Genomic DNA, 57,671 nt, shown 5'->3' on the forward strand with positions numbered 1-57,671 from the left:
CCGAAGCCGGGGCGCGGGTCGCCATCGTGAACGCGGAACCGACGCCGTACGACGCCATCGCCGACGAGGTCGTCCGCGAGCCCATCGGCACGGCCCTGCCCGCACTCCTGCGCAAGCTGACCTGACGTCGAAGGGCGCTGCCGCGGCGGTTCGTCAGGCGGTGGGGAGCGCGGCCGGGGACGGCGCCCGCGTCGGCTTGGGGTAGGCGACGGCGCCCACCGGGACGCGCTCGTCCACGGCCGCGATCACCGCGGCCACGTCCCGCGCCCCCCACTCGCCGTACAGCTCGATGAGCTGGACGCCGTCGGCGAACTCGGCGGCGACGGCCGCCCCCGCGGCCGGCTCCGGCACCGCCACGAACTGCGACGTCGAGGCGCCTTCGGAGCGGACGAACCGGTCCACGGCCGGGTCGGCGCCGGGCTCGACGTACAGGAACAGCTCCCGCAGCGCCTCGCCCGCCGACGCCCGCCGCTTGTACTCCGCGACGTCGAGCAGCGACTCGAAGCCGAAGACCACCGTGCCCACCCGGGCCCGGCCGCCCACCGCGGCCTCCACCGCCGCGGCCCACGGATAGCCCGTCGCGCCGCACAACTCGACCGTGTCGACGCCCCGTTCGACGAACTCGACCGCGAGCGCCGCGGCGGCGGCGGGCGTGGGCGCGGTCAGCACGTGCGTGCCGGCGCCCTCCGGGCCGGTCCGCAGCGGCTCCGAAGGCTCGGACCGGAAGATGATCGCCTTCTCGCCGGGCATGGTGTCCTCCATGATCAAGTGGGGCGACGCGGTGACGTAGTGGCGTCAACGCGAAGAGGGGCCCGGCTGTTCCCGGCGCGCACCGGACCCCGTACCGCACCTGCTTGACGGTGCGTCACCCGTTGGGCAGGCCGTCCACCAGGTCCGCCGGCCCGGTGCCCGAGTCGAGCGCCTCCAGCGCCGCCGTGATCCGGTGCCCCAGCGACTTCAGCAAGTAGTCACCCAGCTCAACCCGCTCGACCAGCCGCCAGGACAGCAACTCGTCCTCCTGGAGCCGGATCGCCGCAAGCTGATCCGACGTCAACACCCCGCCGTCGTAAACGAAGGCGACGACCGGTGGTCGCAGCGGCCCGCGCACCCAGTCGACCACCAGCAGTCTGCCCGGCTCCACGTCCAGCCCGATCTCCTCCAACGTCTCCCGCCGCGCCGCCTCCCGCGGCGTCTCGCCGCCGTCCGACTCGACCGTGCCGCCGGGCAGCGCCCAGCCCTCGCGGTAGTTGGGCTCGACGACGAGCACCTTCCCCTCGACGTCCCGGAGCAGGGTCGCCGCTCCGGAGAGCACGCGGGGCAGGGAAGCGATGTAGGCGCCGTACGCGTTGTCGTTGTCGTTGTCCTTGGTCACGAACGGCAGCGTAGGGCCTGATCTACGTGACACGCCCCTGGGCGGGTCAGTTAGCAACGCGCCTGTGACTGCGGGTGTGCTGGTCTGTGCGGCCCGGTGGTGGCTTTTCGCGCGGTTCCCCGCATCTGGGCAACGCCGTTGCTTTGACGGGCACGTCGGCGCCGCGCCCGCAGCCGAGGGAGGCGCTGCCGGCTACGCGCTGGCCGTGGTCCCCGCGTCCAATGCCAGGCGGACCGTACGGTCCGCCAGGTCGGTGATGCGGGCGCCGTCGAAGCCGAACACCGCGCTGCGCAGGCGGTCCTCCAAGGGCTCCGTCCACTGCGCGGGCAGCGCCGCGGCCCCGCACAGCACGCCCGCCACCGACCCCGCCGTGGCCCCGTTGGAGTCCGTGTCCAGGCCGCCGCGGACGGTGAGCGCGATGGTGCGGCTGAAGTCCCCCTCGCCGTACAGCAGTCCGGCGGTCAGCACCGCGACGTTCGGCACCGTGTGGATCCAGCCGAGCCCGCTGGTGCGCTCCTCCGACTCCGCGAGCGCCTCCTCCCACCCGGTGCCCGCCTCGTGCAGGGCGATCACGTGCCGCACTGTTCTGGCGAACCTGCTGTGGCCCGGGACCTGCCGCAGGCCCGCCTCCACGGCGGCGCGCGGACCCTGCGCGGTGAAGGCCGCGGCGATCGTCGCCGCCGCCCACACCGCGCCGTGCACCCCGTCGCCCCGGTGGGACAGCAGCGCGTCCCGGCGCGCCAGCCCGGCGGCGCGGACCGGGTCGCCGGGGCTCGTCCAGCCGAAGACGTCCGCCCGGATCAGGGCGCCGATCCACTCCTGGTACGGATTGTCATGAGTGGCCGTCAGCGGCGGTGTCACGCCGTCGACCAGGTTCCGGTACGCCACCCGCTCCGCGGTGAACGTCTGCAAGTACGGCAACCGCTGCAACCACACCTCGCCGACCTGCTCCGTGGTGAACCCGAAGCCGTGGGTCTCCAACAGGTGCAGCCCGAGCACCGCGTAGTCCACGTCGTCGTCCCGGCAGCTCCCGCGCACCCGCCCGCGCACGCAGTCGGGCCACTCGCGGCGCAGCTCGAACTCGCCCGGCGCGGCGTCGGGCGGCGGCGGAGGCAGGTAGTCGGTGAGCGGGAGCGCGTCCGTACGGCGCAGATAGGCGTCGATGCGCGCCCGCGTCCAGTAGTCGCCCCGCTCGACCGGTTTGCCGAGCATGTTGCCCGCGACCCGGCCGAGCCAGCCGCCCAGCACCCGATCCGCCAGCCCGCCCGGCTCCGACGCACGCGTTCCGAAGTCTCCCGTCATGCCCGGTGTCCTACCCCGCGCGCGCCGGACCGTCCCAAGGCCGTGCCGCTACGCTCACGCGCGTGTGGATACGCGAGGCCCAGCCGACCGAAGCCGAAGCGCGCGCCGTCACCGACCTGGTCCTGCGGTCCAAGGCGCACTGGGGGTACGACGCGGCGTTCCTCGCCCGGTGCCGGCAGGAGCTGACCGTCACCGCTGCGGACGTCCGACCGCGCCGGATCGTCGTCGCGGAGGACGACGGCGGCGGGCTCCTCGCCGTCGCATCGCTGGAGGGCGAGCCGCCGCACGGCGCGCTCGGACTGCTCTTCGTGGCGCCCGAGGAGATCGGGCGCGGGCTGGGCAGGACGCTGTACGCACACGTCCTGGAGGACGCCCGGGCCCTCGGCTTCACCGCGCTCACCATCGACGCGGACCCGCACGCCGTCGGGTTCTACCGGGCGCTCGGCGCCCGCCCCCTGCCGGACGCGGGCGGGGCGCTGCCCCGCCTCGCGGTCGACCTGGCGCCCCGGCCGGCGTGGGCCCGGGCGTGGGCCGACGGGCGGCGCGCGGTCCACCTGGGGAACGTCGCCGAGTTCCAGGCGCAGTTCGCCGGCGCCGACCGGCGCCCGCGGCCGGCCGCTCCCCCCGCCCGCTTCCCGGCAGCGGACCACTACGCCTGCCTCGCAGCCTTCGCCAGCCCGCACCCCGTCGCCCTCGCGCTGCCCGCACGCGTCCCCGCCGGCTGGATCGACCTGGTCGCCCGACAACTGCGTTGGGCCCGGGTGGAGGTGTACGACCGGCTCGACGAGGCCGCGCTCCTCGCCCAGGGGGGCTTCGGGGAGCGCTGGCGCGACCGGCCGTTCGTCGCCTGGGGCCACACGGACGTCGCGGCCCGGCTCGCCGGCCGTCGCCTGCCGGCCGACGCGCTGCGCCACGAGTCCAAGGCGGAGTCCCACGCCCTCTTCCGACGGCTCGCCCCCGACCATCCCGGCATCCGCGTCCCCGACCGCTGGCCCGCCGCCACGCGCCGCGCCGCGGCCCGCCTGATCGCGGCCCGGGCCCGCAGCGGCGCCCGCACGGTCGTCAAGACCGCGCACGGCGCCGGCGGCTCCGGCACCCGCATCGCCACCGGCCGCGTCCGGGCGCTCTCCCTGCCACCCGGCCCCCTCCTCGTCGAGGAGTACGTCACCGGCGACGGCACCCACCCCACGTACGACGGGCTCGTCGACGCCCGGGGCACCGTCCACGACGTGGGCGTGGCGAGCATGGACATGGGCGGCCCCGACGGCACGGCGTACCGCGGCGCGACCGTCGGCCCCGGCGCCGTACCCGACCGCATCGCCCGGCCGGCCCTGCGCTTCGGCCGTGCGGTGGGGCGCGCACTGGCGGCGGACGGCTACCGCGGCTGGTTCGACGTGGACTTCGTCACCGGGGACGACGGCCTGCTCGCCCCGGTCGAGACGAACCTACGGCTGACCGGCCCCTCCGTCGCCTTCATGATCAAGCTCCGGCTGGACGAGACCCGCGGCGGCGACCACCTCGTGCGCTGCGTCGACCGGGTGGACCTCGGCGCACGGCTCCCGGACGGCGAACTGATGGCGTTCCTCACCGGACTGACGGAGCGCTGCGCCGGGGTGGACGCGGTGCTGATCCCGACGATCCCCTCCGCGGCGTACGACCCGGCGCCGTACGTCGGGGTGGCGGTCGCGGCACGGACCCTGCCGCGCCTGGACGCGGCGGCGTCCTTGACGCAGACGTCCTGCGCGGCGCTGTCCGGCGTCTTCACGCGGGCGTGAGCCGCAGTCCCCGACGCGCCCGAGCCCGGGCCGGTGCCTCAGCGGCCCGGCCCGTCGACGCCGTCGCCAGCGGGCTCGGCAGCGTCCTCGCCGCTGGATTCGGCGTCGTTCCCCGAGGCCGCGCCCTCCCAGAAGAGGTCCCGTCGGGCCTTGCCCTCGATCGGCACCTTCGGCACCGAATCGGTGGTCAGCCGACGGGCGTTCGACCGCAGGAACTCGACGACCACCATGGCCTGTTCGCCCAGCTCCCAGCGTTCGAGGAGGCCGCCGTCGATCAGCCGGGACATCAACTCCATGCCGTCCTGGCGCTCCTTGCGGTGCTCCTTGCGGAACAACTGGCGGATCTCCATGACGTCCTTGGGGTTGCGGGCCATCATCTGCGCCATCAGCACGTGGTCGCCGCGCTCGATGGCCGACTGGAAGTCGGTGGCCCAGTCGCGGATCAACGTCCGCTTGTTCTCGTCCCGCAGCAGGCGCAGTTGTTGGTTGAGCCTTTCCAGGTCCGTCTGGTGCCGCACCCGGCCCATGCTCTTGCCGTGGTCCTGGATCAGCTCGTCCGAGGAGATCGTCACGAAGACGTCCAGCTCCAGACCGAAGTCCCGGCCCAACTCCGCCTTCCGGAGCGCCTTGTGCACCTCGTCCCGGACGTTCTCGGCGCTGTCGATGGAGAAGGCGCGGGACACGTTCCGCAACTCCTGCTCCAACTCCGGCACGAGCAGCGCGGCGACATCCGTGACCTGGCTCCTCGCCACCCGGTAAGGATCGCTGACCTGCCAGCGCACCCGTACCTCGGCGGGAAAGCTCCGACCGCTCTCCGCCGCCGGCAGCTCCGCTACGAACGACACCGTGTGCCAGCCCAGTTGCAGTTCAAACGCGGTGTAGGGGCGGCGCAACCAGCGCCACAAGTAGCCCTCCTCGCCCTCGGGCCCCACGGCGAGGGGCCGCCGGTGGCGGTAGTAGAGCACCGCCACCACCTGTGCGCTGCGGTGCCGGTACGGCCACCGCGGCCGGTACTCGCGCAGGAAGGGGCCGGACAACTTCTGCGGCGATGCCGGCTGTTCAGCCGGCACGCGCCGCCGTTGCCCCGGCTCGACGCCCGCCGGGGCGCCCGCGTAGTTCACCGGCCGGCCCGCAGGCGCGGGCCACAACGGCGGCACGGGCGGCGAGACGGCACGGCTCCGCTGGGGGTGGAAGTGCATCGGGTTCTGGGCGTTCATCTCACTCCTCAAGCTCAGCGGGTCGACCGGCCGCGGCGCGGGCGGGCCCCTCCGGTTGCGCGATCACGATCCGTTGCTGCTCCAAGGCCGCGCGCAGCCGTCGAACGGTGGTCGGAGTCAGGGGCTCGTCGGGATCGCGCGCCATCCGGCGCAGGAGGTTCCGCAGCCGCTCGGAGTCCTCGGCACCGCTCACCAGATGAGGCAGGAAGTCGCACAGGGCGTCCAGCAGCGCCGGATCCTTCTCCGCGCGGCGCATCCACTCGCTCAGCCCGTCCTCGATCGGCTCCCGCCACCGGGCGGTGTCCAGACCGCACCACACCAGGTCCGCCAACATCCGGGTGTGCCGCGGCTCCAACCTGAAGAGGGCGGCGACCAGGGGCCAACCGGGGTGCTCCCGCAGGCCCGGCCGGTCGTGGAGACCCCACAGCTCGCGGGGCCGGTTCCACAACAGCCGGTCCACGGTCACCAGCGCGAGGTCCCGGCGGTTTTGCCGACGGTCGCCCAGCCACGCCCCCAACCGCCGGAGCACCACCTCGGGTTCCGTCCCGGCGAGCAGCCGGACGACGCTGAAGGAGACCTCCACCAACAGGTCCACGTCCTCGTGGCCGGCGAGCTGCCCCAACTCGTCGAGGCTCGCGGAGACCGACGGCGCGACCGTCCCGTAGCCGTGTACCAGGGCCGCGGTGCCCCGTCGAGCCCGGTCCTCGCCGCGCGCCCAGGTCCGCACGAGGTTCCGGACGACCGGACGCACGGCATCGCTGAGCGTCGCCGCCTGGGCGAGGACCGTGGCCGCCGCCATGCGCTGCTGGAGGGAGTCGGCCGCCGCCATCGGGTAGACGATCGAGTCCAGCGCGAAGGCGCAGTCCAGCGTGCACATCGCACCGGCCGTGATGGCCGCGGGCACCCACACCATCGGCGCCTCTTCGTCGCACTGCGTCCGCAGCCACTGGCAGAGCGGACCGCGCACGCTCTGGTAGTCGTCCCACACGTGGGACAGCACGGCGCGGGCGAGCGCCCGCCCCTGGAGGCGCACGTTCCGGGTCTTCAGCTTGTCGCCGCCGAACGTGATCTCGCCGTCGAACAGCTCGGCCCGGGTCGCCGCCAGGCGCGCGTCCTGGTGGTCGCTGAACAGCGCCCGCCCCGGCTCCCGGTCGGGGAAGGCGGCCACGGTGAACTCCCACGCCAACCGGTCCGCAGCGGTCGCCGCCACGCTGTAGGGCGAGCCGTTGTAGACGGCGACGGCCGTACGGAACGCCGCCTGCCGCAGCGCGGCCGTCACGGCGGCCTTGTTGCGCGGCGCAGCGCGCGACGTGCTGGCGAACCACGCGCGGGCCTGCCGCGGGGCGAACGTCTTCAACTCGGCCACGAGCTCTTCGGCGGAGGACTCGCCCCTCAAGTGCCCGACGAGCAGCCCGGCCAGCGCCTCCACCTCGTGCGGCCGCAGCCCGTCGAGTCCCAGCGCCTCCACCACGTCCTGGCTCCGGGCGAGCTGCGAGGCCCGTGCGAGACCGTCCTCGTCGGCGTGCCCGAGCAGCGCCACCAGGTGCTTGCGCAACACGCCCTCGGCCGACGCCGCCAAGAAGAGCTGCGCGTACCGGCCGCGCAGCAACTCGTCGGCGAACCCGCCGGAGGCGACCACGAGGATCGCGTACGCCCGGCGCTGGGCGAGGATGGCGCTGAGCCGGTCCAGGTGCAGTTCGGCCGGGCGCTCGGGCCGCCAGCGGCGTTCGCCGTGGCGCTCGCCGTCCCGCTCGTCCTCCGGGCGGTGCCGGTCGTGGGCGAGGGCTTCCTCCCCGCTGATCTCCACCAGGTAGCCGTGTCCCTCCTGGAGGTCCGCCTCGGCGACCGTGTCCAGGTCGGTGCGCGGATCGAGCCGCTCCACCTTGCCCCGCGTCACCGCGTCCAGCAGGGACATGGCCGCGTAGTGCCGCCCGCTGCCCGGGTCGCCGCACAGCGCCACCAGCCGCTGCTGCTTCACCAGGTCGAGGAGGCCCGGATAGCGCGGCGGCTCCTCGAAGACCCGCCGCAGCCGCCGTAACTCGTCGCGGGGGACCGCACCGGAGACCAGGCGCGGCAGTCCGGTGCGGTCCCGGTGGTAGTGGTGGTGGTCGCCGAGGTGCACATCGCCCCGGGTGCCGTCGAGGATCGCGTTGCGCCCGTGCACGTCGACGAAGTTGGCCCGCGCGTGCCGTACGGCGTCCTGCCCCCCGATCCCCGTCTGCTCGCCCAGCGGGCCGCTGCGCACCGCACCGTGACGACGGCCGTCGTCGGACCCGGCCGCGTGGCCGGCGCCACCGCCGCCCGGCTTGTCCCCGCCGCCGCCCTGCGGCTCCTTGCCCCCGGGCTCCTCACTCATCGCAGCCCCTCCCCGCAGGGCCCGTGCCGTGCTCGTCGTCCGCGCCGCGGAAGCCGATGACGTCGCCGTGCACCTCGGCGCCGTCCACGATCTGGTTGTGGCCGTTGACGGTGATGGCGTACTTGGTCGGCCGCGGCGTCCCGGCTTCGGCGTGCGCCCCGGCCGCCGCCCGGGCCCGCGGCGCCGGGCGCGCGCCGGCCGGCCCGCGCTGCACCGGTTCCCCGGCCGGTGCCGGCGGCTGCTCGCGCCCCGGCACGTAGAACCAGGCCAACTCGTCGGTCTCCTTCACCCGCACCGGGTACGGGCGGTAGCGCGCGGGCTCCACGAACCTGCCCTCCTCGACGACCACCGACCGGTACAGGACGTCGGAGGCCACGAAGACCACCTCGACGGTGTCGTCAGCGGCCAGGATCGCCCTGGCGGGGCCGCTGTCGCAGAGCCGGCACGTCAGGTCGACGGCCCGGCCCACCAGGCCCCGGCCGTCGTGGCCGACCGGACCTCCGTGCATGGCGATCCGCAGCCGCAGCGGCTGGTGCAGCCCCGCGTTGTGCTCGCGCACCCCCTGGTACACCTCTTCGAGCCAGAGCCCGACCAGCGCCGACGGCGGCACGTGCGGCGCGAGTGCGGCGAGCACTCCGTCGCCGCGGTCCTCCAGGTGCATCTGCTGCGCCGCCACGCCGACCGCGTCGAAGGCCGACTCGAAGACGTCGTACATGCCCCGCCGCGAACGGAGCTTGGCCCGTTGGCCCAAGCGTCCGGAGCCCATGATGTCCGCGCTCACCACCCATCGGTGAACGGCTTCGAAACTGCTCACTCACACCCCCCTGTACGACCGCTGCGGCCGGACGGACACGTCATCCCTTCGGGCCGGCGACCACCCCAGGATGGCCGCCCGCAGCCCCGGCGTATGTAGCCGTTTACACATCCGGCGGAGCCGTGGTGCCGTTCCCCGCGAGGAGCCGGAGCGGCTCGGTGTCGGTGACGGTCAGCGGCGCCCCCCACGCCCCCGGTCGCAGCGGACGCCTGTTGGCGGTGCGGACGATGCCCTGTTCGCGCAGCAGGCGCAGGGCCTTCGCCACCGCCTCCCGCGTGGAGCCGACCGACGCCGCCAGGTCGTGCTGCGGCAGCGGCAGTTCGATGGTCACGCTGCCGTCGTCGTTGCGCCGCCCCGCCCGGTCCGCCAACTCCGTCAGCCGAGCGGCGAGCCGCTGCAACACGCTCTCCGACGCGAGCGAACGGCGCTCGCCGTCGGAACTGCGCAGCCGGGAGCTGAGCTGCTTGAGCACCAGGGCGCTGGCGGCCGGGCTGCTCGCCAGGAACCCGCGGAAGCGATCGCCCGGGATCACCACGGCGTCCAGCCGGCCGAGCGCCGTCACGGTGGCGCTGCGCGGGCGGCGGTCCACCGCCGCGAGTTCGCCGACCAACTCTCCGGTGCCGCGCAGGGCGAGGATGAGCCGGTGGCCGCGCTCGGTGGCCATGGACACCACTGCCCACCCGCCGAGGATCGCCACCACGTAGGAGGTGGCGGCCCGTTCGGACAGCACCACGTCGCCCGCCCGGTACTCGCGCGGCACCCCCAGGGCCAACAGGGCCGCTCGATCCTGTGCGCGCAACGCGTGGAGCAGGGGCTGTTCCTGTTCGATGAGACTCACGCTGACCGCTCCCGGGACCGACGCCCACGTGGAATGCGACAGCACGTTAGGGAGCGGCCACCGCCGCGTCAATCATCTGCGCACCGGCTTCTCAACTTCTCGCACCGGGCTTCCGCCCCGCGCCGCGTTCCAACACCGCTTGCGACGGCTGTTTGCGCGAGGCCGCGCCCTGCACCGCCGCCCACACCGCCACCACCGCGGCCGCGAGCATCAGCGGCACGTTGAAGGCGTAGACCAGCGCCGCCTGGCGCTCCCAGTCCTGCTTGGCCGCCAGGCGGTAGAAGTTGTCCTGCGGCCACCAGGACGCCAGCAGATAGACGATCGACAGGTGCGCCGCCGCCGTCAGGGCGCGGGGCGCGCCGGTGCGGGGCATCAGGGTGGGGCCGGCGAACAGGAAGCCGACGCCCGCGGCGAAGGCCAGGTGCTCCGCGAAGTACAGGCCGCGGAAGAAGCCCGCCCAGGGGCTGGGCACGATCGTCAGGTCCGTGGAGCCGGGCCAGAAGACGTCCGTGAGGATGAGGGAGCCGAAGAAGGCGACGAAGGCCATCAGGCCCCCGACCGTCCGCAGGACGTCGCTCGCCGTCACCGGTCCGCCCTTGCCGCTGGACCGGGTCGCCCCTGCGGCGTCCGGCGGCGCCGGCAGGACCAGCCCGTCGCGGTCCAGCTTGCCCGCCGCGGTGCGCGGCAGCGCGGTGAGGCCGACGAGGTGGCTGGGCACGTCGGACGCCGGGCCCTTGCCCCGCAGATGGGCCTGGACGGACTCCAGCCGCGGCGCCGGGCGACCCGGCTCGGGGACGACGTACGCGATCAGTTGGCCGAGCTGCGACCGTTCGACCAGCACGTCCCGCACGTCGGGGTGGGTCACCAGCCGCGCCTCGATCTGGTACGGGTTGACCTGGCGGCCGCCGTGCCGGAAGCGGTCGGCCATCTTGCCCAGGTACTCCAGCGGCCCCGTGCCGTGCCGCTGGCCGAGGCCACCGGTGGGCACCGCGTCCCCGCCGTCCGGCGGCGTCAGCCAGATGTGCTTGCCGTGGATCTTCGTGCGGACCCCGGGGAAGGGCTGGCCCAGGAACGCGTGCTGCTCGGGCCGGACCATCGGCCCGGGGAGCTGGTCCGTCTCGAACCACGTTCCGCAGCCGGCGACCTCCGTCGTGCCGTACACGCTGATCAGCCGGGCGCCCGGGGCGAGGCGGCGCGCCAGGCGCAGGTGCTCGTCCAGCCGGAGCCGTTCGCCGCCGACGGCCATCAGCCGCAGACCCTCGACCCGGGGCCCCGCGAGCAGCGCGGCGGCCGTCGTGGGGTCGGTGTCCGCGACGGTGTACGGCACCCTGGTGGTGAGCACCAGCGTCGCCCCGGAGCAGAGCGTGCGCAACCAGCCGACGGCGAACGCGAGGGTGTCGCTGCGGCCGGTGACCAGCACCCGGTCGTCCCGGAGCAGCCCGAAGACCTCCGAGAAGGCTTCGTACGCGGCGGTGAAGCGCGCGTGCTCGATCGCCACCGCCTTGGGCTGCCCTGCGGTGCCGGCGGTGAAGAGCAGGGCCGCCCCCGGTCCTGCGACCGCCTCGACGGGGTCCGCGGGGTGCTCCTCGATCGTCGCCGCATGGCCGTCGAGGAGGATCAGCGGCTTGTCCGGCAGATCCGTGAGCCGGCCCGAGTGGACCCGGTTGCTGATCACGGCGCGGGCCCCGGCGAGGGCCTTCGGCTCGGGGCGGCTGGGCGACGCGATGGCGAAGACGCCCCCGGCCTTGAGCACCCCCAGGGCCGCCACGAGCACGTCGGGCGCGCGCAGCGTACGGATCGCGACCAGGTCCCCCGGTTCCAGGTGCGCGACGTCGAGAAGGTGGTGGGCCAGTCGGTTGGCCCGGGCGTCGAGCTGCCCGTAGGTCAGCTCGTCACGGTCGGTGATCACGGCGGTGCGGTCGTGCCCGTCCCGCACCCGCCCTTCGAAGAGCTGGTGAAGTTTTCCCCCTGACATGACAGCCGATGGTCCCAGAATCCGGCGTGTCTGACGAGGGCCCGTGACGTGGCCCATGACGAGGGCCCGGGTGCTGGTGCACCCGGGCCCTCGCCGTATCGGCTACGAAGGCTTCCGCGCGGCCCGGTGGGGCCGGCGGCAGCGGTGGATCAGGGCAGCTGGGCCGCCCTCGCCTCCCGGCGGTTGTAACGGAAGGTGTTCACCCGGCGCGCGGTGGCGAAGAGCGGGATCACCGCGCCCAGCACCACCTGGAGCGCACAGCCGGTCTGGAGCAGCAGCTGACCGCCGGGGGCGTCGAACGCCCAGGCCGCCAGCAGCCCCATCGCCGAGACGATCCAGCCGAGCATCGCCACCGCGAGGACGCCCCGCGGCTTGGGGTACTCGACCCGGCTCACCATCAGCCAGGCCGTGCCGATGATCGCGAGCAGGGTCGGGATGAACGGCAGCTCCAGCAGCACGATGGAGACCACCGTCAGCGCCCCGAAGGGGCTCGGCATGCCCTGGAACATGCCGTCCTTCAGCGTCACGCAGGAGAATCTGGCGAGCCGCAGCACCACCGCCAGCAGCACCACGATCGCGGCCACCGCCGAGACCTTCTGGTGGGCGTCGTCCGCGACCATCCCGTAGACCAGCACGAAGTACGCCGGCGCGAGGCCGAAGCTGATCAGGTCCGAGAGGTTGTCCAGCTCGGCGCCCATCGGCGAGCTGCGGAGCTTGCGCGCCACCAGTCCGTCGAAGAGGTCGAAGATCGCGGCGAGCAGCATCAGGATCACGGCGGTCGCGGCGCTGTGCCGCGCCATGCCGGACTCCCCGCTGCCCTGGAGGTGCGGGATGAGGATTCCGGTGGTGGTGAAGTACACCGCCATGAATCCGCACGTGGCGTTGCCGAGGGTGAGGGTGTCCGCTATCGACAGCCGCAGCGACAGGGGCATCTCCTCGGTGTCCCCGTCGGCCTCCGCGTCGGCTTCGGTCGCCCAGCCGCTCTTTGTGTCGGGATCAACCACGGTCAAGGCGAGTCACCCCCGCCGTCGTGGTCTGACCGACTTCGACCGCGACCTCGATGCCCTCGGGCAGGTACACGTCGACGCGGGAGCCGAAGCGGATCAGGCCGATCCGCTCGCCCTGCTCGACCTTGGTGCCCTCGGGGACGTACGGCACGATGCGCCGGGCGACGGTGCCGGCGATCTGCACCATCTCGATGTCGCCGAGCTCGGTGTCGAAGTGCCAGACGACGCGCTCGTTGTGCTCGCTCTCCTTGTTGAACGCCGGCACGAAGCCGCCGGGGACGTGCTCCACGGAGGTCACCGTGCCCGCCAGCGGGGCGCGGTTGACGTGGACGTTCAACGGGCTCATGAAGATCGCGACGCGGGTGCGGCCGTCCTTCCACGGCATGATGCTCTGCACCACGCCGTCGGCGGGCGAGATCACACGGCCCTCGGCGATCTCACGCTCGGGGTCGCGGAAGAACCACAGCATGCCCGCCGCCAGCGCGGTGGCGGGCACGGCGACGATCGCGGCGCTCCGGGAGCGCCGCGCACGGGCCAGGCTGAGGGCTGCGGTGGCGACGGTCGGCAGAAGCCACGGCGATGCTCCGCGGGCAACGAGGCGTCCCTTGGGGGAGCCGTCACGGGGTGCAGAGGTTTGGCTGTGGGGCATGGATGACCTTCGTAGCTGATGAATGCCGCGCGGGTAAGGGGGACGGCGGCTTTCCGGCCGATGCTAGCGGTTGCGAGTAGCAACTGGGAAAGCCAGAAGCCCAGTCGGCGGCGGGAAGCTGATGGCGGGATGTGACCTACTTCGCGCCACCGACGGGGGCAAATCCCCTGGAACGCGACATTCACCCCTGGAGTCGGTACTCCTCCAGCAACCGACGACCAATGATCATTTTCTGGATTTCGGCGGTGCCTTCACCGATCAGCAACATGGGTGCCTCTCGGTACAGCCGCTCGATCTCGTACTCCTTGGAGAAGCCGTAACCGCCGTGGATACGGAAAGCGTCCTCGACGACCTCCTTGCAGTACTCCGACGCCAGGTACTTCGCCATCCCTGCCTCCAGGTCGTTTCGCTCCCCGGAGTCCTTTTTGCGTGCAGCGTTCACCATCATCGCATGGGCCGCCTCCACCTTGGTAGCCATCTCGGCCAGCTTGAACTGGATGGCCTGGTGCTCGGCGATCGGTCGGCCGAAGGTGTGCCGCTCCTGCGCGTAGGAGATCCCCAGCTCGAAGGCGCGCCGGGCGACCCCGCAGCCGCGGGCGGCGACGTTCACCCGACCGACCTCGACGCCGTCCATCATCTGGTAGAAACCGCGCCCCGTGGCGCCGCCGAGGACCTGGCCGGCCGGCAGCCGCAGCCCGTCCATGATCATCTCGGTGGTGTCGACGCCCTTGTACCCCATCTTGTCGATCTTCCCCGGGATGGTCAGACCGGGGCGGACCTCGCCGAAGCCGGGCTCCTTCTCGATCAGGAAGGTCGTCATCGACCGGTGCGGCGGGGCGTCCTGCGGCTGCCCCTCGTCGCTCCGCACCAACACCGCCACCAGGGACGACGTGCCCCCGTTGGTGAGCCACATCTTCTGACCGGTCAGCACGTACTCGTCGCCGTCCCGGACCGCCTTGGACGTGATCGCCGACACGTCCGAGCCGAGCGCCGGCTCCGACATGGAGAAGGCGCCGCGCACCTCGCCCAGCGCCATCCTCGGCAGATAGGCGTCCTTCTGTTCCTGCGTGCCGTGCTGCTTGAGCATGTACGCGACGATGAAGTGGGTGTTCACGATGCCGGAGACCGACATCCAGCCCCGGGACAGCTCCTCGACGCACAGGGCGTACGTCAGCAGGGACTCGCCCAGGCCGCCGTACTCCTCCGGGATCATCAGCCCGAAGAGCCCCAGCTCCTTCAGACCCTCCACGATCTGCGTCGGGTACTCGTCGCGGTGCTCCAGTTCGGTCGCGACCGGCAGGATCTCCTTGTCGACGAAGTCACGGACCGTCGACAGGATCTCCTGCTGGACGTCGGTGAGCCCGTGCGTCTGGGCGAGTCGCGTCATCCCTGCTCCCCCTGCTCCTTCACCTCGGGGCGGCCGGCCTGCTCGCCGCCGCGCTCCTTGACGTACGCCTCGGTCGGCACCATCACCTTGCGGCGGAAGACGCAGACGAGGGTGCCGTCCTGCTTGTGGCCGCGGGTCTCCACCTGCACGATCCCGCGGTCCGCCTTCGACTTCGACGGGGTCTTGGCCAGCACCGTGGTCTCGCCGTAGATCGTGTCGCCGTGGAAGGTGGGCGCCACGTGCCTGAGCGACTCGACCTCCAGATTGGCGATGGCCTTCCCCGACACGTCGGGCACCGACATCCCCAGCAGCAGCGAGTACACGTAGTTCCCGACGACGACGTTGCGGCCGAAGTCGGTGGCCTGCTCCGCGTAGTGCGCGTCGAGGTGCAGCGGGTGGTGGTTCATGGTCAGCAGACAGAACAGGTGGTCGTCGTACTCGGTGACCGTCTTGCCGGGCCAGTGCTTGTACACGGCGCCGACCTCGAACTCCTCGAAGGTGCGGCCGAACTGCATGGTGATCACGCCTTAGGGGGTGTGAAGGTGCTGGTACGGGTCATGCCGGCGGCCCGGCCCTTGCCGGAGATCACCAGCGCCATCTTGCGGCTGGCCTCGTCGATCATCTCGTCGCCGAGCATCGCCGAGCCCTTCTTCCCGCCCGCCTCCGAGGTGTAGTGCTCGTAGGCGTCCAGGATCAGCTCGGCGTGGTCGTAGTCCTCCTGCGAGGGCGAGAACACCTCGTTCGCCGCCTCGACCTGGCCGGGGTGCAGCACCCACTTGCCGTCGTAGCCCAGCGCCGCCGCGCGGCCCGCGACCTCGCGGAAGCCGTCCACGTTCCGGATCTGGAGGTAGGGGCCGTCGATGGCCTGGAGGTCGTGCATCCGGGCGGCCATCAGGATCCGCATCAGGATGTAGTGGTAGGCGTCCGCCGGATAGCCGGGCGGCTGCTCGCCCACCACCAGCGACTTCATGTTGATCGACGCCATGAAGTCCGCCGGGCCGAAGACGATCGTCTCCAGCCGGGGCGAGGCGGCGGCGATCGCGTCCACGTTCACCAGCCCGCGGGCGTTCTCGATCTGCGCCTCGATGCCGATCCGGCCGACCTCGAAGCCCATCGTCTTCTCGATCTGGGTCAGCAGCAGGTCCAGGGCGACGACCTGCTGGGCGTCCTGCACCTTGGGCAGCATGATGCAGTCCAGGTTGGGGCCCGCGCCCTCGACGACGGTCACCACGTCGCGATAGGTCCACTCCGTGGTCCAGTCGTTGACGCGCACCACCCGGGTCTTGGTGCCCCACTCGCCCTCGTTCAGGTACTTCACGATCGTGTGCCGCGCCTCGGGCTTGGCGAGCGGCGCGCACGCGTCCTCCAGGTCCAGGAACACCTGGTCGGCGGCGAGGCCCTGGGCCTTCTCCAGGAAGCGCGGGTTCGATCCGGGCACCGCCAGGCAGGAGCGGCGCGGACGCAGCGGACGGTCGTTGGACGGGCGGGTCATGCGGGGACCTCCAGGGGATCGAGCTGGTTCGCGGTGCGGATCTCGTCGACGATACGGCCGATGATCTCGGTGATGCCGAAGTCCTTCGGGGTGAAGACGGCGGCCACCCCGGCCGCCAGCAGATCGGCGGCGTCGGCGCCCGGGATGATCCCGCCGACCACCACCGGCACGTCGCTCGCGCCCGCCGCGCGCAGCCGCGCCAACACGTCGGGCACCAACTCGGCGTGCGAGCCGGAGAGGATGGAGAGCCCGACGCAGTGCACGTCCTCGGCGAGCGCGGCCGCGACGATCTGCTCCGGGGTGAGCCGGATGCCCTGGTACACCACCTCGAACCCGGCGTCCCGGGCGCGTACGGCGATCTGCTCGGCGCCGTTGGAGTGCCCGTCCAGCCCCGGCTTGCCCACCAGCAGCCGCAGCCGGCCCGCGCCCAGCTCCTCGGCGGTGCGCGCCGCCTTGGTGCGCACCAGCGCCAGCGGAGTGCCGGGCGCCGCGGCGACGGCGACCGGTGCGCCGGAGACCCCGGTCGGCGCCCGGAACTCGCCGAAGACGTCGCGCAGTGCCCAGGCCCACTCGCCGGTGGTGACGCCGGCGCGGGCGCACTCCAGCGTCGCGGGCATCACGTTGTCCGTGCCGGCCGCCGCCTTCTTCAGCGCCGCCAGGGCCGCGACGGCCCGCGGCTCGTCGCGGCCCTCGCGCCAGGCGTGCAGCGCCGCGACCACCCGGGCCTCGTTCGCCGGATCCACCGTCATGATCGCGGTGTCCAGGTCGGCGGTGAGCGGATTGTCCTCCGTGGTCTCGAAGACGTTCACCCCGACGATCTTCTCCTCGCCGGCCTCGATCCTGGCCCGCCGCTCCGCGTGCGAGGCCACGAGCTGCGACTTGAGGTAGCCGGACTCGACGGCTGCCATCGCGCCGCCCATCTCCTCGATGCGCCCCATCTCGGCCAGGCACTGCTCGACGAGCGCGTCCACCTTGGCCTCGACGACGTGCGAGCCGGCGAAGATGTCGTCGTACTCCAGCAGGTCGGACTCGTAGGCGAGCACCTGCTGGATGCGCAGCGACCACTGCTGGTCCCAGGGCCGAGGCAGACCCAGCGCCTCGTTCCAGGCCGGGAGCTGCACGGCCCGGGCCCGGGCGTCCTTGGAGAGGGTGACGGCCAGCATCTCCAGCACGATCCGCTGGACGTTGTTCTCCGGCTGGGCCTCGGTCAGCCCGAGGGAGTTGACCTGGACGCCGTAGCGGAAGCGGCGCTGCTTGGGGTCCTGCACGCCGTACCGTTCGCGGGTGATCCGGTCCCAGATCCGTCCGAAGGCGCGCATCTTGCACATCTCCTCGACGAAGCGGACGCCGGCGTTCACGAAGAACGAGATCCGGGCCACCACCTCGCCGCGGCGCTCGGCCGGCACCTGGCCGGAGTCGAAGACCGCGTCCAGTACGGCGACGGCGGTGGCCATCGCGTAGCTGATCTCCTGGACGGGCGTGGCCCCGGCCTCCTGGAGGTGGTAGCTACAGATGTTGATCGGGTTCCACTTGGGGATGTGGTGCACGGTGTACGCGATCATGTCCGTGGTCAGCCGCAGTGAAGGGCCGGGCGGGAAGACGTGCGTCCCGCGCGACAGGTACTCCTTGACGATGTCGTTCTGCGTGGTGCCCTGGAGCGCGGTGACGTCGGTGCCCTGTTCCTCGGCGACGACCTGGTAGAGCGCCAGCAGCCACATCGCGGTGGCGTTGATCGTCATCGAGGTGTTCATCTGCTCCAGCGGGATGTCCGCCAGCAGTCGACGCATGTCGCCGAGGTGGGCGACGGGCACGCCGACCCGGCCGACCTCGCCGCGGGCCAGGACGTGGTCGGGGTCGTACCCGGTCTGGGTCGGCAGGTCGAACGCGACCGACAGGCCCGTCTGGCCCTTGGCGAGGTTGCGCCGGTAGAGCGCGTTGGACGCCTCGGCGGTGGAGTGGCCGGCGTAGGTGCGCATCAGCCACGGCCGGTCCTTGCGGCGTTCGGTCATCGAGGTGTTCCCCAACCCTTTCGTCACGCGGCGCTGTGGTCTGCGGTCGGCGCCACGGGTGCGGTGCGGAACCGGTTGATGGCGTCGAGGTGGCGGGCGCGCAGTTCGGGGTCGCGGACGCCGAGCCCCTCGCGCGGGGCGAGGGCGAGGACGCCGACCTTGCCCTGGTGCAGGTTGCGGTGGACGTCGTACGCCGCCTGGCCGGTCTCCGCCAGCGGGTACACCCGGGACAGGGTGGGGTGGATCTTGCCCTTGGCGATCAGCCGGTTGGCCTCCCACGCCTCCCGGTAGTTGGCGAAGTGGGACCCGATGATCCGCTTCAGCGACATCCACAGGTAGCGGTTGTCGTACTCGTGGGTGTAGCCGGAGGTCGAGGCGCAGGTGACGATGGTGCCGCCCTTGCGGGTGACGTACACGCTGGCGCCGAAGGTCTCCCGGCCCGGGTGCTCGAAGACGATGTCGACGTCCTCGCCGCCGGTGAGTTCGCGGATCTGCTTGCCGAACCGCTTCCACTCGCGCTGGTCCTGCACGCCCTCGTCGGTCCAGAAGCGGTAGCCGTCGGCGTTGCGGTCGATGATCAGCTCCGCGCCCATCGACCGGCAGATCTCCGCCTTCTCCGGGGAGGAGACGACGCAGATCGGGGTGGCGCCGCCGGCCAGGGCGAACTGGGTGGCGTACGAGCCGAGCCCGCCGGAGGCGCCCCAGATCAGCACGTTGTCGCCCTGCTTGAGCTGTGCCCCGTTGCGGGAGACGAGTTGGCGGTACGCGGTGGAGTTCACCAGGCCCGGCGCCGCGGCCTCCTCCCAGCTCAGATGGGCCGGCTTGGGCATCAGTTGGTTCGACTTGACGAGCGCGATCTCGGCGAGCCCGCCGAAGTTGGTCTCGAAGCCCCAGATCCGCTGCTCGGGGTCGAGCATGGTGTCGTTGTGGCCGTCGCTGGACTCCAACTCCACCGACAGGCAGTGCGCCACCACCTCGTCGCCGGGCCGCCAGGAGTTCACCCCGGGACCGCAGCGCAGCACGACGCCCGCGAGGTCGGAGCCGATGACGTGGTACGGCAGGTCGTGGCGCCGGGTGAGCTCGCTCAGGCGGCCGTAGCGCTCCAGGAAGGAGAAGGTGGACAGCGGCTCGAAGATCGAGGTCCACACGGAGTTGTAGTTCACGGAGGAGGCCATCACGGCCACCAGGGCTTCGCCGGGGCCGAGTTCGGGGACGGCGACGTCCTCCACGTGGAGCGACTTGCGCGGGTCCTTCTCCCGGCTCTCAAGTCCGGCGAACATCTCGGCCTCGTCCTTGTGCACGGTGACCGCGCGGTAGGACTCGGGCAGGGGCAGCGCGGCGAAGTCCGCCGTCGTGGCGTCGGCCGACTGGATCGCGTCCAGGATTTCCTTCACGGTGTTGCCTCCGGCGAAGCGCGTCGGGGGATCGGCGGTGGATCCACCCGGAGAGAGAGGGTGAGGGGCGGTGCTGCTGCTGTGGAGGTGCGCCGTCGGTTCGGCGGGCGGTGCGGTTTCGACAGCGCGGGTGGGCGCGGTCGGGCCTGTGACGCAGGCGTCCGGGCGCGTGAACGAGATCGTTCGCGGGGACAGCCGGCGTGCGTGGGGTTCCCGAGCGCCGGCCGCCCGGACGACTTCACCGTATGGCACGCCGTGCCAGTCGACAAGACACTGCGTGCCATGATTTTTGCTCGGTTGTTTGAGGTAGCGACACGGATGAGCGGGCGCGGCGGTCCCTGCGGCGCGGTGGTGGGCTGCTCGTGGCCCCAGCCGCACCTGACACACCCGCCGTTCCCCTGCGGGGGCGTTGGTCCCCGCGGCCTGGGGGTGGGCTTGTCGCGCAGTTCCTCCCCTTGTGCCTGCGGGCACGGGGGCACCCCCACCTCGACCCCAGCGGGCCTGGGGGACCCCAGCGCCCCTGAAACTTACTCGCCGTAGCCCTGCGAGTTGCGTTGACGTCTGCGGGCCGTGGGTGGCTGTTCGCGCAGTTCCCCGCGCCCCTAAAACCCCCTGCCTGGGCCTGCAGACGAAAATGCGGGGGCAGTGGAACAGGGGCGCTGGGGCCCCAGGCCCGCTGGGGCCGAGGGCGGGGGTGCCCCCGTGCCCCGCAGGGCACAGGGGGCGGAACTGCGCGGGCGCCCCGCCACCCGCCCGCAGAGACAGTCGCGTCGATCAACCCCGCCCAAGAGCGGGCGCATTGATCGTCGGGCCGGGTCGGGTCAGGCGTGGTCGGAGCCGGCGGCGCGGGCTGCGCCCCGGCTCTGGAGGGCGCGCTCGATCGTGCGCATCACGTCGTCCAGCGGCGCGTCCGTCCGCGCCACGGCGACCACCACCTCGTGCGCGTCCTTCCCCTTCGCCCCGGCGGGCGCGGCCGCAGTCGCGGTGCTCGGCGTCAGCACGGTCGTCTCGACCTGGGCGCGGCCCGCCGCGATCCCGGAGCCGAAGGTGTCGCGGACGATCGCGAAGGCGTGGTCGAGCTGCGCCTCCACGTCGCCCTTGCCGCCCGCCCGCAGCCAGCGCCGCAGCACGTGGTTGTGCGCGGTGACCACCGCGGACGCGGCGACCTCCGCCAGCAGCGGATCGTCGTTGCCGTCGTGGTGGTCCCGCTCGTCGAAGTGGCCCAGCAGATAGCGGGTGAACAGCCGCTCGTACCGCGCGACCGAGGCGATCTCCCGCTCCCGGAGCGTGGGCACTTCGCGGGTGAGGCGGTAGCGCTCCACGGAGACCGCGGGGGAGGCCGCGTACATCCGCATGACCTCCTTGATGCCCCGGCACACCGTGTCCAACGGGCGCTCGTGCGGCGGCGCCGCGTTCAGCACGGCCTCCGCGCGCACCAAGGTGTCGTCGTGGTCCGGGAAGATCGCCTCTTCCTTGGAGCGGAAGTGCCGGAAGAAGGTCCGCCTGGCCACCCCGGCCGCCGCCGCGATCTCGTCGACGGTCGTCTCCTCGTACCCCTTGGTCGCGAACAGCTCCATCGCCGCCGCCGCGAGCTCGCGGCGCATCTTGAGGCGCTGGGCGGCCGCTCGGGTGCCCGCGGCGCTCTCCGGGGCGTCCGGGGAGGGCTGCGGGCGGGACGGTCGACGACGGGGATCAGCGGGCTGGGCCATGCCCTGAAAGTACTGCATCCGTGCAGGGGAGTGCGCCCGCGGTCAGCGGCTGCGGAGCCCGCGGGCGCCCCTCGCGCCGGCGGTCAGCGGCCGACGTGCTCACGGAATCCGCGCCCCGTCTTGCGGCCCAGGCAGCCGGCGGCGACGAGGTGCTCCAGCAGCGGCGCCGGGGCCAGGCCCGGATCGCGGAACTCCCGGTGCAGCACCTTCTCGATCGCCAGCGACACGTCGAGCCCCACGACGTCCAGCAGCTCGAAGGGCCCCATCGGATAGCCGCCGCCCAGCTTGATCGCCACGTCGATCTCGTCGACGGTCGCGTAGTGCTGCTCCACCATCTTCACCGCGTTGTTCAGGTACGGGAACAACAGCGCGTTCACGATGAAGCCGGCGCGGTCGCCGCAGTCGACCGGGTGCTTCTTGATCGTCGCGGTCACGGCGCGGACCGTCGCATGGGCCTCGTCCGAGGTGAGGACGGTACGCACCAGCTCGACCAGCTTCATCGCCGGCGCCGGGTTGAAGAAGTGCATCCCGATCACGTCCTGCGGGCGGGAGGTCGCCCGGGCGCAGGCCACCACCGGCAGCGACGAGGTGGTGGTGGCCAGCACCGCGCCCGGCTTGCACACCTTGTCGAGCGTGCCGAAGAGCTCCCGCTTGACCTCCAGGTCCTCGGCGACCGCCTCCAGTGCCAGGTCCACGTCGGCGAAGGCGTCGAGGGACCCCGCGGGCACGATCCTGGCCAGCGCCGCGTCCCGGGCCGCGGCGGTGAGCCGGCCCCGGTCGACGGAGCGGGCGAGGGAGGCCGCGATCCGCGCCCCGGCGGCCTCGGCCTTCTCGGGCGACCGCGCCGCGATGACCACCGGGTAGCCGGCCTTCGCGAACACCTCGGCGATGCCGGCGGCCATCGTCCCGGAGCCGGCCACGCCCACCGAGCGGACCTCGCGCGGGGTGCCGGGTCCGGCCCCGGCCGCGACCGGACCCGGGGTGAGCGCGTCCGGCACGGTCTCGGCGCTGCCGGGCGAGGCGTACGCGTAGAAGCCGCGGCCCGCCTTGCGACCGGTCAGCCCGGCGTCGCTGAGCTGGCGCAGGATCGGCGCGGGCGCGTGCAGCCGGTCGTGGGAGTCGGCGTACATGGCGTCCAGGACCGTGCGGGCGGTGTCGACGCCGATCAGGTCAAGCAGCGCCAGCGGGCCCATCGGCAGCCCGCAGCCCAACCTCATGGCGGCGTCGATGTCCTCGCGGGACGCGTACTTGGACTCGTACATCGCCGCCGCCTGGTTGAGGTAGCCGAACAGCAGCCCGTCGGCGACGAAGCCGGGCCGGTCGCCCACCGCCACCGGCTCCTTGCCCAGTGCGCGGGCGAGTTCGGTGACCGCGGTGACGGCCGCGGGCGCGGTGAGGACCGAGGAGACGACCTCGACCAGCTTCATCGCGGGCGCGGGGTTGAAGAAGTGCATCCCGAGCACCCGCTCCGGGTGGCGCGACTCGGCCGCCAGCCGGGTCACCGAGAGCGCGTTCGTTCCGGTGGCCAGGATCGCGGTGGGGCGGACGACGTCGTCCAACTCCGCGAAGACCCGCCGCTTGGTCTCGTACTCCTCGGTGACCACTTCGATCACCAAGTCGGCGCCGGCCGCGGCGCGCAGGTCGACGGAGGTGCGGAAGCGGCCGAGCGCCGCACGGCGCTCGGTCTCGGAGAGGTGCCCGCGCGCCACCGCGCGCGCGGTGGTGGCGGCGAGGGCGGCGACGGCCCGGCGCGCGGCGGGCTCGCTGACGTCGATGCCGACCACCTCGCGGCCGGCCCGCAGCAGCACGTCGGCGATGCCGGTGCCCATGGTGCCGAGGCCGACGACGGCGATGGAGCGAAGAGGGGTGCCCATGGGGAACTCCAGGGTGAGTGACGACGAATGACGACGGGGGCGCGCGTGCACCGGGGCGCGGGCCACGTGGAGGGGCCGCGCACCGGGCGACGGCAGGTGCCCGTCGTGGAGCGGAGCATGGTGCTGGAAAGGGCGGCGGGCGCTGTCCCGAACTCCCGCCGTACATGAACGCGCGGGCAATCCACGCGTCGTTGTGCGCCGAACCGACGGCACGCGCGACGGCTGCGTCACCAGGCCGTCGCGGCTTCGTGCACCCGCACGGAGCGCGGCGCTCACCGTGCATTCCGTACGGGAAGCGGGGGTTGCCCGCTCACCTGAGGTTAACCGGCGGGTAATGAGCGCGCCAGGCCCTCGTCCTGCCCCTTCGGTGTGATCTGGGTCGCGGTACCGCCACGCGGTGTTGCGGGGCGTCGATACGCTGATCGTCATGGACGACGAGTTACGGACGCTGGCCCGACGGCTGCGGGCCGAGTCGGGGGGCTCGACGGAGTACGAGCGGCTGCTCGTGACTCAGGACGGTGAGGAGCTGGCGTACGTCCTCACGGCCCGCCAACGCCCGCTGTGGGCAAGGGAGCTGGCCGCGTTCCGGCTCGGCTGCGCCGGCGACCGCAGGGCCTTCGAGGCGCTGGTGCTGCTGCTCAACCACCGCGACCCCGAGCGCTGCGTGTCCGCTGCGCACGCGCTGTACCGACTGGCCGACCCGCGGACGCCGCGGGCCGCGGCGGCGCTCGCCACGAACGAACTGCGGGTCGCCTACGCGCTGGTGCCGGTCCGGCTGCTGATCCGGCTGCGGGCGCCCGAGTCGGTACCGGCGCTGATCACCGTGCTCGGACGAAGGCTCGGCCCCGGCGATCCGTACTGGCGACTGGCGCTGGCGTGCGTGGAGGGGTTGGGGGCGCTCGGCGACGAGCGGGGCCGCGAGGTGCTGACCGCGGCCCGGGCGCACCCCCGGCTGACCGCGCCGGCGGAAGCGGCGCTGGCTCGACTGGCGCGCTGACTCGCCTCCGCGCTGACGTGCTCGTACGGCCCCTGTTCCGGTCTGGGGCGCAGGGGCCGTACGACGCAATGCGGTACGGCTAGTACAGCTTGGTCACCGAGGTGCGGGCGGTCTGCTGGAAGCCGTTCAGCGCGGCGTCTTCGAGGTCGCCCAACTGGCCCCAGGCCACGACCGTCACGGTCCGTCCGTCCCGCCCGACCGAGTAGAGCGCGACGTCGTTCGAGCCGCCCACCGGGTCGAAGCTGTCGATGCTGTAGACGTGCGCGCCCTCTTCGACGGGCAGCTTGCCGTGGTACAGCGCCTCTCCGTCCACGTTGGGATTCTCCTGCTTCATCCGGTCGAAGCAGCTCTCGACGGCCGCGCGCAGCCGGATCACGAGCACCTTCGCCTTCGCCTCGCTGGCGGCGACGGTGACGGTCTGGCGCGCGTTGGCGTCCAGTTCGGTCGAGTACAGCCGGTGCTTGCTGCTGGCCTGCGGTGCGGTCGTGCCGGTGCAGAAGTCCGCCGGCAGACCCGGCGCCACGGGGCCCGCGGTCCACGGGGTGAGCGCGGGCGGCAGTTCGGCGGCGGCGAGGAACTTCGGCGCGGGCGCTGCGGTGGCCCAGGACAGCGACGTCAGGGTGAGGCCGAGGGCCGCGGTGGTCATGGCGGCGGTGCGGAGCAACTTCATGGTGGTCCCCCGTAGTTCGGTGGTCGGTCGAGGTGGAGCGCTTCCCAGCTTCCGCACGTGCCCGGGCACCGACAAGCGTTCCACCCGGTCCTGGCGTCATGGAACCGTTCCACCCCGTGTGACGTGGGAGGACGTGAGGGGGTGGAACGGCGCCCCGGGGCGTTCGACGGGACGGGACGGGAGCGGGACGTGGGGGCAGCGGGGAAGGCGGGGGCGGAGGGCGCCGAGCGCATGGATCACACGGAGCGATCCGGCCACGCGAGCCACGCCGAGCGCGTCGACCGCACCGAGTGCGCACGCGACTTCGCCCGGCGCCTGCGCGAGCTGCGGGAGGGCTCCGGCCGCAGCTACGGCTCGCTGGCGCGCCGGGTGGGCGTGAGCGCGTCCACCCTCCACCGCTACTGCTCCGGCGCCACCGTCCCGCAGGAGTTCGCCCCGGTCGAACGCCTCGCCCGGCTCTGCGGCTGCTCGGGGGAGGCGCTGGTCGAACTGCACGGCGCGTGGGTACGGGCGGACGCGGAGCGCACGCTCCGGGTTGAGGCGGCAACGACCCGGGCGGGCCGGGAACGGAGACCGGCCCCGCAGAACCCGTCGAGCGCACCGGTTCCGCTGGCCCCGCAGCCGCAGCCGCAGCCGCAGCCGCAGCCGCAACTGTCCGCTGGCACCGCCGCCTTGCTGCCGTCGGACACCGTGGTCCTCGCGGTCGATCCCGCCCGTCGCCCCGCGCGGCGCCGGGTGACCCGGCGCGCGGCCTACGCGGGCGCAGCGGCGACGGTGCTGGCGGTGAGCCTCGCCCTGCTCGCCACGCTCGAACAGCGCACCGCGCCGTCCGCGGACCGCACCCGCAGCGAAGCGGTGGAGCCCGACGGCCGGGTGTTCCCGCCGCCCGGTGGCCCGCGTCCGTCCGCTTCCGCGCTCGCGGGCGCCTCGGCCGCACCGTCCGTGTCCGTCGCGGCCGGCCGCGACGGCGCTGCGCGGACCGACCCCCGGACCGCCCCGCGGACCGGTCCGTCGAAGGCCGGCGGGCCCGCGGCCGGCGCCGGCGGGAGCGGCGGGGGTGCCCGCGGGAACGTCGCCGTCCCGTTCACCGTGCAGGTCAACCAGCACGTGTGGAACGCCGGTTGCGACCACGCGTATCTGATCGACCGGGCGCCGTCGGACGTACCGCCGCCGCCCGCCGAGGAGGGCGCCGCGCAGTGGGCCGGCGCGCTCGACGCGCTGCACGGCGGGCAGACCCTGGCGCGGATCACCGTGCAGGGCAAGAGCGACCAGGCGGTGGTGCTGCACGGGCTGCGGGTGCGCGTCGACGCGCGCCGCACGTCGGTGCCGCGGGGCGAGGTGTACCGGATGGACACGGGGTGCGGGGGTTCGGTGACGCCCCGGAGCTTCGCGGTCGACCTCGACCGCCCGCGGCCGGTGGCCCGCTCCGTGCCCGGCCACGACGGGAACGCCCCCCTGCCGGCCGTCGCGTTCCCCTACGCGGTGTCCCAGGGCGACCCGGAGGTCCTGTTGGTGGACGCCCGGGCCGTGCGGTGCGACTGCACGTGGTACTTGGAGCTTGAGTGGAGCAGCGGCGACCGCTCGGGGACCGCGCGCGTCGACGACCGGGGACGCCCGTTCCGTACGACGGGGGTGCGCGGCGCGCCGGTTCATGCGTACGACCACGGGCAGCGCGGTTGGCTGCGGGTGGACTGAGCGGGACCGTGAGGCTCCCTCGGGCCTTGGACGCATCCGCCGTTGCCCTGCGGGCGCGTTGGTCTCCACCGGCCGGTGGTGGGCTGTTCGCGCCGGTTCGCCCCCTGTGCCCTGCGGGCACGGGCGAACCCCCACTGCCGGACCGCAGCCGCAACGAACACGGCCCGTCGCACGGGCGAATGCGCGGTACCGCCACGGAGGGGACCGCTACGCCGCGAGGTCGCGTGCGTAGCGGACCTCGTGGATCGGGGTGCCCTCGATCGCGAACCGGCCCTCGCCGCCGTCCGGGGCGAAGCCGGCCTTCTCGTAGAAGCGGCGGGCCGGTGCGTTGTCCCGGAGCACCCACAGCCGCATCCGGTCGGCGCCGCCGGCCGTCGCGCGTGCGGTGAGTCGGGTCAGCAGTGCGCGGCCGACGCCCGTCGACAGGTGCTCCGGCAGCACGTAGAGGGTGTACAGCTCGCTCTCGCCCGCCGTGGCGTCGTCGTCCCTTCCGGGGCCGGTGCAGCCCCACCCCACGGCGGTGCCGTTGCGCTCGGCGACGAGGTGGGTCGTGGTGCCCCGGCCGGCGTCGAGACGTTCGCGCAGCCGCGCCGACTCCTCGGGCACGCTCATCGCGTCCAGGTAGGGCTGCGGCACCAGCCCGCGGTAGGCGTGCTGCCAGCTCCGTACCCGCACGAGCGCGACGGCGGTGCAGTCCTCGGCCGTGACTTCCCTGATGTCGATCTCCATCGGCTCATGGTCACCGAACCGCGCCCGAGCGGGCCCGTGATTTTCCGCGGTCGGTCCGCCGGGCCGTGCTCAGAGCAGCGTGAGCTGGGTGGGCTCGCGGTCCGGCCGGCCGTCGGGCAGTGCCGATCCCCGGTCCGTCGGGGGCGCGGGCCGACTGATGCGGCGGGGCGCTCCGCGGTCCGCGGGCCCGATGCCGAACTCCGCCGCCAACTCGTGCACCTGCCGGGTGATCCGGCGCTGGTACCAGGTGGGGGCGTACGCGCCGGCCGCGTACAACCGCTCGTACCGGGGCACGAGTCGCGGGTGGTGTCGGGCCAGCCACGCCGTGAACCACTCGCGAGCGCCGGGGCGCAGATGGAGCACGAGCGGGGTCACTGAGGTCGCACCGGCGTCGGCGATGGCCCGCACGGTCGCCCGCAACTGCTCGGGTTCGTCACCGAGGAAGGGGATCACGGGCGCCATCAGCACGCCGCAGCCGATGCCGTGGTCGGTGAGGGTGCGGACCACGTCGAGGCGGCGCTGCGGCGAGGGGGTGCCCGGTTCGACGGTGCGCCACAGGGCCGTGTCGACGAAGCCCACCGAGACGGAGATGCCGACCTCGGTCACCTCGCCGGCCTGCACCAACAGGTCCAGGTCGCGCAGGATCAGCGTCCCCTTGGTGAGGATCGAGAACGGGTTGGCGCGGTCGCGCAGGGCCGCGATGATCCCCGGCATCAGGCGGTAGCGCCCCTCGGCGCGCTGGTAGCAGTCGACGTTGGTGCCCATGGCGACGTGCGCGCCCTGCCACTGCCGGGAGGCGAGTTGTCGGCGCAGCAGTTCGGGGGCGTTCACCTTGACCACGATCTGGGAGTCGAAGTCGAGGCCGGTGTCGAGGTCCAGGTAGTCGTGGGTCTTGCGGGCGAAGCAGTACACGCAGGCGTGCGTGCACCCGCGGTACGGGTTGACGGTCCACTCGAACGGCATCCGGGACGCCCCCGGCACCCGGTTCAGGATCGAGCGGGCCCGCACCTCGTGGAAGGTGATCCCGCGGAACTCGGGGGTGTCGAAGGTCCTGGTGGTCACGGCGGACGCGGCGAAGAGGGCGGCGCCCCCGGCGGGGCCGGGGCGTTCGGTCAGATGGTCCCAGCGCATGGGTCGCCTCCTCGGTCGTTCCTGGATCGTTCCGTCGAACAGCGTGAACATGAGAATAGAACACATGTTCCCTTGATCGTCGGGGGGCGCCCGCGCGCCGCCCTCCGCCACCCGGCTCGCCGCCCTTGCCGGCCCCGGATTTGGGTCCGCGGGGGCGAGGTGGTTGGCTAGCGGCACCCCTTGAACCACCACACGCTGGAGGAACAGCAATGGCGCAGGTCGAGGCCACGACGGAACGGATCATCGCGGCCAAAGCGGAGACGGTGTTCGACACCCTGGCCGACTACGAGAAAACCCGCGCGAAGCTGCTGACCGAGCACTTCAGCGAGTACGAGGTCCGGGAGGGCGGCGACGGCGAGGGCACCCTCGTCCACTGGCGGCTCCAGGCCACCAGCAAGCGCGTTCGCGACTGTCTGCTGGAGGTCACCGAGCCCACCGACGGTCAGCTCGTCGAGAAGGACCGCAACTCCTCCATGGTCACCACCTGGACCGTCACCCCCGCCGGCGACGGCCGTTCCAAGGCCGTCGTCACCACCGTCTGGAACGGCGCCGGCGGCATCGGCGGCTTCTTCGAGCGGACCTTCGCCCCCAAGGGGCTCGCCCGCATCTACGACGGCGTGCTCGCCAACCTCGCGGCCGAGGTCGAGAAGGGCTGACGCGCACCCCCGCGCACCCCTTCCCCCGCTGCCGGGCGGCCGTCACCCGACCGTTCGGCGAAGGCCGGGACGCTCACCGGTTCGAGTGGTTTTCCCCGCGGTGTCGGGCTGCGCCCCGCGCACCACGGGCCGCGGGAAAACCCCCTGATGAGCGCTTGACAAGCGTCTTCGCAAAGGCAGTTGGGCCGCCGCCCCGCCCCCTTCTCCGGCCGTCAAAGCCGGTTGCTCCTCCTTCACGGTGAATGTGAACAATGACGCCCGCGCAAGGGCCGCGCGGGGGAATTGACGGGGTTGACGAAGGGGAGCCGATACGTGGGCGGCAGCACGCTGGTGAAGGACGAGCAGGCCGCGCCGCCGGACCGCGGCGGGCCCCGCGCGCCCGCGCCCCCGCCGCCGCCCGGGGATCCGCTGAGCCCCCGCCGGGTGCGTCTGGTCTTCTTCGCCCTGATGCTCGCGCTGCTGCTGGCCGCGCTGGAGCAGATGATCGTCGCCACCGCGCTCCCGAAGATCGTCGGCGAACTCCAGGGCCTGGACCGGATGTCCTGGGCCATCACCGCCTACCTGCTCACCTCCACCATCGGCCTGCCGATCTACGGCAAGCTCGGCGACCTCTTCGGGCGCAAGGGCGTCTTCCAGTTCGCGATCGTCGTCTTCGTCATCGGCTCCGCCCTCGCCGGCTGGTCGCGCACCATGGACCAGCTCATCGCCTTCCGCGCCCTCCAGGGCGTGGGCGCCGGCGGCCTGATGATCGGGGTGCAGGCGATCATCGCGGACATCGTCCCCGCCCGGGACCGCGGACGCTTCATGGGGCTCATCGGCGCCGCCTTCGGCCTCGCCTCCGTGGCCGGTCCGCTGCTCGGCGGCTTCTTCACCGACCACGTCTCCTGGCGCTGGTGCTTCTACTTCAACGTGCCGTTCGGCCTGGTCACGCTGGTCGTCGTCAGCCTCGTCCTCAAGCTGCCCAAGCCCACCGCCCGCGCCCGCCTCGACGTCCTCGGCGTGCTGCTGCTCGCGGCCTCCTCCACCTGTCTGGTGCTGCTGACCAGTTGGGGCGGCACCGAGTACGCCTGGGGCTCCGGCACCATCCTGGGGCTCGCCGCCGGCGCCGCCGTCACGGCCCTGCTGTTCCTGGTCGTCGAGGCGTACGCCGCCGAACCCCTCATCCCGCTCCGGCTCTTCCGCGACTCCGTCTTCAACGTCTCCGGACTCATCGGGGCCGTCGTCGGCGTCGCCCTGTTCGGCGCGGCCAGCTATCTGCCCACCTTCCTCCAGATGGTCGACGGCGCCAGCGCCACCGAGTCCGGGCTGCTGATGCTGCCGATGATGGCCGGCGTCGTCATCGCCTCCGTCGTCTCGGGCCAACTCATCAGCCGCACCGGCCGCTACCGGGCCTACCCCATCCTCGGCGGGCTGCTCTCGGCGATCGGCATGTGGCTGCTGTCCCGGCTGGAGACGGACACGTCCCGGCTGGAGTACAGCTGCTGGCAGGCCGTCCTCGGCGTCGGCATCGGCCTGGTGCTGCCGGTGCTGATCCTCGCCGTCCAAAACTCCGTACGCCCCGCCGACCTCGGCACCGCCACCAGCGCCAACAACTACTTCCGGCAGATCGGCGGCAGCGTCGGTGCCGCCGTCTTCGGCACCCTCTTCGCCCAACGGCTCGCCGACGCGCTCGCGGACCGGCTGCCCGATGGTGCCGGGCTCCCCGAGGGACTGGACCCCGAGTCCATCACGCCGCAACTCGTCCACGCACTGCCGCCCGACGTGCGCGACGCCTATGTGCACGCGTACGCCGACGCCATGCCGCGGATCTTCCTCTTCCTCGTGCCCGTGCTGCTGCTCGGCCTCGTCCTCGCCTTCTTCCTCAAGGAGAAACCACTGGTGTCCCAGAACGTCCCGACCGCCGAGAGCTACGACACCTCCGCGCTCGACCCCTCCGCCTACGCCGCAGCCCCGGTCGCCTCCGTGCCGTCGGCCCGCAGCGCGCCCGCGCCCGTCTTCGGCGTCCCGGTCTGCGGCGCGGTGCTGCACCACGACGGCACGACCGTGCCCCGCGCCGCGCTGACCCTCATCGACGTCCGCGGGCAGCAGATCGGCCGCGGCGCCAGCGGCGAGGACGGGCGGTACGCGCTGAGCGTGCCGGGGCCCGGGGCGTACGTGATGATCGCGGCGGCCGGCGGCCACCAACCCCAGGCCGTCGCCGTCACCGTCGGAGAGCGCCCCGTCGACCTCGACGTCGTCCTCGGCGGCGCCGGCCGGCTCGCGGGCGCCGTACTCACCGCCGACGGCCTGCCGGTGCGGGACGCCACCGTCACCCTCACCGACGTCCGCGGCGACGTCGTCGCCACCGCGCGCAGCGGGCGCGAGGGCGGCTACGTGATGACCGAACTCGTCGCGGGCGAGTACACCCTCGCCGCGAGCGCCCCCGCCTTCCGGCCCGCGGCCCTGCCGGTCAGCGTGCAGGCGTCCCGGGAGACCCGGCAGGACATCGAACTCGCCGGCGGCGCGGTGCTGCGCGGCACCGTGCGCGCGGGCGGTGGCCGGCCCGTGGAGGACGCCCGGGTCACCCTGCTGGACGCCGCGGGCAACGTGGTCGACACCCTCACCACCGGGGCCGACGGCACGTTCCGCTTCGTCGACCTGTCGTCGGGCGAGTACACCGTGATCGCGGCCGGCTACCCGCCCGTCGCCACCGTCCTCCAGGTCGCCGGCGGCGGTCGCACCGAGCGCGACCTCCAGTTGGGACACGAGGACTGACCGAGCGGTGCGGGCCCCGTCGGCAGCGACGACGGGGCGCGCACGGCACCGTCGGGGCGGAGGCACCACCCGGTTTGCGCCGGCGCACGACCTATTCGGCTGTTGCGCCACACACCGAGTGCCACGCCCCGTACGGTGGTGACAGCCGCGCAGCCCCGCGGCGGGGAAGGAGCCCTCCACCCATGGACAGTGGCGTTCCGCCGAGAGTGCCGCGGCAGTTCGCCGCGGCCGGCCGGATTCCGCTTGCCGTGATCGTCGTGGACGGCGACGGCCTGGTGTCGCACTGGTCGACCGGCGCGCGGCGGTTGTTCGGCGCCGCCCGGGAAGAGGCGGTGGGGCGGCACGCGACGGAACTGCTCCCGGTCCCGGTCCCGCGCAGCGCCCCCGCGTCCGACGTCGAGTTCGGCACCGCCCCCGCGTCCGACGCCGATTTCGGCGACGCCGACGTACTCGCAGCCGACGAACTCACAGCCGGGGAAGGCGCAGTCCACGAGCGCGAAGGCATCGGACCCGGTCTGGGGCCCGCACTCCGGGGCCGCACCGCGTACCCGACCGCCGGCTGCGCCCGCATCCCCGTCCCCGGCCGGGCCCGGGGACGAGCCGAGGTGCTGTGGTGGGCCTACCCCCTCGTCGGCACCGGCCGCGCCCGGCTGCTCGTCCTCGCCGCCGACGCGGCCCAACTCACCGCCGTCGACGGGCCGGACGCCGACGTCCCCGTCGGCGGCGAACGCGTCACCCCCGCCTTCGGACTCCCCGCCGACTTCCCCGACGTCGAAGAACTCGCCCGCCGCCTCCCCGAGATCCTGCCGAGCACCAGCGTCCAGGAGGCCACCCGGATCGTCGACCAGGTCCTGGAACTCGGCTATCCGGTCCTGGAGTTCAGCCACCGCGAACGCGTGCCCGTCACCGCGGACTGGGGCGTCGCCCGGTACGCGGAGCGCCTCGCCCGCCGCCGCGCCGCCCAGCAAGCCGTGGCCGCCGGCCTCCCCGTCGACCGCGCCGACCGCACCGCCCTCGACGACGACCTCGAATACGCCGCCGTACGCGAACGGCTGGAGTTCCTCAACGAAGTCAGCGGCTGCATCGGCTCCTCCCTGGACCTCGCCCGCACCATCGAGGAGGTTAGCGCGGCCTGTGTGCCGCGCTTCACCGACGTCGCCGGCACCTACCTGCGCGAGCAGGTCATCGCCGGCGAGGGGTTCCCCGACGGCCCGCCCGACGCCACCACCCTGTGGCACCGGGTCGCGGTGGAACACGTCGACGAGCCGGGCCGCTGGGACGACGTGGTGCCGGTGGGCGAGTCGATGCCGTTCCCCGAGCACACCCCCTTCTTCCAGTGCATGACCAGCGGGTCCCCGGTCCTCGTGCCCCGCATCAGCGAGCAGATGGGCACCGCCATCGCCTCGCAGTTCGAGAAGCGCGACATCCGGCCGCTGATCAACGGCCGGTCGATGCTGGTCGTCCCGCTCAAGGCGCGCAACGTGGTGCTCGGCTTCATGATCCTGCTGCGCCACCCCGAGAGACCGGTCTTCAACGACATGGACCGGGTCACCGGCGCCGAACTCGCCGCCCGCGCCGGGCTCGTACTCGACAACGCTCGGATGTACACCTACCAGGAGAACGTCGCCGAGACCCTCCAGGACTCGATGCTGCCGCAGGTCAGGCCGAAGATGGCCGGCTGCGACACCGCCACCCGCTATCTCCCCGGCACCCTCCTCGGCCGGGTCGGCGGCGACTGGTTCGACTCCGTGAAGCTGCCCGGCTCCCGGGTGGCGCTCGTCGTCGGCGACGTGATGGGCCACGGTCTGAATTCGGCCGCGATGATGGGCCAGCTACGCACCGCCGTGCAGACCATGGCCGCGCTCGACCTGCCGCCCGCGCAACTGCTGCGCAACCTCGACGACCTCGCCCAGCGCCTCGGCGAGAAGTACCTCGCGACCTGTCTGTACGCGGTGTACGACCCGATCGGCCACGAACTGGTCATCGCCAACGCCGGCCACGTGCCGCCCGTGCTGGTGCGGGCCGCCGACGGCCGCAGCGAACTGCTCGACCTGCCGACGGGCGCGCCCATCGGCGTCGGCGGGGTGCCCTTCGAGAGCCGACGGGTGCGGGTGGCGCCCGGCGACCGGCTCGTGATGTGCACGGACGGCCTGGTGGAGGTCCGCGGCGAGGACATCGGGGTCGGGCTGGCCGCGCTCTGCGAGTCCGCCGCCCACCCCGCCGCGTCCATGGACGACGCCTGCGACACCATCATCCGCGCCCTGAACACCCGCGGCGGGCGCAAGGACGACGTTGCCCTGCTGATGGCCCGGCTCAACGGCATCCCGGCCGAGTCCGTCGCCACCTGGGAGCTGTCCCTTGAGCCTCGGGAGGCCGCCCGGGCCCGCCGTCTGGTGCGGGGCCAGCTCCGCCACTGGGGGCTGCACTCCGTCACCGACACCGTGGAACAACTCGTCGGCGAGGTCGTCGCCAACGCGGTGCGGCACGCCGCCGGCCGCCGTGCCGAACTCCGCCTGGTGCGTGCCGAAACGTTGCTCTGCGAGGTCTTCGACGACGACCAGACCCTCCCCACCCTGATGGACGCAGGCCCGGGCGACGAAATCGGCCGGGGCCTGCGGGTGGTCAGCTCGCTGGCCCGCGAGTGGGGCACCAGCCGCACCGGCGACGGCAAGACCGTGTGGTTCGAGGTCGGCCTGGAGCCGGGATTGCGTTAGGTCGGATCTGGTGTGTGTCCGGCGAATTCGTACGAAGGTGCCGTCTGTGCACTTGCCGTGACAACCCCAGCGCGATACACCGATCTTGACGTCACGTCTTTGACCTGGGGAGCTGTTCATGAGCGTCACGAGCCGGTACAAGGATGCCTGGGAAGGGTTCTGGAGCGAGGTCACCGGCGACGAGCCGGGCGAGGTCATCTGGGACGCCGATCCGACCCTCACCGCGGGGCTGCACCTGGCGCTGTACGAGCCGCTCGTCGACGCCCCCGGGCTCCCCCTGCTGGACCTGGGCTGCGGCAACGGCACCCAGACGCGCTTCCTCGCCGACCGCTTCCCCCGGGTGCTGGGCCTTGACCTGTCGGCCGCCGCGATCGACCTGGCCAGAGCCGCCGTCGAGGCCGGAGGGGACCGGCCGTCGGGCGAGATATCCTTCCGCCGCATCGACGCCGTGGACAAGGACGCGGTCGCCGAACTCCACGAGGAACTCGGCGACTGCAACGTCTACATGCGGGGCGTCCTCCACCAGGCCGACCCCAAGGACCGCCGCCCCCTCGTCGAAACGCTCGCCCTCCTCGTCGGCGCCCGGGGACGCGCCTTCGTCTTCGAACTCGCCGAGGCCGCCGGCGCCCGCCTCGCCGGCCTGGCCCAGGGGCCGGACGGTCCGCCGCCGAAGCTCCAGCCCGTGTTCCGGCACGGCATCGTGCCGGGCGCGATCGCCGACGCCGACGTCGTCGACCTCTTCGAGGCCGCGGGCCTCACCGTCCTCGCCGGCGGCGACCTGCCCCTGACGACGACCGAGTACGAGCAGGACGGTTCCCGGATCGAACTGCCGTCGAAGTGGCTGGTCGTCGGCCGTACGGGCTGACCGTGCGGGAGCGCGCACCATCCGCCCCCTCGCATTTGGTGGGACAACCCTCTCTCGAAATGACACAGCAACTACGGAGTGATGCAACCAGTTTCCCCAGGCCAGCCAGGCACCAGTCAGTTGTGCTCTTGGATTGTGGAACAAAACTGGCTACGGTGAGCCCTGGGTCGACCGGCCCGGCGAACTCGGGGAGGGGTGGCATTGGGTGCAGAGGCGGCATACCGGGCGAACGGCGGCGCGCTGGCCGTGGACCGGGAGTTCTACCGGAAGGTCGCCGATGGCGACCGGGAACTGGTCGACTCCTTCGAGATCCCGATCCGCTCCGGCCGCGCCTGGAAGGTGCCCGCCGGGCACCTGTGCCGGCTGGTGACGGTGGACGGGCCGCAGGTCGGCGATCTGAACATCTGGAACGCGAACGACCCCCGGGAGCGGATGTGGGCCGCGCGGACCCGGCAGCTCCAGGCGGCGCACGTGACCACCTTCGACCGGCTGTGGTCGAACCTGCCCTTCCTCCGCCCGCTGGCCACCATCACCGACGACACCCTCGCCGACTACGGGCGCGACGGGGACGGCGGCCGGGTGCACGACCTGCTGGGCACCCGGTGCGACCCCTATGTGAACCGCATGCTCAGCGGCGTGGACTTCGACTTCCACTGCCACTCGAACCTGGTGCGGGCGGTGCTGCCGCACGGTCTGACCGAGTTCGACGTGCACGACGTGCTCAACGTCTTCCAGTGCACCGGGCTCAACGAAGAAGACCGCTACTTCATGAACCCGTGCCCCGCACGGCCGGGCGACCACTTCGAGTTCTTCGCCGAGACGGACCTGCTCTGCGCGCTGTCCACCTGCCCCGGCGGCGACCTGTCCGTGCCGCTGTGGGGGCCGGACGCCCGCGATCCGCTGGACACCTGCCACCCGATCGGGGTCGAGGTCCACCGCCCGGCCCCGGCGCTGCTCACCGGCTGGCAACAGCCCCGCCGCGCCGCGTACGGGGGGTTGCACGGGCTGACGCTGCCGCGCTGGCCGCGGGGGTAGTGCGCGTCTGGACGTCTCCGCCGTTCCCCTGCGGGTGCGGCGGTCTCTGCGCCCCGGTGGTGGGTTTCTCGCGCAGTTCCGCCCCCTGTGCCCTGCGGGCGCGGGGGCCCCAGTGCCCCTTGGCGCCCGCTGTCGTCCCGGCAGTCAGTCGGCCGGGCCGCGGGATGCTCGGAGCGCTGCCAGGACCAGGCGTTCCGAGTCGTCGAGGTAGACGGCGAGCAGGCCCTGCGCATGCTCGATCCGGCCGCGCCTGATCAGCTCGTACAGATCGCGGTCCCGCTGGGGCCACGGCCGCTCGAACTCGGCCTCGTCGCCCACCGCCCCCCAGGCCAGCCGCAGCATCGCGCCGAGGCGGCGGAAGAAGTCGTCGCACAGCGGGCTGTCCAGCAGTGAGACGAGCGCCTGGTGGAAGCGGAGGCTCGCGGTGCCCACGTCCCGCCAGCGCTTCTGCGCGGCGGCCAGTTCGACGGCCTCCACGGCGGACTCAAGGGCCTCCAGCCTGGCGTCGTCGCGCAGGGCGCTCGCCGCGAGCGCCTGCGGTTCGATGACCCGGCGGACCCGGTAGATGTCCCGGACCTGCGCGGCGTCGATGGACGCGACGACCGCGCCGCGGTGCAGCTCCTGGTGCACCAGCCCCTCGGTGACCAGGAGGCGCAGCCCTTCGCGCAGCGTGTTGCGGGAGATCGCGAACAGTGCCGCGAGCTGCACCTCGCGCAGCCGGCTGCCCGGCGCCAGCTCCCCTTCCAGGATCAGTTCCCGGATCCTCGCGGCCACCCGGTCGGCGGACGCGATCCCGTCGCCGTCGGGTGCTGCGCCGGGCCTGCTCGTACCGTCTGCCTTGTCCGCCACATGATGGGTCACCGAACCATCGTATGAGTCATGTGATTCAACAATCAAGATGGCTTGACGGCGTTGATATGCAGGCTAAACAGGCGATTTGCCTAGTTCTCCCGTTGGCTTGTCGATTCCATTGACATGGATCGTTGAGCAATCTAGCGTCTGCGCTCATGACTAGCGAGAGAACCGCCGCAAGGCGCGATCGAGCCACGTCGGATCGGGCCTCGTCGGATTCCGTCCCGTCTCGCTGGGCCACCGCGCCCGGGGTCCGAGGCACCCACCAGGGCTTCGTCCGACGTTCCAGCGGGGTGGTGCGGCAGATCTCCGGCACCGACGCCGTCATCGGGAACATCCTGCTCGTCAACTTCGTGGCCGCCGTCGCCACGCTCGTCGTGGTGCCCTTCACCTTCCCCGGCGCCAACCTGCCGCTGGCCGTCGTGCTGGCCATGCTGCCCGCACTGGCGCTGGCCACGGTCTACGTCCTGTTCGCACTCGCGCTGCCGCGCTCCGGCGGCGAGTACCTCTACGTCTCCCGGGTCTTCCACCCGTCGATCGGCTTCGCCGCGAACTTCAGCTTCATCGGGTGGAACATCCTCTTCGGCGGTCTGCTGGTGAACCAGTTCGCCACCGTCTACCTCTCCGGCTTCTTCGCCTCGCTGGGCTGGTCGGCCGGGGTCAGCGCGATGTCGCACAAGGGGGTCGTGCTGCTCGTCGGCATGGCGCTGATCGCCCTCACCACCATCCCGATGATCATCGGCACCCGGTTCGCGATGCGCCTCATGAAGGCCGCGTTCTACACCGGCGCGGTCCTGCTGCTGATCACCCTGGCCGTGCTGGCGTTCGCCGGTCACGACACCTTCGTGGCCTCGGTCGACCGGCAGGCTTCGTACGACGGCATCATCGAATCCGCCCGGCAGGCCGGCTTCCGGTCCCGCCCGGAGGGGTTCGGGCCCACCGTCCAGGCCGTCGCGCTGATCAGCCTGGCCACGATGTTCGTGATGTGCTCCACGTACACCACCGGCGAGGTCCAGAACGTACGGCGGACCGTGCCCAAGGCCATCTACGGCTCGGCGCTCATCGGCGGCGCGGTCATCCTCGTCATGGCGCTCATCGCCACCCGGGTCTGGAGCACCGACTTCCTCGCCGCGGCGAACTACCTCTCCTCGGCGGCGCCGGAGCACTATCCGCTGGAGTCCACCCCCGACTTCTCCTATCTGGCGGTCCTCACCCAACCCGGCTGGTTGTTCTCCACGGTCGTCAACGTCTCCTTCCTCTGTCTGATCATCGGGAACCTGATCTTCTCGACGGCCACCATGAGCCGCTGCTTCTCGGCCTGGTCGTTCGACCGGATCGCGCCGCAGGCACTGGCTTCCCTGCACAGCCGCCGCCGCACCCCGGTCAACGCCCTCGTCGTGTTCGCGCTCTGCTCCGCGCTGGCGCTGGTGTACTACACGTTCGACGGCGACGTGACCTTCCTGGCGGGGGCCACCCTCGGCTTCATCGCGACCTTCCTGACGGTCTCGGTGGCCGCGATCGCCTTCCCCTACCTACGGCCCCGGCTGTTCCGGGGCTCCGCCGCCGACGTCCGGGTGCTCGGCGTCCCGCTCATCGTGATCGCCGGAGCGGCGTCCACGCTGATGCTCGGCGCGATGGTGTACGCGTTCCTCACCAATGACGCCCTCGGCGCCAACGGCACCACCGGCCTGCTGTTCTTCGCCGGGTTCTGGATCGTCGGCCTCGTCGTCTTCGGGGTGGCCCGGCGGCTCCACCTGGCCCGGGGCCTGCCCTTCGACGCCGCGTTCAAGGAGCTGAGCGGAGAATGAAGCCGAACGGCAGGACCGGGACCAGGCTGTACTTCGCGACGGACCTGCGCGCCGCGGACCGCTGCTTCACCAAGTTCCTGAGCGCCGCCTCGACCTACGACGCACAGGTGCTGGTGCTCGGCGGCAACCTCACCGGCACCAAGATGGCGCCGGTCGTACGCCAGCGGGCGGGGGTGTGGCGCGCGGCGCTCGACGGGGTCCCGGTCGAGCTGCGGACCGAGCGCGAGGTCGCCCGGTTCGAGCGGTGGGCGGCGGCCGTCGGCGCGTACGCCTTCCGCACCGACCAGGACGAACTGGCCGCGCTGGACGACGACCCGGCCGCCGTCGACGCGCTGTTCCTCCGGCTCGCCACCGAGCGGCTCGGGCGCTGGCTGGACCTGGCCGCCGACCGGCTGCCGAAGGACCGGGTCCGGCTGCTCGTCTGCGCCGGCAACGACGACCCCACGGTCCTGGACGCGCTCATCGACGACTCCCCGGCGGCCCTGCTCACCGAAGGCCGGGCGGTGGAACTCGACGAACGCCGGGTGCTGGTCGGCGTCGGCTACTCCAACGCGACGCCGTGGCAGTGCGAGCGGGACCTGTCCGAGGAAGAGCTGGCGCAACGGCTGGCCACCGCGCTGGACGGGGTGGACCGCGCCGGCGCCCAACTCGTCCTGCACACCCACTGCCCGCCGTACGACTCCGAACTCGACTCCACGGTGGCCCTGGACGGGGAACTGCGGCCGAGGACGGAAGCCGGCCAGGAGATCGTGGCCCCGTCGGGCAGCACCGCCGTGCGCGAGGCCGTCGAACGGTACGGGCCCGTGCTGTCGCTGCACGGCAGGGCGCTGGACAGCCGGGGGTACGTACGGCTGGGCCGCACCCTGGCGGTCAACCCGGGCAGCGAGTACTCCGACGGCATCCTGCGCGGGGTGCTGGTGGACTTCGACCACGACGGCGTGGCCCACCACCTGCTGACCTCCGGCTGACCCCCCGACCGGGCGCCGCCCCGGCACGCACTTCAAGAGAACCCCGACCAAGAGGTGGAGAGCAGCAAATGAACGAGACCGCACGATCGGTGACGGTTCCGGCACGACAGGGGCGCGCGTTCACCGTCGCCGCGGGCGAACTCGTCACCATCGTCGACGTGGAGGGACACCAGGTCGGCGACCTGTGGGTGATCGACGCCGCGGACCACGGCCGCTGGCTGTCCACCAGCCACACCAGGGACCGACTGGACCGGATGTTCCCCCGGCCCGGCGAGTCGTTCACCGACCAGTTCGGCGCGCCCATCGCCGAGTTCACCGCGGACGACTCGCCCGGCCGGCACGACATGCTCTTCCCGCCCTGCAACCGCTGGCTCTACGAGAGCCACGGGCTCGTCGACCACCCCAACTGCCACGACAACTTCCTCGCGGCGGCGGCCTCGGCCGGAGTCACGCTGCCGGTGGTGCCCGACCCGGTGAACCTCTTCCAGAACTCGGCCCCGGAGCCCGACGGCACCCTGAACGTGCTGCCCGCCGCGTCGGCCGCCGGAGACTCCGTCGCCCTGCGGCTGCTGCGCCCGGCCGTCGTCGTCCTCACCTCCTGTTCCGTGGACAACTGGCCGACGAACAACAAGAACTGCACCCCGCTGCTGGCCCTGATCGGTCCGGCATGAAGGCGGTACGCATCGTCAGCGCCCGCCGCGTCCACACCATGGCCGGCGCCCCGGGCACGGCCGGGACCGACCGGCCCGTCACCGCGCTCGCGGTCCTCGGCGAACAGGTCGTCGCCACCGGGACGACGGCCGCGCTGCGGTCCCGCTTCCCCGGCGCGGAACACTTCGACCACGGCCCCGGGGTGATCGTCCCCGGCTTCAACGACGCCCACCAGCACCTCGGCGACCTCGCCGACGGATCCGACGAGATCGACCTGAGCACGGCGGAGTTCGGGGAGCTCTCGGCGGTACTGGCCGCGCTGGCGGCCCGGATCGGGGCCGCCGCCCCCGGGAAGTGGGTCCGCGCCCACCGCTACGACGAAACCCGCACCGCGCCCCGCGCGCTCACCCGCGGCGACCTGGACTCACTCGGCGACAGCGCACCGGTCCTGGTCACCCACGTCTCCGACCACAGCGCCGTACTGAACACCCGGGCCCTGCACATCGCCGGGCTCGACCCGGAGCGGGTGCCCGACGGCCGGGTGCACGGACCGGAGCTGTTCCGGCTGCTGTGGAGCGACGAGGCGATCGTGGACAAGCCGTCCACGGACGGCTGGATCGCGGGCGTCGAACGCCTCACCGCCCGGTACCACGCCGCGGGCATCACCTCGATCGGCGACGCGCTGGTCTCCCCGGGGCAACTCGGCCGCTACCAGGAGGCCCGCCGCCGGGGCCGGCTGACGGTCCGGGTGAACGCCCTCGTCGACGTCGCCCACGCGGACGCCTACCTATCACTCGGCGTCGGCAGCGGCTTCGGCGACTCCTGGCTGCGCATCGGCGGGTTCAAGGCGTTCGTCGACGGAGCGGTGGCCGGCCGCTCCTGTCTGCTGGAGCAGCCCTTCAGCGACTCCGACCCGCCCGACCACGGCGAGCAGGTGACCCCCACCGCCGAACTGCACGCGCTCTTCGAACGGGTCCACCGCGCCGGCAGCACGATGGCCGTCCACGCCAACGGAGACCGGGCGATCGGCGTGCTCCTCGACGTCGTCGAGCAGGTCCAAGCGGCCCACCCGCGCCCCGGACCCGTGCACCGCATCGAGCACTGCACCGTCCTCGGCCCCGGCCTGGCGGCCCGGATCAAGGCCGCAGGTCTGGCCGCCGTACCCTTCGGCTCGTACCTCACCGCCCACGGCACCAAGCTGCTCCAGTGGTACGGCGCCGAGCGGCTGCACCGGATGTTCCCGCACCGGACCCTGCTGGACCACGCGGTCCCGGTCGCCGGCGCGTCCGACCACAGCGCGGCGCCCTTCGAGCCGCTGATCGCGCTGCGGGACATGGTCACCCGCACCTCCCCGGACGGGGTGGTGCTCGGCGCGAGCCAACGGATCACGGCCGCCGATGCGCTGTGGACCTACACGGTCGGGTCGGCGACGGTCGCGGGGGAGGCGCACGTCAAGGGCGCTCTGACCCCCGGACGGCTGGCCGACTACGTGGTGCTCGACGACGATCCGCTCACCGTCGACCCCGACGGCCTGGCGGAGGTCGGCGTACGGGAGACGGTGGTCGGCGGCGTCACCCGCTGGACGGGCGGTGCCCGATGACCGGCCGACCGGTGCCGCCGGACGCCGCGGCCCGCGCCGAACTGGACGCGCTGCGCACCGGCCTGGCCGAACTGCCCGGCTCCGCGCACTGCGTCCTTCCGCACCCGCCCGTCGCCCGCCCGGAGCTGCCGGAGCTGCCGGAGAGCGGGCCCGTCGCGCCCCGGGCCGCCGTCGATCCCGCGCGGGCCGAACGACTCGACGGCCGACTCGGCGCGCTCACCTGGACCGACTGGGCCGCGGACTTCACCCCGGGCCGCCCGCTGTCGGGGACGACCTTCGGCATCAAGGAGAACGTCGACGTCCACGGCCGCCCGAGCCGTGCCGGGCGGGCCGCGACGCCCCCGCCCGCCGACCGGGACGCGGTGGCCGTGGCCCGGTTGCGGGCGGCCGGCGCCCGGCTGGTGGCCGGGTGCACGATGACCGAACTCGCCGTCTGCCTGGACGGCAATCCGCACCGGCCCGAGACCCGCAACCCCCGGGACGACACCCGGATCGCCGGGGGCTCCTCCTCCGGCTCCGCGGTCGCCGTCGCCGCCGGGTTCGTGACGGCGGCCCTCGGCACCGACACCGGCGGTTCCGTACGGATCCCGGCCGCGTTCTGCGGAGTCGTCGGCTTCAAGCCGACGTACGACCTGCTGCCCCGCGACGGCTGCGTGCCGCTGGCCCCCTCCCTCGACCACGTCGGCGTGATCACCGAGGACACCGCCACGGCGCTGGCGGCCGTCCTCGCGATGGCCGCCCCGGGTTCCTGCCCCGTCCCCGCGCCCGCCCGGCGCCGGGTCCGGGTCGGCTGGCCCGTCGACTGGACCGCCACGGCCGACCCGGCGGTGAACGCGGCCTGCCGCAGCGCGCTCGCCGCGCTCCCCGACGCGATCGAGGTCGTCCCCCTCGAACTGCCGCTGACCACCCGCACCTCGGTGCTCGCCAACGTCGCCGTACTCGCCGCGGAGGCGGCGACCGCGCTGCGGTCCCCGGTGACCGACGGGTCCACCGACCCCCGGGTGCGCGCGTTCCTGTCCGCCGGCGCGTGCCTGACCGCGGACGAGGTGCGCGACGCGCACTGGCAGCGGCTGCGGATCGCACGCGAACTGCACTCCGCGCTCCGCTCGGTCGACGCGATCGCCACGCCCACCGTCGCCGTCACCGCCCCGCCGATCGGCGCCACCGAGCTCCCCCTGACCGACGGGCGCACCCTGCGCTGGCCCGAGGTCGGCGACCACTTCACCGCCGCCGCCAACAGCACCGGCTTCCCCGCCGTTTCGCTGCCCGTGGGGCCGGTGGACGGCCTGCCCGTCGGCCTCCAACTCGTCGCGGGCCCCCACGAGGACGCCTGGCTGCTGCGGCTCGCGGCCCTGATCGAAGCCGGTCAAAGGGGCGGAAGGCCCTGCCGCACGCCGTCGACCTGGGCGTAATGTGAGGCAGCATGAAGATCCTCATCAGCGCCGACATGGAAGGCGCCACCGGAGTCACCTGGCCGGCGGACGTGCTGCCGGGCACCCCCCAGTGGGAGCGGTGCCGGTCGATGTTCACCTCCGACGTGAACGCCGCCGCCCTCGGGTTCTTCGACGGCGGCGCCGACGAGGTGCTGATCAACGAGGCGCACTGGACCCAGCGCAACCTGCTGCTGGAACGGCTCGACGAGCGGGTCCAGATGCTCACCGGCCGCCACAAGGCCCTGGCGATGGTGGAGGGCGTCCAGCACGGCGACGTCGACGGGATCGCCTTCGTCGGCTACCACACGGGCGCGGGCACGGAGGGGGTCCTCGCCCACACGTACCTCGCGAACTCCATCACCGGGGTGTGGCTGAACGGCGACCGGGCCAGCGAGGGCTGGCTGAACGCGCACGTCGTCGCCGAGTACGGCGTCCCCGTCGTCCTCGTCACCGGAGACGACCTGACCTGCGTGGACGCCGACGGGTACGCGCCGGCCGCCCGCAAGGTCGCGGTGAAGGACCACGTGTCCCGCTACGCCGCGGTGTGCCGCACCCCCACCCGTACCGCCGCCGACATCCGGGCGGCGGCCAAGGAGGCGACCGCGCTGGCCGTCCGGCACGAGCCGGCGGCCGCCGGCCCGTTCACCGTGGAGCTGGAGTTCGACGCAGAGCACCTGGTCGGCTCGGCCACGGTGGTGCCCGGCGTGCAGCCGAGCGGCGAACGCAAGGTCGCCTACACCAGCGAAACCATGTACGAAGCGATCCGCGCCTTCAAGGCGGTCACGACCGTCGTCTCGGCGGCGATGGAGGAACAGTATGGCTGAGTCGACGAACCCCACGAGCACCCTCCAGGAGACCGGGTCGCCGATCGACGCGCGGGCGCGGGACGAGGTGGTCGCCTTCACCTCCGAGCTGATCCGGATCGACACCACCAACCGCGGCGGCGGCGACTGCCGCGAGCGGCCCGCGGCCGAGTACGCCGCCGAACGCCTCGCCGCCGCCGGCCTGGAACCCGTACTGCTGGAGCGCACCCCCGGCCGGACGAACGTCGTCGCCCGCATCCCCGGCACCGACCCGACCGCCGACGCCCTCCTCGTCCACGGACACCTCGACGTCGTCCCGGCCGAAGCCGCCGACTGGAGCGTCGACCCCTTCTCCGGCGAGGTCCGCGACGGCGTCGTGTGGGGCCGCGGCGCCGTCGACATGAAGAACATGGACGCGATGGTGCTCTCCGTCGTACGGGCCTGGGCGCGCGCCGGGGTGCGACCGCGCCGGGACGTCGTCGTCGCCTTCACCGCCGACGAGGAGGCCAGCGCCGAGGACGGCTCCGGCTTCCTCGCCGACCACCACCCCGAACTCTTCGAGGGCTGCACCGAGGGCATCAGCGAGTCCGGGGCGTACAGCTTCCACGCCGGCCCCGGGATGACGCTCTACCCGATCGCCGCCGGCGAGCGCGGCACCGCCTGGCTGAAGCTGACCGCGCACGGCACCGCCGGACACGGCTCCAAGGTGAACCCCGCCAACGCGGTCAGCCGGCTCGCCGCGGCCGTCGCCCGCATCGGCGAGCACGAGTGGCCGGTGCGGCTCACCCCGACCGTGCGCGCCGCACTCGCCGAACTCGGCCGGCTGCACGGCATCGACACCGACCCCTACGCCGCGGACTTCGACGCCGACGAACTGATCGCCAAGCTCGGCCGCGCCGCCGACCTGGTGGCACCCACCGTCCGCAACAGCGCCAACCCGACGATGCTGAACGCCGGGTACAAGGTGAACGTCATCCCCGGGCACGCCACCGCCTTCGTCGACGGCCGGATGCTGCCGGGCGGCGAGGACGAGTTCCACGCCACGATGGACCGGCTCACCGGGCCCGACGTGGAGTGGGAGTTCCACCACCGGGAGGTGCCGCTTGAGGCCCCGGTCGACTCGCCGACCTTCGCCAAGCTGCGGGCCGCCGTCGAGCGCTTCGACCCGACCGGACACGTCGTGCCGTACTGCATGGCCGGCGGCACGGACGCCAAGCAGTTCTCCCGCCTCGGCATCACCGGCTACGGCTTCTCGCCGCTGAAGCTGCCCGAGGGCTACGACTACGCGGCCATGTTCCACGGCGTCGACGAACGGGTGCCCGTCGAGGCCCTGCACTTCGGCGTCGACGTCCTGGACCACTACCTGCGGTCGGCGTGAAGGGGCCCGGCATGACGACCACCACCGACACCGGCGCGGCCGCGTACGGCACCTGGCCGTCCCCGATCGGCGCGGACCTCGCCGCGCTGCACGACGGACGCCCCGAATACCTCGGCACGGTCGGCGAAGAGGTCTGGTGGACCGCGCCCCGCCCCGCCGAGGACGGCCGCCGCACCCTGGTGCGCCGTCGCGCGGACGGACGCGAGGAGTCCGTGTTGCCCGCGCCGTGGAACGTCCGCAGCCGGGTCGTCGAGTACGGCGGCCATCCCTGGGCCGGGACGGTGCGCCCCGACGGCACCGCGCTCGTCGTCTTCGTCCACTTCGCGGACCAGCGGCTGTACGCCTACGAGCCCGATGCACCGGGTGCCCGGCCGCGCCCGCTGACCCCGCTCTCCGCCGTGGGGGAGGGGCTGCGGTGGGCCGATCCGCAGCTTCGGGCGGACCGCGGCGAGGTGTGGTGCGTCCTGGAGGAGTTCACCGGCGCCGCGCCCACCGACGTGCGCCGGGTGGTCGCCGCCGTCCCGCTCGACGGCTCCGCCGCGGACGACCGCGCCGCCGTACGCGAACTCACCGACGACCGGCACCGCTTCACCACCGGCCTGCGGCTCTCCCCGGACGGACGGCACGCCGCCCGCATCGTCTGGGACCACCCGCGGATGCCCTGGGACGGCACCGAAGTGCTGCTCGGCGACGTCACGGACGACGGGCGGATCACCGACGTGCGGACGGTGGCCGGCGGGCCGGACGAGTCGGTCTGCCAGGTCGACTGGGCGCCGGACGGCTCCCTGCTGTACGTCTCCGACGCAGCCGGCTGGTGGCGGCCGTACCGGCGGCGACCGGACGCCACCACCGGCACCGCGCTGTGCCCCGGGCGGAACGAGGAGTTCGGCGGCGCGCTGTGGAAGGTCGGCCAGCGCTGGCTGTGCCCGCTGGACGACGGGCTGATCGCGGTCGTCCACGGCCGGGGCACCACGACGCTCGGCGTGCTCGACCCCGAGCGCGGCGAACTCGTCGACGCCGTCGGCCCGTGGACCGAGTGGACGTCGGACCTGGTGGGGCTCGGGGAGCGGGTCGTGGGCGTGGCCGCGGGGCCGTACGGCGGCTACGAGGTCGTCGAACTGGACACCCGCACCGGCCACACCCGGGTCGTGGGCGCGCAACACCGCGACCCGGTCGACCCCGCGCACTACCCGCGGCCCCAGGAACGCACCTTCACCGGGCCCGACGGCCGGGAGATCCACGCCCAGCTCTACCCTCCGCACCACCCCGGGCACACCGGCCCCGACGACGAGTTGCCGCCCTTCGTGATCTGGGCGCACGGCGGGCCCACCGGACGGTTCCCGCTCGCGCTGGACCTGGAGGTGGCCTACTTCACCTCGCGCGGCATCGGCGTCGCCGAGGTCAACTACGGCGGCTCCACCGGGTACGGGCGGGAGTACCGCAACCGGCTGCGCGAGCAGTGGGGGGTGGTGGACGTGGCGGACTGCGCGGCGGTCGCCCGGGCGCTCGCCGAGGAGGGCACGGCCGACCCCGACCGCATCGCGGTGCGCGGCGGCAGCGCCGGCGGCTGGACCGCGGCGGCATCGCTGACCAGGCCCGACGTCTTTCCGTACGCATGCGGCACCATCATCTATCCGGTGCTCGACCTGATGGGGTGGGCCACCGGCGAGACCCACGACTTCGAGTCCCGCTATCTGCACTCGTTGATCGGGCCGCTCGCGGAGGTGCCCGACCGCTATCGGGAACGCACCCCGCTGCACCGCATGGAGCGCGTCGTCGCGCCGTTCCTGCTGCTCCAGGGGCTGGACGATGCGATCTGCCCGCCGGTGCAGAGCGAACGGCTGCGGGACCTGGCTGTGGAGCGAGGGATTCCGCACGCGTATCTGACCTTCGAGGGCGAGGGGCACGGCTTTCGGAAGGCGGAGACGATGGTGCGGGCGCTGGAGGCCGAGTTGGCGCTGTACGCGGGGGCGTTCGGCATCGAGCGGACGGACGTGCCGGCGCTGGAGCTGGGGCCGTGACGGACGTGGTGGGGGTGCGGCGGCCGGCCCCGGTTCCTGCCGCGTCCGCTGCCGCTGTCGCTCCGCTCGTGCGGGCGCGGCGGCTGCGGGTCGGTGACCGGGTCGCGGTCGTCGCACCCAGCGGGCCGGTCCCCGCGGAGGCCCTCGACCGCGGCCTGCACCTGATGCGCGACTGGGGACTCGACCCCGTCGTCCTGCCGCACGTCCTCGGCGCCCACCCGCGCTTCGGCTACCTCGCCGCGGGGGACGAGGAGCGGGCGCGCGACCTGACGGCGGCGTGGTGCGATCCGTCGTACGCGGCCGTGTTCTGCGCCCGCGGCGGATACGGCGCGCAACGCATGGTCGACCTGGTCGACTGGGCCGCGATCCGGGCGGCCGGGCCGAAGGTCTTCGTCGGCTACAGCGACGTCACGGCGCTGCACGAGGCGTTCGCCGTACGGGCCGGCTTCTCGACGCTGCACGCGCCGATGCCGGGCACCGCGGGCTTCACGACGGACCACGCCTCGCGGGAGGCGCTGCGGGCGATGCTCTTCGCCCCGGAGACCCGGCTCGCCCTGGGCGCGCCGACGGCCCGCACGCTGGTCCCGGGCCTGGCCCGGGGCGTCACCCTCGGCGGCTGCGCGAGCCTTCTCGCGGCGGACCTCGGCACCCCGCACGCCCGACCGTCGGCGCGCGGCGGGCTGCTCCTGCTGGAGGACGTGGAGGAAGAGGACTACCGCCTCGACCGCATCCTCACCCAACTGCTCCGCAGCGGCTGGCTGGACGGCGTCGCCGGCATCGCCCTCGGCTCCTGGGCGAACTGCGGCCCTTACCCCGCCCTGCGGGAACTCTTCCTGGACCGCTTGGGCGGCCTGGGCGTTCCGGTGGTCGAGGAACTGGGCTTCGGCCACGGCCAGAACAACATGCCGGTGCCGCTGGGCGTGCGGGCGTGCCTGAACGCAACCGATGCGACCCTGACCCTGGAAACCCCGCCCCTAAACCCTTGATCCGCAGTTCCCCGTACCCCTGGGGCATCCCCCCGCCGTTGCCCTGCGGCCTGCTTGACCTCTGCGGCCAGGTGTTGAGTTGCTCGCGCAGGTAGTCCCAACACCCTGGGATTTGCCCGGCGCGGGCCGTTCCCGCAGGTCATTAGGGGTATCCATGACTACTGCCGTACTTGCCGAGCGCTCCGGCAAGCAACCTTCGCTCTGCCTAAGGAGTATGGAGGGAACAACTTCAAGCGCGGGTGTGTGCACGTGCCACGGTCGCCCCCAGGTGGATCTACCGCTGCGGAAGTCCAAGGTGCTGCGCGAGGGCGCGCGGGCCTTGTCCATCCGAGACCAGTAGGACCGGGGGCGCGGTGGGCGGATGAGAACGGGTACTGCGTCCGGCAGGTGTGGAAAGAGAGCCTGTCGGCTTGGTCCGACGTGAAGCGCCCGAAGTGTGACGCGGCGATGGCTGCGGTACTGGCCGGCGAGGTGCCGTGCCTGTGGGTGTTTGCACAAGACCGGTTCAGCCGCAAGGGCGCGGAAGCGGTCGTGCCGATCCTCGGCAAGGCCCGGGTGATCTTCGCCTATGAGCGCCTGGACTCGATGGGTGAACGCGATAGGCGGTGGATCATTGATCGCGCCGAGAACGCACGCGAGTACTCGCAGCGGTTGTCCTACCTGGTGGTCGACCCCGGTACGCGCAAGCTCCGCCCGAACCACACCCTGGCTGCCACGGGCTCAGGACGAACACCGAGTTCAGACGTGTGGCTACTGCCCGGTGAACCATGCGGTGATACCTGACGCAATACAGGCGGACACCACGGTCAAGAGGCGCGCGGGGATGCGCTGCACCGTGACACGGACCCCGCCGACTCGAACCTCGGTAACAGGCGGAACACGGGTATCGGACATGGATCGGCCCTCCGTCGAAGTCGGTGTGTCCAGGAACGTGCGCCCATTTCGCCATGTACGCGAGTGAGTATCAGAGACTTACAGGTAATTTCAGTGGCGCGTGCTCCGAAGGTAGCCCCTCAACTGCGGTTCGCACATTCGATCTCTGGTTTTCGGGCATGGATTGGGGCTCCTGTGCCAGAAGTGAGGAGACAGTCTCTGCCCAGGCGACCCCGTCGACCCTGCACCACGCCCGGGTGTCGGAACTGCCCCCGCGATGGTCGCTGCCCCGCACACCGGAGAGAAGCGGACCGATCCGGTGGCGCTGCTGGCCGGACCTACGGCACCGGTTGGCAGCGCACCCGGCGCGCGTACCTCTACGCCCATCCGTGGTGCGTGCTCTGCTCGGTCACTGCCACGGTCGTCGACCACCACCCGGTGAATTGGGCGACATCGCGGGGAAGCGCACCACGATGTGGAACGGCATTCCGCTCCTCGATGCCGGACAGAAGTTGGACGGAACCGACGTACTGCCGCTGACCGCTGGGCACAGGCGGTATGGAAACCGGCGACATCTACGCCGTCCGCTTCGGGACCAGCGAGGCTGACGCGGCGGTCACGGGCCTGACGAGTGGCGGAATCCAGGCAACTGATCTCGGCCGGGCGCATGACAAGCCCGTTTACCGAACCCGGATCGAATTCTACTGCGGTATCGCCGTATTCGGTGGGAAGGGCGCCGCGCGCCCGATGAATGTACTGAATGGCTGATGCGGAGGGAAATTGTCCACCCCGGCTGTTATGTTCGGGGCTTCCTTCGTTATGGCATCCCAGCAGAGTGCCTGTTTACAGTTGCCGGACCATGACCGCGTACGTCGGGGAGTCGTCAGAAGGCTTCGCTTCGCCTACCTTGGTGTATTTCCAGCGCTCATACATGGCCTGGATTCTGGGGCGTTGAGTTTCCACTGTAAGCGAGACCATGTCGGCCGTCACTTCATTGAGTAGCGTGTCGTGAATTGTCTGTGCGCGCCCACTGCCGCGCCATTTTGGAATTACCATGAGTTCCGACAGGGCGAAGACGGATCCTCTGAGCATCCGGGGGCGGGGGTGCCCCTTCCACCAACCGCCCGGTTTGAACATGGAGCCGTACGAAAAGCCAACTGGGCCACCCTCCTCCCAACCTGAAATGCATAGCCAGTCCTCTCGCGAAGACCAGCGGTCAACGAAGTGGGAGAAGCGCTCCCGCGAGTGGAACTCGTCCGAGGTATCGGCATACGCCTCGTCGTGGATGTCCAAGAGGAGGGAGCGCACATCCCGTGCGTCCGCGTGCGTGTAGCGCTTCAGGTCCATTCGGCAGACTCCTCAATCCATTCGACCACTTCGGAAGCCTTCGACCCTGAGGCTACGAGCATCTTGCGCGTGGCAGTCAAAGTACGGATCGTGCGCCCTGACTCAGACGTCAAAGGTAGTGACACGTACGCCTGTCGACTTGTCGCGCTGGCTAGCTCCAAATCGCCTTGTCTGGCCTGAGCGAGAGACAAATGTGCGGTATACAAGGCCCGATCGCGAGTCTTTTCCTTCGAGATGGATGCAAGAGTGCGATGGAGGCAATACTCAGACCTCTCGTGCTCCCCGAGTGCCACCCACACGAAAGCGGACAGGGCATCAAACTCGCTGCTGTCGTAGAACCTGATCCACGCGGGCCGCTCTTGGTCGGAAGCACGCGCAAAGGCGCGTTCGGCATCGCTGAGGGCTCGCAGAGCGTCGGACCGCCGTGCCGGTACGCGGGCAAGTCCGTTGGCGTTGCGTAGGTGACCGAGAGAGGCGTACAGGGGATCTCGCCGTGCGATTGACGAGCGCTTCATCACCTCTGCCCCTGCCACAGCTTCAGGGTGGTTCTCCCGCATGCTGGACGCTAGGAACATGTGGTTCCAGACATGAAACGCTGCCTCGCTGTCCCGAGACAGGACAGCGAAGGGCAGGGCCCTGTCGAGGTGCGTACGCGCCCGCTTCGGTGCCTTGGCGTCAAGCGAAGCGAACGCAGCGGAGCAAGTGACCTCCGCGACAAGCCGATGCAGCATGCCTTGTACGCGGGCTGAGGCCGTGGACTGCACCAGGGCGGACTGGATTCCAGAAGCCAGCTCGACCGCCAGGTTCTCCACCCTCTTCGAGCCCCGCCCTGCGTCGTCGTCCCGAAGAATGGCCACGTAGTCCTGATGAAAGCGCCGAACATCGTTGATGCCAAGCCGCTGAGAGGCGGTGGCGTCCGGGGCTCCTACGGCCAGGGTTGCCCCGCCCGCAGCGCTGAGGAGTGTGCGACGACGCATGGGGTCTTCCTCCGTGGGGACAGCTCGCTTCTTGCGCGGCACGAACCCTAGATCCACAGCACTCGCAGAGAGAACCCTCTCCAGACCGATCCTGATTCGCTCCTGCGGCCACTTGGTCTCGCCGCGTAACCATCGGCGCACATCTGCGTCAGTTACGTTGCCCGGCTTCCCTGTTAGAGCGCCGATCTCAGTATTGATGAGACGTGCTAACTCTCTCTGCTTGAGCCGGAGTTCTTCCATCCGAGCTGCAAGCTTCCGGTTCGGCTGTGGCATGCCCCCAAGGTAGCTCTGAGCGACGCCAGAAACACGAGCGAAGGTAAAATTCACCGGTGTCATGCGAGGACGTACCTCGCCTTTTCACCTGTCCCGGGTGCTGCAACGGCCGTTGACTGTGTGTCGCAAGGACCCCCGCGACGCGCGAACGTCCGGGGGCGTGGTCACCAACCCTCGTGGAGGTTGACGACAGTGCCCAAACTTACAAGCGGACTTCCCGTACGTCCTCGGGATCGAGACGTCGTGAGTGTCGGCGGTTGTTCTGAGTCGCTGCCTGATGGCTGGTCGTGGTTCACGTCGATCCCGTATCGCGACGCGTTGCCGTCCCACTGGTACGCGACGTCTCCGTACCCGGTGGACGGGCTGAGGGAGAAGCATGGGAAGCGCGCGCGGGACCTGTGCTCCACGGTCTCGGGTGAGTCGTGGGAGTCGCTGTGCGCCGAGGTTCTGGCGCAGGTGGAGTTGTATCGGGAGTTCACGGGTGGTGGTGCGGTGTGACTGCACCCGTCCATCACACGGGCGCTCTCGTGGCTCCGGGGCTGGTGGGTCTCGCCAGCGGCTCCGTGGACCCGAGGACGCCTGACGGTCGTCCGTGGTGGGAGGCGTACGGCGGTCGGCGGGACCAGGTGTCCGGAATGATCGCCTTTCCGCCCGCCCAGTGGCCCAAGTGCCCGTTCCCGTGCCCGAAGTGCAGGCGGGAGGGATGATGCGCGCCACCTACCGATTCCGGGAACACGCCCTGGGCCCGGACACGTCGCCCGACGCTGAACCCTTCCTGCACGCCATGGAGTGCAAGGAGTGCGGACGCAGTAGCGACAGGTCCGAGGAGTCCGGACACGGCTCCGTGTGGGCGGTCGCTCACCTCAAGGCCCACCCCGGTCATTTGGCCTACCGGGCACACATCACGCGCTCCTACCGATTCGAGTCGGGAGAGTGGCTGTGACGGACCGACACTCACCCGCTGTACGCGAGTTCACCGGCACGGCGGGCGATGATCTGCTGACCGTTCACCTCCTCAAGGACGGACAGCCCAAGTGCGGGGCGCCCGGCAAGGTCGATCAGTGGCAGCGCACTGCGAACTGCCCCGCCTGCCTGGCGTCCGAATGAGCCCCCGCCCTGGCGGACGCCTTCGTACCGGGCAAGGATTGAGCGTCTGCCGGGGCGGGTCGCATGACGGCGCGGGGACCGACTCCCCGCAGCACGACGAAGGGAAACGAACCATGGCCGATCGGCCCGCATTCGAGTTCGTCGGCATGACCATGTGCCGCCCCCGCTCCGGTGTGCAGAACTGCCCGGAGGTGGCCACCAACGTTCCCGGCACGGTCGCGTTCCGGGACAGCAACGCCCCGGAGGCCGTCGTTACCATGACGTCGGAGTCGTGGGCGTTGTTCACGGCCGCTGTGAAGGCCGGGGAGTACGACATCACGGCATGACCTGAGAGGGCGACCATGCAGGAGTGCCCGCACTGCCACGCCGAGTGTGTGACAGACCCTGAGACGGGGTGGGGCTACTGCCTGCCGTGCGGTGAGCCTGTCTCCGCTCCGGAACCTGCGCCGTGTTCCGGTCCGGAGCCGTGGCGGGGCAGGCTCACTCGGTTGCCATACCGGCCACGCGAACACTGAGCCGGTACTCACGCGACGGTCGTACGCCCTCTCTGGTGTGCGACAGAGGCAGCAACGTATCCGGCCCGGCCAAGCCGTACCCACCGGACCAAGCTGAACCCGTGCAACGTGATCAGCTAGCCCTGAACCAGACAACAGAACGCCCCGTTCGGCCACGCGCCGGACGGGGCTTTTCTGCGTCTGACCTGGCGCTTTTCGAGTCGCAAGGGTGTAGGGTCTGCGCAGTTCCCCGCCCCCTGCGCCCGGAGGCCGTGGGGGACCCAAGTGCGCCTGGGGGCGTTCCCACCGTTGTCCTGCCGTTTCGTCGGCCTCCGCGGCGCGGTGGTGGGTTGCTCGCGCAGTTCCCCGCGCCCCTTGGCACCCCCGCCGTTGCCCTGCGGCCTGCTTGGCTTCTGCGGCCTGGTGGTGGGCTGTTCGCGCAGTTCCCCGCGCCCCTGAACGGTTCCGCCGTGTTGGTGGGCGTGGGTTGGTTTCCCCCGCCGGGTGGAGGGCCGGCCGCGCAGCTTTCCGCGCCCCCTTCGCCCAGAGGGCGTGGGGGGAGACCTCAGCGCTCGGGGAGATCCGCGCCCTCTGGGCGCAGGATGCTGAGCCCAGCACCCGCCCCGGGGCAACCTGCGGTGGCCCCGACGCTCGTAGGGCGCGGGGCAGTCAGGGGCGCGGGCGACTGCGCGAGCAGCTCGCCACCGGGCCGCAGCGGCCAAGCAGGCCCGCAGGGCTATGGCGAGCATGCCCGGGGCGACGGGGTCCTCAAGTGCCTGTGCGGGGCGAGGAACCTCCGGGGGGCGCGGGGAGCTGCGCGGCCAGCCCACCACGGGGCCGTAGTGGCCAGTCAGGCTGTAAGCCTACGGCGGGGGTGCCAGGGGCGCGGGGGACTGCGCGAGCAGCTCGCCACCGGGCCGTAGTGGCCAAGCAGGCCCGCAGGGCTATGGCGAGCATGCCCGGGGGCGTGGAAGCCCCGGGCGCACGACGCAGGGGCGCGGGGGCGCGAGCTGCAAGCGCGCGCCCCCGGCCGAGCCGAGGCGGACGGGCCCGCGGGACGCGGGTCGCCGTCACGACTCCTGGGGCCGGCCCGACTCCGCGCGCAGCGCGGCGTACGCCGGGAGGATCACGTCCTCGATCAGCCGCTGCCGCTCCGGCAGCGGCAGGAACGTCGCCTTCGCCGCCGACAGCGTCAGCTCCTCGAACTCCGCCGGCCCGTACCCGAACGCCTCCGCCATGTGCTGGAACTCCTCGCTCATGGAGGTGCCCGACACCAGTCGGTTGTCGGTGTTCAGGGTGACCCGGAAGCCGAGCCGCCGCAGCAGGTCCAAGGGGTGCGTGGCGTAGTCCTTCGCCGCGCCCGTCTGGAGGTTGGACGTCGGGCAGACCTCCAGCGCGATCCGGTTGTCCCGGACGTACGACGCCAGCTGACCCAGCGTCGCGGTGCCGTCGTCGTGGACCGTGATGTCCTCGGTGATGCGCACGCCGTGGCCGATCCGCTCCGCGCCGCACACCTGCACCGCCTCGTGGATGGACTCCGCGCCCACCGCCTCGCCGGCGTGGATCGTGAAGTGGCAGTTGTGCTGCTTGAGGTGGCGGAAGGCCGGCAGGTGCCGCGCCGGCGGGTTGCCGATCTCGCCGCCCGCGATGTCGAAGCCGGCGACGCCCCGATCCCGGTGGGCCACGGTCAGCTCCGCGATCTCCAGCGAGCGGTCGGTGTGCCGCATGCCGGTGAGCAGGGCGCGGACCGCGATCCGGCCACCGGCGCGGCGCTCGCCCTCGCGGAAGCCCGCGTTCACCGCGGCCACGACCTCGTCGAGGGTCAGCCCGCGCTCCTGGTGCTGCTCAGGGGCGTACCGCACCTCCGCGTACACCACGCCGTCCGCGGCGAGGTCCTCGGCGCACTCTGCCGCGACCCGCTCCAGAGCCCGGGTGGTCTGCATCACCGCGCAGGTGTGGGCGAAGGTCTCCAGATAGCGCTCCAGGGACCCGGAGTCCGCGGCGTCCCGGAACCAGACGGCGAGCGCCGCCGGGTCCGTGGTCGGCAGCGCGTCGTATCCGCACTCCCGGGCCAGCTCGATGATCGTGGCGGGGCGCAGACCGCCGTCGAGGTGGTCGTGCAGGACCACCTTGGGTGCGCGGATGATGTCAGACAAGTGCATGCAGTGGGAGTGTACGCGACACCTCAGTTCGACTGGAGCACGGGCAGCGCGGGCGACCCCGTCGGCAGCATGTGCTTGGCGGCGAGGACCGGGACGTCGCCGACCCGTACGACCTGGGTGACCAGCACCGCGGGGGTGTCCGCGGCCCGGTCCAACTGTTCCCCGCGGCGGCGCCCGAGCAGGGTGGCCGTGACCCCGCTGTGCGCGGTGAGGGAGACCTCCCGGGAGGCGCCGGTCAGCACCGCGAGCATGGAGCCCTCGGTCGCGCCGGGGTCGCGAAGGGCCACGGCGAAGGCGGGGTGCGTGCGCGCCAGTACGTCGTCCGGCGCCGCCCACTCCTGGCTGAGCGCCGCCGCCGTGCCCTCCGCCACCAGCGCGGACTCCCAGAACCGCAGCTCGCAGCCGGCCGGGGCGTGCAAGTGCTGGGTGGTGAAGTCGGTCGGCTCCTCCACGTCCCGGGCGAGCGGCCGGACCCGGAGCGCGCCGCCCGCGCCGAGTAGTTCCTCCAGTGGCTGGAGGTGCTCGTAGCCGCGTCGGGGCGGCGCGGCGTTCACCGTCCGGCCGACGCCCCGGCGCACCGTGAGCAGCCCGTCCTCCTGGAGCAACAGCAGCGCCTCGCGCAGGGCCGGCCGGCTGACCCCGAACTCCTTGGCGAGCTGCGGCTCGGACGGCAGGGTCGAGCCGGGCGGGTGGGCGCCCGTGTGGATCGCGTCGGCGATCCGCTCGTACAGGACCACGACGGGTCGGCGCTGCCGTCGGCTGGTCGTCACACTGCCTCCTGGGTCGGGTGCTTCAGCGGCAAACAAAGGGCTAGCTTGTCAGACAACAATGCAGCGCGGTGGGTGGTTCGCTCGACGAACCCCCGCTGACGCCCGTGCCGCGTCACCCGTACGGCCCCGCCCCCGGGGTCGCCCCGGCCGGCCGGGGCCATCCTGGAGCCATGAGCCCCAAGGAAGCACCGAGGGTGCGCAGGAGCGGGCGCGGGCGCGTCACCGACTGGTTCACCCCCGCCCGGACGCTGGTCGTGGCGCTGGTGGTCCTCGCGATCGTCTTCATGGCCGAGAACACCGAACAGGTCCGGATCCGGCTGATCATTCCGCTCGTCACGATGCCGCTCTACCTCGCGCTGCTGCTGATGTTCCTGGTCGGCGCATTGTGCGGCGGGCTCTTCTTCCGCCGCCGCTCCGGGTGACGCGTCGGCCCGCGCGGCCCGCCCGCTGAGCGCGGTTGACGTGCCCGGGCGGCGCGGAGAGGCTGGCGCGATGTCGTACCTCGTCAGTGGAGTCCGCGTCGCCGTCCGCCCGTTCACCCTCGACGACGGCGCGGAGTTCTGCGCGGCGGCCCGGGCCAGCACCGAACTGCACCGCCCGTGGCTCCACCCGCCGCTGCGGCCCGCGGAGTACGTGCCGTACGCCACGAGGCTCATCGAAGGCCGCGACCGGGGGGACAAGGCGGGCTTCCTCGTCTGCGAGCGACAGCACGGCGGCCGGATCGCCGGCTTCATCAACATCAACAACATCGT

General features: G+C 72.3%; 48 protein-coding genes (2 of these 48 only partly in view). 24 read left to right on the top strand and 24 right to left on the bottom strand.

The features are described 5' to 3' along the window. Positions 1-125 carry the end of an SIR2 family NAD-dependent protein deacylase gene (locus tag ACH4E8_RS31500; RefSeq protein WP_398454777.1) on the top strand. Its footprint begins 595 nt before the window's first position, so 125 of the gene's 720 nt are visible here — the last part of the coding sequence; its start codon lies beyond the left edge, outside the window; it ends in the stop codon at positions 123-125. Between the two features lie 28 nt (positions 126-153). On the opposite strand, the gene ACH4E8_RS31505 is transcribed toward ACH4E8_RS31500, so the two are convergent. The 3 genes from ACH4E8_RS31505 to ACH4E8_RS31515 form a co-directional block, all read right to left on the bottom strand. Next, entirely contained in the window at positions 154-750 is a 597-nt protein-coding gene (locus ACH4E8_RS31505; protein ID WP_398454778.1) for a DUF6506 family protein, read from the bottom strand. 115 nt (positions 751-865) lie between these two features. Continuing rightward, positions 866-1,372 carry an NUDIX domain-containing protein gene (locus ACH4E8_RS31510; RefSeq protein WP_398454780.1) on the bottom strand — a complete coding sequence of 169 codons (507 nt, stop codon included), beginning with the start codon at positions 1,370-1,372 and terminating at the stop codon, positions 866-868. 192 nt (positions 1,373-1,564) lie between these two features. Further along, a complete protein-coding gene (locus ACH4E8_RS31515) occupies positions 1,565-2,674 on the bottom strand; it encodes an ADP-ribosylglycohydrolase family protein (protein ID WP_398454781.1) in 1,110 nt (369 codons plus the stop codon). A 62-nt stretch (positions 2,675-2,736) separates the two neighbouring features. Here ACH4E8_RS31515 and ACH4E8_RS31520 point away from each other — a divergent pair, with 62 nt between their 5' ends. Further along, complete coding sequence (locus tag ACH4E8_RS31520; RefSeq protein WP_398454783.1) at positions 2,737-4,449, top strand: GNAT family N-acetyltransferase; 1,713 nt, start codon at positions 2,737-2,739, stop codon at positions 4,447-4,449. Positions 4,450-4,487: 38 nt separating this feature from the next. Here ACH4E8_RS31520 and ACH4E8_RS31525 read toward each other — a convergent pair whose 3' ends face one another. From ACH4E8_RS31525 to ACH4E8_RS31590, 14 genes are all read right to left on the bottom strand, one after another. Then, the gene (locus tag ACH4E8_RS31525) at positions 4,488-5,666 is read right to left on the bottom strand and encodes a hypothetical protein (RefSeq protein ID WP_398454784.1); all 1,179 of its coding nucleotides are present in this window, start codon (positions 5,664-5,666) and stop codon (positions 4,488-4,490) included. Position 5,667: 1 nt separating this feature from the next. Then, complete coding sequence (locus ACH4E8_RS31530; RefSeq protein ID WP_398454785.1) at positions 5,668-8,022, bottom strand: hypothetical protein; 2,355 nt, start codon at positions 8,020-8,022, stop codon at positions 5,668-5,670. Next, positions 8,015-8,803 carry a hypothetical protein gene (locus ACH4E8_RS31535; protein WP_398454786.1) on the bottom strand — a complete coding sequence of 263 codons (789 nt, stop codon included), beginning with the start codon at positions 8,801-8,803 and terminating at the stop codon, positions 8,015-8,017. Before ACH4E8_RS31535 ends, ACH4E8_RS31530 begins: the two co-directional genes overlap by 8 nt. A gap of 136 nt (positions 8,804-8,939) precedes the next feature. After that, the gene (locus ACH4E8_RS31540; RefSeq protein WP_398454787.1) at positions 8,940-9,674 is read right to left on the bottom strand and encodes a Crp/Fnr family transcriptional regulator; all 735 of its coding nucleotides are present in this window, start codon (positions 9,672-9,674) and stop codon (positions 8,940-8,942) included. A gap of 91 nt (positions 9,675-9,765) precedes the next feature. After that, complete coding sequence (locus tag ACH4E8_RS31545; protein ID WP_398454788.1) at positions 9,766-11,649, bottom strand: AMP-binding protein; 1,884 nt, start codon at positions 11,647-11,649, stop codon at positions 9,766-9,768. Between the two features lie 149 nt (positions 11,650-11,798). Then, positions 11,799-12,653, bottom strand: coding sequence for a CDP-diacylglycerol--serine O-phosphatidyltransferase (gene pssA / locus ACH4E8_RS31550; RefSeq protein ID WP_398454907.1), 855 nt, complete (start codon positions 12,651-12,653; stop codon positions 11,799-11,801). Continuing rightward, entirely contained in the window at positions 12,646-13,305 is a 660-nt protein-coding gene (locus ACH4E8_RS31555; RefSeq protein ID WP_398454790.1) for a phosphatidylserine decarboxylase, read from the bottom strand. The genes pssA and ACH4E8_RS31555 overlap by 8 nt, the downstream gene beginning before the upstream one ends. 181 nt (positions 13,306-13,486) lie before the next feature. After that, on the bottom strand, positions 13,487-14,692 hold the full coding sequence (locus tag ACH4E8_RS31560) for an acyl-CoA dehydrogenase family protein (RefSeq protein WP_398454792.1): 1,206 nt from the start codon (positions 14,690-14,692) through the stop codon (positions 13,487-13,489). After that, positions 14,689-15,207 (bottom strand): MaoC family dehydratase, encoded by a 519-nt coding sequence (locus ACH4E8_RS31565; RefSeq protein ID WP_361958127.1) that lies wholly within the window; start codon positions 15,205-15,207, stop codon positions 14,689-14,691. The genes ACH4E8_RS31560 and ACH4E8_RS31565 overlap by 4 nt, the downstream gene beginning before the upstream one ends. Before the next feature lie 5 nt (positions 15,208-15,212). Continuing rightward, positions 15,213-16,184: an HpcH/HpaI aldolase/citrate lyase family protein gene (locus ACH4E8_RS31570; RefSeq protein WP_398454793.1), complete on the bottom strand. Its 972-nt coding sequence runs from the start codon at positions 16,182-16,184 to the stop codon at positions 15,213-15,215. Beyond that, a complete protein-coding gene (locus ACH4E8_RS31575) occupies positions 16,181-18,193 on the bottom strand; it encodes a protein meaA (protein ID WP_398454795.1) in 2,013 nt (670 codons plus the stop codon). The genes ACH4E8_RS31570 and ACH4E8_RS31575 overlap by 4 nt, the downstream gene beginning before the upstream one ends. A gap of 23 nt (positions 18,194-18,216) precedes the next feature. Then, positions 18,217-19,587 carry a crotonyl-CoA carboxylase/reductase gene (gene ccrA / locus ACH4E8_RS31580; protein ID WP_398454797.1) on the bottom strand — a complete coding sequence of 457 codons (1,371 nt, stop codon included), beginning with the start codon at positions 19,585-19,587 and terminating at the stop codon, positions 18,217-18,219. 821 nt (positions 19,588-20,408) lie between these two features. Then, complete coding sequence (locus tag ACH4E8_RS31585) at positions 20,409-21,296, bottom strand: TetR family transcriptional regulator (protein ID WP_398454798.1); 888 nt, start codon at positions 21,294-21,296, stop codon at positions 20,409-20,411. A gap of 83 nt (positions 21,297-21,379) precedes the next feature. Continuing rightward, positions 21,380-23,170 carry a 3-hydroxyacyl-CoA dehydrogenase family protein gene (locus tag ACH4E8_RS31590; RefSeq protein WP_398454799.1) on the bottom strand — a complete coding sequence of 597 codons (1,791 nt, stop codon included), beginning with the start codon at positions 23,168-23,170 and terminating at the stop codon, positions 21,380-21,382. A 427-nt stretch (positions 23,171-23,597) separates the two neighbouring features. Between ACH4E8_RS31590 and ACH4E8_RS31595 the strand changes: the two genes are divergently transcribed. Continuing rightward, positions 23,598-24,167 (top strand): adenylosuccinate lyase, encoded by a 570-nt coding sequence (locus ACH4E8_RS31595; protein ID WP_398454801.1) that lies wholly within the window; start codon positions 23,598-23,600, stop codon positions 24,165-24,167. Between the two features lie 79 nt (positions 24,168-24,246). On the opposite strand, the gene ACH4E8_RS31600 is transcribed toward ACH4E8_RS31595, so the two are convergent. Continuing rightward, entirely contained in the window at positions 24,247-24,837 is a 591-nt protein-coding gene (locus ACH4E8_RS31600; protein WP_398454802.1) for a hypothetical protein, read from the bottom strand. Between the two features lie 141 nt (positions 24,838-24,978). Between ACH4E8_RS31600 and ACH4E8_RS31605 the strand changes: the two genes are divergently transcribed. Next, positions 24,979-26,532 carry a helix-turn-helix domain-containing protein gene (locus ACH4E8_RS31605; RefSeq protein ID WP_398454803.1) on the top strand — a complete coding sequence of 518 codons (1,554 nt, stop codon included), beginning with the start codon at positions 24,979-24,981 and terminating at the stop codon, positions 26,530-26,532. 207 nt (positions 26,533-26,739) lie between these two features. Here ACH4E8_RS31605 and ACH4E8_RS31610 read toward each other — a convergent pair whose 3' ends face one another. Beyond that, the gene (locus tag ACH4E8_RS31610) at positions 26,740-27,261 is read right to left on the bottom strand and encodes a GNAT family N-acetyltransferase (protein WP_398454804.1); all 522 of its coding nucleotides are present in this window, start codon (positions 27,259-27,261) and stop codon (positions 26,740-26,742) included. Positions 27,262-27,330: 69 nt separating this feature from the next. Beyond that, on the bottom strand, positions 27,331-28,392 hold the full coding sequence (locus ACH4E8_RS31615) for an Rv2578c family radical SAM protein (RefSeq protein WP_398454806.1): 1,062 nt from the start codon (positions 28,390-28,392) through the stop codon (positions 27,331-27,333). A 209-nt stretch (positions 28,393-28,601) separates the two neighbouring features. Between ACH4E8_RS31615 and ACH4E8_RS31620 the strand changes: the two genes are divergently transcribed. The 5 genes from ACH4E8_RS31620 to ACH4E8_RS31640 all read left to right on the top strand — a co-directional run bounded on the left by ACH4E8_RS31620 (position 28,602) and on the right by ACH4E8_RS31640 (position 36,416). Continuing rightward, on the top strand, positions 28,602-29,048 hold the full coding sequence (locus ACH4E8_RS31620) for an SRPBCC family protein (protein ID WP_398454807.1): 447 nt from the start codon (positions 28,602-28,604) through the stop codon (positions 29,046-29,048). A 312-nt stretch (positions 29,049-29,360) separates the two neighbouring features. After that, on the top strand, positions 29,361-31,802 hold the full coding sequence (locus ACH4E8_RS31625; RefSeq protein ID WP_398454809.1) for an MFS transporter: 2,442 nt from the start codon (positions 29,361-29,363) through the stop codon (positions 31,800-31,802). Positions 31,803-31,984: 182 nt separating this feature from the next. Next, positions 31,985-34,516 (top strand): SpoIIE family protein phosphatase, encoded by a 2,532-nt coding sequence (locus ACH4E8_RS31630; protein ID WP_398454810.1) that lies wholly within the window; start codon positions 31,985-31,987, stop codon positions 34,514-34,516. A 118-nt stretch (positions 34,517-34,634) separates the two neighbouring features. Continuing rightward, a complete protein-coding gene (locus tag ACH4E8_RS31635) occupies positions 34,635-35,381 on the top strand; it encodes a methyltransferase domain-containing protein (RefSeq protein WP_398454812.1) in 747 nt (248 codons plus the stop codon). Positions 35,382-35,576: 195 nt separating this feature from the next. Continuing rightward, positions 35,577-36,416 carry an urea carboxylase-associated family protein gene (locus ACH4E8_RS31640; protein ID WP_398454813.1) on the top strand — a complete coding sequence of 280 codons (840 nt, stop codon included), beginning with the start codon at positions 35,577-35,579 and terminating at the stop codon, positions 36,414-36,416. A 144-nt stretch (positions 36,417-36,560) separates the two neighbouring features. Here ACH4E8_RS31640 and ACH4E8_RS31645 read toward each other — a convergent pair whose 3' ends face one another. Further along, a complete protein-coding gene (locus ACH4E8_RS31645; protein ID WP_398454814.1) occupies positions 36,561-37,277 on the bottom strand; it encodes a GntR family transcriptional regulator in 717 nt (238 codons plus the stop codon). Between the two features lie 284 nt (positions 37,278-37,561). On the opposite strand from ACH4E8_RS31645, the gene ACH4E8_RS31650 reads away from it, so the two are divergent. The 11 genes from ACH4E8_RS31650 (at position 37,562) to ACH4E8_RS31700 (ending at position 50,557) form a co-directional block, all read left to right on the top strand. Beyond that, the gene (locus ACH4E8_RS31650; RefSeq protein WP_398454815.1) at positions 37,562-39,076 is read left to right on the top strand and encodes an APC family permease; all 1,515 of its coding nucleotides are present in this window, start codon (positions 37,562-37,564) and stop codon (positions 39,074-39,076) included. Continuing rightward, positions 39,073-40,044, top strand: a complete 972-nt coding sequence (locus tag ACH4E8_RS31655) for a hypothetical protein (RefSeq protein ID WP_398454816.1) — start codon at positions 39,073-39,075, stop codon at positions 40,042-40,044. Before ACH4E8_RS31650 ends, ACH4E8_RS31655 begins: the two co-directional genes overlap by 4 nt. Positions 40,045-40,112: 68 nt before the next feature. Beyond that, positions 40,113-40,715, top strand: coding sequence for a DUF1989 domain-containing protein (locus ACH4E8_RS31660; RefSeq protein WP_398454817.1), 603 nt, complete (start codon positions 40,113-40,115; stop codon positions 40,713-40,715). Then, positions 40,712-42,295 carry an amidohydrolase gene (locus ACH4E8_RS31665; RefSeq protein WP_398454818.1) on the top strand — a complete coding sequence of 528 codons (1,584 nt, stop codon included), beginning with the start codon at positions 40,712-40,714 and terminating at the stop codon, positions 42,293-42,295. The genes ACH4E8_RS31660 and ACH4E8_RS31665 overlap by 4 nt, the downstream gene beginning before the upstream one ends. Continuing rightward, a complete protein-coding gene (locus ACH4E8_RS31670) occupies positions 42,292-43,707 on the top strand; it encodes an amidase (protein WP_398454819.1) in 1,416 nt (471 codons plus the stop codon). Before ACH4E8_RS31665 ends, ACH4E8_RS31670 begins: the two co-directional genes overlap by 4 nt. Before the next feature lie 11 nt (positions 43,708-43,718). Further along, positions 43,719-44,552, top strand: coding sequence for a M55 family metallopeptidase (locus ACH4E8_RS31675; RefSeq protein WP_398454820.1), 834 nt, complete (start codon positions 43,719-43,721; stop codon positions 44,550-44,552). After that, complete coding sequence (locus ACH4E8_RS31680; RefSeq protein WP_398454821.1) at positions 44,545-45,909, top strand: M20/M25/M40 family metallo-hydrolase; 1,365 nt, start codon at positions 44,545-44,547, stop codon at positions 45,907-45,909. Before ACH4E8_RS31675 ends, ACH4E8_RS31680 begins: the two co-directional genes overlap by 8 nt. Positions 45,910-45,920: 11 nt before the next feature. Further along, the gene (locus tag ACH4E8_RS31685) at positions 45,921-47,930 is read left to right on the top strand and encodes a prolyl oligopeptidase family serine peptidase (protein ID WP_398454822.1); all 2,010 of its coding nucleotides are present in this window, start codon (positions 45,921-45,923) and stop codon (positions 47,928-47,930) included. A gap of 5 nt (positions 47,931-47,935) precedes the next feature. After that, a complete protein-coding gene (locus ACH4E8_RS31690) occupies positions 47,936-48,916 on the top strand; it encodes an LD-carboxypeptidase (protein ID WP_398454909.1) in 981 nt (326 codons plus the stop codon). A 387-nt stretch (positions 48,917-49,303) separates the two neighbouring features. Beyond that, positions 49,304-49,699, top strand: coding sequence for a hypothetical protein (locus tag ACH4E8_RS31695; RefSeq protein ID WP_398454823.1), 396 nt, complete (start codon positions 49,304-49,306; stop codon positions 49,697-49,699). A gap of 648 nt (positions 49,700-50,347) precedes the next feature. Continuing rightward, positions 50,348-50,557, top strand: a complete 210-nt coding sequence (locus ACH4E8_RS31700; protein ID WP_398454824.1) for a hypothetical protein — start codon at positions 50,348-50,350, stop codon at positions 50,555-50,557. 75 nt (positions 50,558-50,632) lie between these two features. Here ACH4E8_RS31700 and ACH4E8_RS31705 read toward each other — a convergent pair whose 3' ends face one another. After that, positions 50,633-51,136 (bottom strand): GNAT family N-acetyltransferase, encoded by a 504-nt coding sequence (locus ACH4E8_RS31705; protein ID WP_398454825.1) that lies wholly within the window; start codon positions 51,134-51,136, stop codon positions 50,633-50,635. Positions 51,137-53,325: 2,189 nt separating this feature from the next. Here ACH4E8_RS31705 and ACH4E8_RS31710 point away from each other — a divergent pair. Together ACH4E8_RS31710 and ACH4E8_RS31715 are read left to right on the top strand one after the other, a co-directional pair. After that, a complete protein-coding gene (locus ACH4E8_RS31710; RefSeq protein ID WP_398454826.1) occupies positions 53,326-53,493 on the top strand; it encodes a hypothetical protein in 168 nt (55 codons plus the stop codon). Positions 53,494-53,606: 113 nt separating this feature from the next. Then, positions 53,607-53,819: a DUF397 domain-containing protein gene (locus tag ACH4E8_RS31715; RefSeq protein WP_398454828.1), complete on the top strand. Its 213-nt coding sequence runs from the start codon at positions 53,607-53,609 to the stop codon at positions 53,817-53,819. Between the two features lie 1,238 nt (positions 53,820-55,057). Here ACH4E8_RS31715 and ACH4E8_RS31720 read toward each other — a convergent pair. Then, entirely contained in the window at positions 55,058-56,149 is a 1,092-nt protein-coding gene (locus ACH4E8_RS31720; RefSeq protein WP_398454829.1) for an adenosine deaminase, read from the bottom strand. Between the two features lie 23 nt (positions 56,150-56,172). Further along, complete coding sequence (locus ACH4E8_RS31725) at positions 56,173-56,919, bottom strand: GntR family transcriptional regulator (RefSeq protein ID WP_398454831.1); 747 nt, start codon at positions 56,917-56,919, stop codon at positions 56,173-56,175. 170 nt (positions 56,920-57,089) lie between these two features. On the opposite strand from ACH4E8_RS31725, the gene ACH4E8_RS31730 reads away from it, so the two are divergent. Together ACH4E8_RS31730 and ACH4E8_RS31735 are read left to right on the top strand one after the other, a co-directional pair. Next, positions 57,090-57,341, top strand: coding sequence for a lipopolysaccharide assembly protein LapA domain-containing protein (locus ACH4E8_RS31730; RefSeq protein WP_398454832.1), 252 nt, complete (start codon positions 57,090-57,092; stop codon positions 57,339-57,341). A 70-nt stretch (positions 57,342-57,411) separates the two neighbouring features. Continuing rightward, positions 57,412-57,671, top strand: the 5' end (the start) of a protein-coding gene (locus ACH4E8_RS31735) for a GNAT family N-acetyltransferase (RefSeq protein WP_398454833.1). It continues 313 nt past the right edge of the window; the window shows 260 of its 573 coding nt (coding positions 1-260); it begins with the start codon at positions 57,412-57,414; the stop codon falls past the right edge of the window.

The organism is Streptomyces sp. NPDC017979, from assembly GCF_044328175.1.
GTDB lineage: Bacteria > Actinomycetota > Actinomycetes > Streptomycetales > Streptomycetaceae > Streptomyces.

What these genes read in the sequence shown, in the direction of transcription:
- ACH4E8_RS31505 (WP_398454778.1), bottom strand. Translation starts at nt 750, where the DNA reads ATGCCCGGCGAGAAGGCGATCATCTTCCGGTCCGAGCCTTCGGAGCCG.
- ACH4E8_RS31515 (WP_398454781.1), bottom strand. Translation starts at nt 2,674, where the DNA reads ATGACGGGAGACTTCGGAACGCGTGCGTCGGAGCCGGGCGGGCTGGCG.
- ACH4E8_RS31525 (WP_398454784.1), bottom strand. Translation starts at nt 5,666, where the DNA reads ATGAACGCCCAGAACCCGATGCACTTCCACCCCCAGCGGAGCCGTGCC.
- ACH4E8_RS31530 (WP_398454785.1), bottom strand. Translation starts at nt 8,022, where the DNA reads ATGAGTGAGGAGCCCGGGGGCAAGGAGCCGCAGGGCGGCGGCGGGGAC.
- ACH4E8_RS31545 (WP_398454788.1), bottom strand. Translation starts at nt 11,649, where the DNA reads ATGTCAGGGGGAAAACTTCACCAGCTCTTCGAAGGGCGGGTGCGGGAC.
- ACH4E8_RS31555 (WP_398454790.1), bottom strand. Translation starts at nt 13,305, where the DNA reads ATGCCCCACAGCCAAACCTCTGCACCCCGTGACGGCTCCCCCAAGGGA.
- ACH4E8_RS31560 (WP_398454792.1), bottom strand. Translation starts at nt 14,692, where the DNA reads ATGACGCGACTCGCCCAGACGCACGGGCTCACCGACGTCCAGCAGGAG.
- ACH4E8_RS31565 (WP_361958127.1), bottom strand. Translation starts at nt 15,207, where the DNA reads ATGCAGTTCGGCCGCACCTTCGAGGAGTTCGAGGTCGGCGCCGTGTAC.
- ACH4E8_RS31570 (WP_398454793.1), bottom strand. Translation starts at nt 16,184, where the DNA reads ATGACCCGCCCGTCCAACGACCGTCCGCTGCGTCCGCGCCGCTCCTGC.
- ACH4E8_RS31575 (WP_398454795.1), bottom strand. Translation starts at nt 18,193, where the DNA reads ATGACCGAACGCCGCAAGGACCGGCCGTGGCTGATGCGCACCTACGCC.
- ACH4E8_RS31585 (WP_398454798.1), bottom strand. Translation starts at nt 21,296, where the DNA reads ATGGCCCAGCCCGCTGATCCCCGTCGTCGACCGTCCCGCCCGCAGCCC.
- ACH4E8_RS31590 (WP_398454799.1), bottom strand. Translation starts at nt 23,170, where the DNA reads ATGGGCACCCCTCTTCGCTCCATCGCCGTCGTCGGCCTCGGCACCATG.
- ACH4E8_RS31595 (WP_398454801.1), top strand. Translation starts at nt 23,598, where the DNA reads ATGGACGACGAGTTACGGACGCTGGCCCGACGGCTGCGGGCCGAGTCG.
- ACH4E8_RS31600 (WP_398454802.1), bottom strand. Translation starts at nt 24,837, where the DNA reads ATGAAGTTGCTCCGCACCGCCGCCATGACCACCGCGGCCCTCGGCCTC.
- ACH4E8_RS31610 (WP_398454804.1), bottom strand. Translation starts at nt 27,261, where the DNA reads ATGGAGATCGACATCAGGGAAGTCACGGCCGAGGACTGCACCGCCGTC.
- ACH4E8_RS31615 (WP_398454806.1), bottom strand. Translation starts at nt 28,392, where the DNA reads ATGCGCTGGGACCATCTGACCGAACGCCCCGGCCCCGCCGGGGGCGCC.
- ACH4E8_RS31620 (WP_398454807.1), top strand. Translation starts at nt 28,602, where the DNA reads ATGGCGCAGGTCGAGGCCACGACGGAACGGATCATCGCGGCCAAAGCG.
- ACH4E8_RS31630 (WP_398454810.1), top strand. Translation starts at nt 31,985, where the DNA reads ATGGACAGTGGCGTTCCGCCGAGAGTGCCGCGGCAGTTCGCCGCGGCC.
- ACH4E8_RS31635 (WP_398454812.1), top strand. Translation starts at nt 34,635, where the DNA reads ATGAGCGTCACGAGCCGGTACAAGGATGCCTGGGAAGGGTTCTGGAGC.
- ACH4E8_RS31655 (WP_398454816.1), top strand. Translation starts at nt 39,073, where the DNA reads ATGAAGCCGAACGGCAGGACCGGGACCAGGCTGTACTTCGCGACGGAC.
- ACH4E8_RS31660 (WP_398454817.1), top strand. Translation starts at nt 40,113, where the DNA reads ATGAACGAGACCGCACGATCGGTGACGGTTCCGGCACGACAGGGGCGC.
- ACH4E8_RS31665 (WP_398454818.1), top strand. Translation starts at nt 40,712, where the DNA reads ATGAAGGCGGTACGCATCGTCAGCGCCCGCCGCGTCCACACCATGGCC.
- ACH4E8_RS31670 (WP_398454819.1), top strand. Translation starts at nt 42,292, where the DNA reads ATGACCGGCCGACCGGTGCCGCCGGACGCCGCGGCCCGCGCCGAACTG.
- ACH4E8_RS31675 (WP_398454820.1), top strand. Translation starts at nt 43,719, where the DNA reads ATGAAGATCCTCATCAGCGCCGACATGGAAGGCGCCACCGGAGTCACC.
- ACH4E8_RS31680 (WP_398454821.1), top strand. Translation starts at nt 44,545, where the DNA reads ATGGCTGAGTCGACGAACCCCACGAGCACCCTCCAGGAGACCGGGTCG.
- ACH4E8_RS31685 (WP_398454822.1), top strand. Translation starts at nt 45,921, where the DNA reads ATGACGACCACCACCGACACCGGCGCGGCCGCGTACGGCACCTGGCCG.
- ACH4E8_RS31700 (WP_398454824.1), top strand. Translation starts at nt 50,348, where the DNA reads ATGGAAACCGGCGACATCTACGCCGTCCGCTTCGGGACCAGCGAGGCT.
- ACH4E8_RS31705 (WP_398454825.1), bottom strand. Translation starts at nt 51,136, where the DNA reads ATGGACCTGAAGCGCTACACGCACGCGGACGCACGGGATGTGCGCTCC.
- ACH4E8_RS31715 (WP_398454828.1), top strand. Translation starts at nt 53,607, where the DNA reads ATGGCCGATCGGCCCGCATTCGAGTTCGTCGGCATGACCATGTGCCGC.
- ACH4E8_RS31720 (WP_398454829.1), bottom strand. Translation starts at nt 56,149, where the DNA reads ATGCACTTGTCTGACATCATCCGCGCACCCAAGGTGGTCCTGCACGAC.
- ACH4E8_RS31730 (WP_398454832.1), top strand. Translation starts at nt 57,090, where the DNA reads ATGAGCCCCAAGGAAGCACCGAGGGTGCGCAGGAGCGGGCGCGGGCGC.